Source organism: Rhodococcus sp. NPDC059968 (assembly GCF_042738615.1).
GTDB lineage: Bacteria > Actinomycetota > Actinomycetes > Mycobacteriales > Mycobacteriaceae > Rhodococcus_F.
In genome coordinates, this window is the sequence record NZ_JBHWUE010000027.1 from 57672 (window position 1) to 107984 (window position 50313).

Consider the following 50313-nt stretch of genomic DNA (forward strand, 5'->3'; position numbering starts at 1 on the left):
TGCCCTTACGCACGGTCGCCGAGAACATCACTGAGTCCGAGGTCCTGGTGCGGCGGCGGTTGAAGCGAATGACGGATGCAGGGCTACTGCGGATCACCGCTGTTACCAACCCCGCAACCAGTGGTCTCAACGCGGGCGCGTCGGTGGCGGTGCAGCTCGGACCGGGGGCATCGGCGCGGGTTGTCGCAGACAAGCTGTCAGCTGTGCCGGCGGTCAACTACATCGCACTGTGCGCAGGTGGCGCGGATATTTTCTTCGAGTTCCTTGCCCGCGACGAGGGCGAGCTGGGCGTCCTACTCGACGAGCAGATCCGCCCGATCGAGGGAATTCAGCGGCTCGAGACGTTCACCTACTTGAAGCTCCACTACAAGTCGTCACGACTACACGCCGCGTCCCAGATATCGTCCCTCGTGAACAACTAGAACGTCATCGGAATTCCGTTGTTGCCGAGACGGGAGCTCCGACGGTCCGAGATCTCCTGCGGGATAAGACAGCGGGGCATCACAAGCCGCACACCATAGTCCTGTGACAGGGGCCGGGACTGCCTGATCAGCAGCCCTGTCGACAACGCACGCACTATCGCCTGGATCCGACGGTCGGCCCGGTCCCACCCGTTCCGCGAGTTCTCCATAGGCGCGGCGAACGTACCGGGGGAGCAGGTCGGTGCGCGCCAAGGTTACTGCGCGCACCGTACCGGCGGCACCACGCCATCGCGATTTAGTCCAGCTTTCACTGGAGCAATCGGCATCGGCACGGGCGGGTGCTGGTTGGGTGCCAGGGGGAGCCGGCGCCGTCCCTCACCGCGCGACCCGGCCGGGACGAACCGTGAGCGCGGAGCTGATCACCCGCGCCGTCTCACACACCCAGCTGCCCCACTCCGGAACTCGGTCCGGAACGAACCGGATGTCGGGCATGGAAATCGCTACCGCTGCCACGGGTCGACCCGCGTTGTCGGTGACGGCGGCCGCGATCGCGCAAACATGCTCGCGGTTCTCCGAGATGTTGACCGCGTACCCGCGCTCGCGCACTTCGAGGATTTGATGTCGCAGATACCGCGGATCGACGCTCGTGTTTGCTGTGGGCTTGTCCAGCGGTCGGGAGAGGACCGCAGTCATCTCGTCGTCGGGCAGCATCGCCAGGACCGCCTTGCCGCTGGCACTGGCGTGAAATGGGGTGGAGGCGCCGATGGGATTGAACGTGCGCACCGCCTGCACCGAGTCGATCCGCTCGATGAGGATGAGTTGGACATCTCTGTCCGGAACCGAGAAATGGATGGTCTCGGCAGTCCTTTCGCCGAGCGCATTGAGGTGTGGCAGGGCGATATCCCGGATGCCGGAGAGTGGCTCATGGCGACGCGCAATCCCCCACATGTGCGGACTCAGCTGCCACCGCGTGACCGGATCCGCAGACGTCTCTGCCCAACCCTCCTGCTCGAGGGTGCGGAGAAGTCGGAACACCGTCGACTTCGGCAGTTCGAGCTGCCTCGACAATTCACCAACTCCGATGGGAGCAGACTGGTCGGCGATTGCGTCCAGGACCCGGAGTCCGCGGATGAGAGTTTGGGTCCCGGATTGGCCACTTGGGGGCCGAGGCACGGCAGAGTTCCCAGTCGAATCCGCAGGGTCCGTTGTCATAGTTCCCGTCCTTTCGGGCGCGGGCGCCCGACGATATGTCCGATTAGTCATCATCCTGCCGAGAATTGGACCACTCTGCGGCACGAGCTAGTTATTCGGCCGGTACAGGCGGTCTTTTGCCTGTTCCGACCCTTGTCGACGACCAATCGCTGTCCTACACTCACCGTACCAATCATAGAAACAACGTTTCAACCAATGAAACGCCCGCGATGGTGGGCATGGGCGGCGTCGACGGACACAAAGCCGGTACGGCGGTCCTGGAATTGAGTTGACGGCCCCACCGACAAAGAAGGATCGGAATGGCAATTACTGAGAACGCAAGCCTCCAAATCCGGGGTGAGATTGTCCGGGAGGGTGATCCCGCATTCGATCAGGCGTTCGCTATCTGGGATGGCGGCCATGGCCAACGGCCCGCCGTTGTAGCTCGATGTCTGGACGCTGATGATGTCAGCGCGGCCGTCCGGTATGCGCGCGACAACAACCTCGAAATCTCGGTTCGGTGCGGGGGCTACAACCCCAACAATTACGCCGTCAACGATCGCGGCCTGGTGATCGATTTGCGTCAGATGGACGGCGTGAAAATCGACCCCGACACGCGGCGCGCACGAGTGGGCGGCGGAGCAATCGCAGGTGACGTGCTCACGGCAGCAGGAAAATTCGGCCTGGCTCCGGTATCGGGAATGAGCTACCGGGTTGGCTTCGCCGGACTGGCGCTCAGCGGTGGGGAAGGGTTCTTCACCGGCAAGTACGGGATGGCCTGTGACAACATCGTCGGTGCCACCCTCGTCACCGCAGCGGGAGAGGTGATCCACTGCTCGGACGATGAGCGACCGGAACTGTTGTGGGGAATCCGTGGCGCCGGCCCGAACTTCGGGGTGGTCACCGAAATCGAGGTCGCCCTGCACGCACTCCCCGGCAGCGTCCTCTGTGGCGTCCTCACCTGGATGCCTGCTCCCGAGGAACTGTCGGGGTTCCTGGCATCACTCCTGACCGCATACCTGGCCACAACCGATGGTCTGTACCCCACCCTGTTGATCGGCCGGGACGACTCGGGCGCTGCACAGATTTCTCTGGCCATCTGCCACATCGGCCCTCCGGAGATCGCGGAGCAGGAGGTTGCACAGATCCGCGCGCTGGCCCCGGCCGTCTACGACGGAGTCGAGCGCACGTCATACCCCGAGGCGATGATTGCACTCGACGAACTCACCAAGGAACAGTTCTATCCCTCGCCGGACGTCGCGCACAGCCACTGCTGGGCCGACCATGAGTTGGTGAGCTCGCCGGAGCGTTTCGGTGAGGTCATTGCAAGCACTATCGACAGGCTTGTCACCGAACCGGACCCGGGGATGGCGATGATGATGTTCGAGGTTCTCGGCAAGAAGCTGGTGAATACTGTCGGCGCTCCGGCCAAACATCGCAGTGCTCCCGGCGTGATGGTCTCCGCCGAATGGGCGGACGCGGCGCAAACCGACCGATTCACCACTTTGGTCAAGGATCTGGAGGAAACGCTCGTGGCCAGAGGGGTGGTCTCCGCGTCCTCGGGCTTCCTCCACGGCTTCTCCGAGGTGACCCCCGAAATGGTCGAAGAAAACTATGGTCCCGCGGCTTATCACCGGCTTGCCAAATTGAAAGCGCAGTACGACCCGGAGAACATCTTCCATCTCAACTACAACATCACGCCTGCCGGCCAGTAGAGGCGAGCGCTGGCTGGTCCTCAGTCAGATGGGTGAAGTTGCCCCCATCAAGTCGGTTCCAGACAGATCCTGGCAATGGCCAATCGGACCCGAGGCACCGAGGGTGCGCTGTGCCTCGGGTCCCTCACCAAGTTGCCGTCCCCGCTATCTACCAGGCACGAAGCGAAGGCAAGACCACGCGATCTTGGTGGTCATTGCCGCCGGACGTAAGTGCAGCCAACTCCAGAATGGCGAGCGGATACGGATCAATTCGCAATTCGGTTGCGAGGGTCCGTGCCCACCCGGTCGGAGCCGTCGGAATCATCCACTTCCGAACTGCACCTTGCACTCCCGAATTGAAAGACAAGTGTCGCGAACAACGGCCGAATGGCGACGCTAAGAGACATCGCGTCCTTCCGACGATCCGGGGTGGCGAATTGGCTCGGTACGTGATAGCCCGGAGGCGATTTCGTGACGTCGCTTCCAAACTTTTGCATCGGCCGGCGCCGGTCGCGAGGAACTCCGATGAGATTGTTCAGTCAACAGTGGGAAGAGTGTGCGTGCACCCAATCGACTGCTGATCCCAGCTGCGGTCCGCTGCGACGGAACGGCTCCATCCTGTTGAACAGGAAGCGGCTCTATACCCCGATACCACACCCGTTGATTTGGCAACGGTTCCCCTGTCACTTCGTCTCCGGCACCAGGCGCGGTGTCGATCGCTGAAAACCATACCCCCACAGCATCATTAACCGGACGCAGGAATTCTCACCGAGCTGCGTCACATCTGACATCTCGACCGCGACGCGTAGTCGCCGCGGTGTACATGGCGCTCTATCCGCATCGGATGAACGGTATCGGCACGGCGCACCTTCCCCACGGGTCAACCGACAGAAGGGCCCGTCAACCCCCACAAGGAAAGAATAAGGAAAGAATACTGTGACCATTCAGCAACTCACCAAACGGTTCAGGTTCGCCCAGCAAGCACCGACCGGCGACCACCACCAAGAGCACCGACTTCGCGGCAACCTGGGGCCGCTGTACCTGCTCTTCACTGTCTTCAGCTACAACGCACCCCTGGCCGCCGTCGTGACCTTGTTACCGATCACCATCGGCTACGGCAACGGGATCGGTGCCCCCATGGCGTATATCGGTGCCGCGATTCTGGCCGCTCTCTTCGCGGTCGGCTTCCTCAAGATGGCACGGCATGTGAAGAATCCCGGCGGCTTCTACTCCTTCGTATCAGTCGGCCTCGGCCGCGAAGTGGGACTCGGCGCCTCATTCCTGGCCTTCATCTGCTACTACCTGTTAATGCTCGGCGCCTACACCTACATGGGCATCGCGGTGCGGGACTTGGTCACCGACATGTTTCACGGTCCCGCTATCTCGTGGTGGGTATGGACTCTCGTCCTGCTGCTCGTGGTGGCCGTACTCGGCTACATGAAGCTGGATGTGTCGGCCCGAGTGCTCACATGGCTGCTCGCCGCCGAAACGGTAGTTGTTATCGTGCACGACGTCCTCGTAGTGGCCCACGGAGGTGCTGAAGGCTTGACGAGTAATTCGCTGCTGCCATCGAACATCTTCTCCGGCTCGATCGGCCTGGCATTGCTGTTCGCCATGCTGTGCATGTCAGGCTTCGAGGCCACCGTCATCTTTCGAGACGAGACTCGCGACCCTGATCGCACAATTCCCCGCGCCGTGTACGGATTCATCGCGGTGGCCGGTGTGCTCTACTCCGTGACAGCCTGGGCCGTCATCGTGGGCCTGGGCGAAAGCACCGCGGTCGCAACGATCGCAGCCGACCCGACGCGCACCTTCATGCAAACCACTCAGATGTACATGGGTACCGTTGGCGTCCACGTCGTCATCGTCCTGCTGAACACCAGCCTCTTGGCTTCCATTCTGGCCACCCACAATGTGCTCAGCCGCTACGCGTTCAACCTGGGGGTCGACGGCATCCTGCCGCGCCGCCTCGGCAACGTGCACCGTGTCCAGGGCTCCCCCCATGTGGCCTCAATAGCAGTCAGTGTTGCCTCCCTGCTAGGAGTTCTCCCGGTCATCGTGTTCCACGCGGCACCCGAAATCGTCTACGCACAGTTCGCCGGCGCCTTCGGATATGCCCTTATCCTGCTACTGATGGTCACCAACATCGCGATCGCCGTGTACCTGATCCGGAAGCGACCGGAGGGCGCCGGGGTATGGCACCGGATGATTGCGCCTGGACTGACCTTCGTCGGTCTCGGTGTGACGCTCTACCTGGCGACTACCAATATCGACCTACTGATCACGGCAGGGGATGGGGTGGTCGCCTCGCTGCTCGGGACGCTTTACGGAGTAGTCGTTGCGGGCATTCTCCTGGCCATCGTCCTGAAGCGGCGGCGTCCGGACACGTACGCCAGGATTGGTCGGCAATAGCCCGACCGGCACCGGCACCCAGAGAACTTGTCTCTGCGTTGTCGTGGCCGTCGCGGTGATGACCTTCGGACTGGTAGGGCCGCAGAACGGAACCCTCCCCGCCCGCCCTGTACTGATCCGGTAAACCGGACCAACGTCCATGGCATCTGGAAACCCCCGCCACTCATGGAGCAGCATGAGTGGCGGGGGAGTATCGGCGGCACCGGGACACATCAAGTGCCGCCGAAGAATCAGACGCGGCATCACACTGTGCAGGTATCGCGAACGATCTCTTGCACCGTGAGAGCCACTGTCGGGGGACTGGCGGGGGTGGGACTGGTTGCTGGCCGCGTTCTGGGATTGCCCCCATCGGGGAAGCTTCTCCGCCTCGAAACCGATCAAACCGGAGATGACCGTATAACACTCCTCCGACGCGGTCAATAGGACGCAAATAGTCATTATCTGAGCGGGAATCGCCGCAAAAAGCTTGACCGGTGGGTGAACGGCAGGCATGCTGGAGTGAACAAGGTCGACGCCACGATGTACCGGTTTCTCTCGCGCTCTGTTGAGGGCACGCACCGCGAAACGGGCGGCGCCGGCCCCGACGGCAGTAGGGATGACTTCAATGAACGGTCTCGTGTTCTGGTTCCGGTTGGTGATGCAAGCACGCGCGCTGGTGCGTGAATACAGCCTCTACGCAACGGAGTTCGTCACCGACGAACCCACAATAAATGGCAGGCGCCCGGACGGGCCGCCGCGGCGCGACCCCGCTTCGTCGAGAAAGTGTTGAACCACGATGCAGACAATCGGAACACTCCTCCTCGACCAGGAGGAACTGCGCAGAGTATTTGGGTGTTATCCGAGCGGCGTCGCTGCACTGAGCGCTCTGGTAGGCGATCAACCGGTCGGCATGGCCGTCAGCTCCTTCACCTCGGTGTCAATAGATCCGCCGCTCGTGTCAGCCTGCATGCAGGCCAACTCGGCGACGTGGCCGCGCCTACGGGATTCCGGGCGGCTCGGTGTCAGTGTGCTCGCACAAGGACAAGACGGAATTTGCCGGTCGCTGTCGAGCAAGCATGGTGACCGATTCGCCGGAGTCGACTGGGAATCCAGTTGCAACGGTGCGGTATTCGTCCACGGGGCGACGCTCTGGCTGGACTGCTCGATCTATGATGAGCTCCCGGCGGGAGACCATACAATTGCGTTGCTCGAGATTCATGGAGCCCATGCCAGCCACGACCATGAACCGCTCGTATTTCACGCGAGCCGCTTCCGCGAGCTGGCCGCTGTAGACGCCTCACGGCCCTCGAAGGAAACCTGACATGGCGCCCAAGGCCGGCCGGGCCCTGCGAAACGCGGAATTCAACGACGGGCTGATCACACGCGCGCTCACAGCACTCAAAGCTGGTGATCCCATCGTCGTTGTCGACGCCGAGGACCGCGAGAACGAGGGCGACCTGATCGTCGCCGCAGAACGCATCACCACCGGCACCATGGCGTTCCTAGTTCGCCACACATCGGGGTTCGTATGCGTTGCGCTGCCCGGCGAAGAATGTGATCGTCTCGATCTGCCACCGATGTGTTCGCGCACCCAGGACCACTTCGGCACCGCGTACACCGTGACAGTGGACGCGGCCAACGGTGTCACCACGGGTATCTCGGCGGCGGACCGTGCGCACACCGCACGCGTGCTCGCTGATCCCCAGACGAAGCCCTCCGACCTGACCAGACCGGGACATGTGGTGCCGCTGCGCGCCCGCTCAGGCGGTGTGCTCACGCGGCCCGGCCACACCGAAGCGGCTGTCGATCTGGCGCGGCTTGCGGGACTGCGCCCGGCCGGTGTCCTGGCCGAAATCGTCAGCACACGCAATCCTCATCAAATGGCACGCCGTCCCGAGCTCGAGGATTTTGCCGCAAAGCACGGATTGGCGATGGTCTCCATTGCAGACCTCGCGACGTACCGAAGGCGAACCGAGGCCCGAGTTGTCCGCCTCGCGGCCGCCAACCTTCCGACCGAACACGGCGGTTTCCGAATTCACGGATACCGCAGTCTGCCTGACGGTGCAGAGCACATCGTCCTGCAGTGCGGCGACCTCGATGACGCCGCCGAGCCGGTGCCCGTCCACATCGAAACCGAATGCATGTTGGGTCACATCTTCGGCTCCCAAGTCTGTCACTGTGGGAGGCAGCTCGCGAAAGTCATGGATGAGATCGCGGCATTGGGCCGCGGCCTCGTTGTCTACCTCAGGCCTCCAAATCCCACCCAGGACGGACGTACACCCCTCATCGGGCAATTGACGCGCAATGGACGTTGCGCGATCAGCGACGACACCGACGCCTCTGCGCTGCTCACCGACGTCACAGCCCGCATCCTCGACGACCTCGGTATCGAGAACGCTGCCTTGATCCCAAGCGAGGCAGACACGGATGCGGTCCACCTCGGAGGGCGAGGATGCACTCTCCAAGATGAAGGGAAAACACCATGACGAACGTAGCCGACACGCGAACAGTCACTGGCCCAGTGATCCACGGAGACCAACGTGGCCGCGAATTAGGTTTTCCCACCGCCAATGTCGAGCTAAACGATGCAACTGCGGTGGACCTTCGCGACGGTGTGTGGGCCGGCAGCTGTGACGTCGCCGACGGCCGCGTCATACCGGCGGCAATTTCCATCGGCAGGAGGCCCACCTTCTATGGACGGGTCGGGCCACGCCTGCTCGAAGCCCACCTTCTCGACTTCCAAGGCGACCTCTACGGCAAGATTGTGACGGTTCGCCTAGAACACTGGATCCGGGCACAGGCCGAGTTCTCGTCCAAGGACGAGCTGATCGATGCTCTCACCGCAGATGTCGAGCGTGTCCGTGACCTCGCCGCCAGTGAAACACCCAGGTAGCCCCCCGGCGCAAGTGCTTCGTGCCAGGTAGTGGTGTCGCAGCGGGCATCGGACGCGCTGCCCACCGTTCGGTTTCTCAATATTTCGATGAGCGGTGTCTCGTCCCGAGGTTCAGCCGACACACGCACACGCAAATTTCGACTTTGGACAATGAAAGAAGGGTTCACGATGCACACTGCAGACCAACTCCACGCGTCCATGTTCTCGGTTGATCTCGACGGCAGGCCGGCGACGATCAACGATCTATTCCCCAACTGGGGACCGGCCGATCGATTCGGGATCGTCGTAGACGAGCCGTTCGGCGGCGTCGGAGCCAGCATCTTGATCCAAGCTGCGATCACCGCCTTCTTCGACTGCGTGCCCGTGCGGCGCACAGAATTCGCCCAGTACCCCGAGATATACCTCTTCTCGGTCGGCGGGTCGCAGGGTGACCACAGCATGTTCGATTTCTGGCCACCACGGAAGGACGTCAGGGTTGCCCGCGATCCTGTCGCGCTGCTCGAGGCGATCAACGACAGGGCAATCACGCGGCTGGCCGTCCCCGAAGGAATGCCCCTTCATGTGGAGTATGCAGAACGCATGGCAGCTGGCTGGAGTGAGACCAACAGCGCAATAGAGCGAGTCCAGAGTGTATTCGTCTATGCACCAAGCGGCGCGGTGGCGCAGCCAGATGTGGTCCTGAGGGCAACGAGCCCTGAGTTGGAATCCAACGGTGCACGGACGCTTGATCCGCAAACCACGTTGAGCCTTGCAAATTCGATGTCCGACGAGGATTTCGAAAAGTTGGGACCTCACGCAAAGTCAGACGCAGTGCGGTTTGTCGAGTCCGTCAACGGGCGATCCAACGACTTCTCCGCGGAAGTTCGCGCCAGCGTAGCCGCCCGTCGTAGAGAGATCGTCCAGGACGGGATTGCCACGGAGACTTACCGCCGGATCAGTGTAGAGCAAGCGCTCGCGTTGCTCGTCCCAACTTCCTGATCGGCTGTGCTGTCCCGCTGATCACGACATGCACCAAGTCCCGCAAACCATGTCCACGCGCTGTTGAGTTGATTGTGGGTTCATGGTGCCAACTTCCTCGGCGAGAACCTGCGCTGGTATCCGCCAGTCGATGTTCTTCGCGATCGAGTGTTCAAGACGTTCTTCTACTTCGCGCATCACATCGGTGCCGTTGCGGACAGCTCGGTGCCCTTCGCGGACTACTGCCGAAGCAAACGAGCAGCTGCCCGCATTCAGTACTTGGGAATTGCATTCGTGCCACGCCGCCCAGGTAAGACGTGATGAGCGAAGTAGATTCCTTCGGTGAACAGACGACCAAACAGATCATGGCGCGACAACCCCGACCTTGATCCCGGTGCCCGTCCAACGGGCATGATGATTTGTGCGGTTCGAACAGCGCGCTCGAGGCCGTGGCGAAGGGTTCGACGGGTTCGGCGATGCCGGGCGGATACAGGAACCGCACGTAGCGGCTGCGCCGCTCGACGAGCGTGCCGCCCGAGGACCTGCTCGGCGAGGTTCAGACCTTCGTCCCGGAGCTTCAGTCCTGCTGCCGTTTTCGACGACATCGGGGCGTGCATCGATCGGCAGGGACGGAGTGGACAAACGAATCCGGTGCTCGTCGGCTCGGCGCCGTCGTCGTCGGACGCCTGGTCCGAGACTTGCGGGTCTGCGTGCACAAAGAACCCGGGTCGCGCGCTGTTGTAGGGGGACAGGCAGACGCGCGACCTGGGGAGACTTGGCCACTGCGGCACGCAGCGACACTATTCGTCGGTTCCACTCGTGCTTGAGAATTCCTGCACCTTCACGCCAAGGTTCAGGTCGGACCAATTTCCTGGTCCCCCGAATCGAGTGCCATGAGTGGCGATTCGTTGCCGTTCGATCTGTCTCAGGCTCATGCTCCAGCCACGTGCCTCACGACCTCCGCCCTACGATCCCATGCCCTCGGCGTATTGATAGCTCGCCTGCCCTCCCTGCGCTGTTCAGCGCAGCGGTTGGCGCAGGGGCGGTCGATGCGATCAGTGCTGCGCCGCGCGAACTAGTGAGTTTGACGGTCAAGTTGGCGCGCGACACTAGAAGATCCGGTTACGCCCAATGACGTGCGGCCGTCGGCTCGGCGGGGTTGCGGATATACGCTCGCTAAAAAGCATATCTCGTCTTGGGCACAGGTCGATTCGGGGATGACCTGCCACAATCGCTCGATGAACCGGAGCATTGTCATTCCGAAGTGCACCAGGATTTCCACCTCGGTGGCGCCCCCGAATGGTGCCCACTTGCTGGCGAACTCAATGAGGAGCTCCGCCTCGGTGTCAGGATGGTTGCGTTTGCGGTTGGCTTCGATCCAAGCGGCGCGACGCTTGGATCGCAACTGGCGATACTCACGAGAGTTCATGGGAATTCACACATCCACATAGTCGGGACAGCCGAAGCCTTGGAAGTCTTGGGACCCTCGCCGCACGAGGGATATACGGAGAGTGCCAGTCGCCCTTGACTGTCAAATTACCTATGCCACGCCGCACGACAGGGTGACCACGCCATAGGGGCATGGTCACCCTTCACCAGCTTGGTCCAAGTTCTGCTCATACCTTGGCTGGCCGGGGGAGAAATCGATCGGAGACGATTCGTAGTTGGATCTCCGAAGTGCCCTCGAAGATCTTGGTGAGTCGGGCGTCTCGCCAGTAGCGTTCGACGGGGAACTCTGTCGTGTATCCGGCACCCCCATGGATCTGCAGCGCCTCGCTGGTAACCCGTTCGGACATCTCACTGGCCAGATACTTGATCATCGAGGCTTGGTGGTCGACCGGCCTTCCTGCATCAATATCGGAAGCGACCTGATACATCATGGCCCGGCAGGTATCTACTTGCGAGACCATGTCCGCGATCTTGAATCGGATGGCTTGGAAATCGCTGATCGGCTGATCGAATTGGCGGCGCTGCTGCGCGTAGCGGATCGCGTCTTCGACGGCGCCACGGGCCAGACCTATACTCCGGGCGGCAGTCTGGACCCTCGCCGTGGACAGCACTTGAGAGATCGCCTTGAAGCCCTGATCATCTGCACCGTCCTCGACGAGCATGCTGCTTCCGGGCAGCCGGAGACCGTCGATCGCAAGCTCCCACGTCTTCCATCCGTGGTATCCGATCTTTCGCATCGGAGTGCCGACAATGCCGTCCGGAAACTGGCCACGCACTTTGGGGACGTAGAAGCTCCGGATCCCTGCATTCCGCCGGGCAGGATCGAAGGGTGTTGTGCGTGCAACAATCACGAGGAAATCGGCACGATCGGCGAAGGTGCACCACATCTTCTGGCCGGTCAGTACCCACTCGTCGCCGTCCCGTTGCGCGCGGGTCCGTATCGAGGCCACGTCCGAGCCGGCCTCGGGTTCGGAGAGGGCAAAGGCCCCCAGCCATTTGCCCGCAGCGATCTTCGGTAGGAGTTCGCGCTGCTGGGCCGCGGGGAAGGTTTTTGTGACCCCGTTGCCTCGCGCGATGAGACTTCCTACGCTGAGCCATCCGCGGGCAAGCTCCTCGGTGACCATGCAGTACTCGAAGACCCCGAGGCCGAGCCCGCCTGCCTCCTGATCCACGAGAATTCCGAAGAGTCCCATGTCCGCCATGGTTTCGATCAAATCGTCAGGGATCTGACCCTGGACGGGGTCAAGCTTGTTGGCTAGCGGCAGGACCTGGTTCATTGCCAGATCGCGGACGACTTCGAGCATCGCCTGGCGTTCTTCCGAGTGGTAGACCGAGGGCAGAATGGTTGGTACTGGGGACAGCTGACGCATTGTGTTCACTTCCTCATCGAGACCACAGGTGCAGGTATGCGGGCTACTTCGCACGAATCGGTGAAGCCGGCAGTTTCCACCGGTCGGGGATCGGCGCCCGCATCGCCACACCCGGGTGTGGGTAGGCCCTGTCCATCCAGGAGGCCTGGACCAAGTATATTCCATTTACTGGCACGTGCAATCATCGACTGGCACGAAGATGATGGCGCCCTAAGTTCTAGGGATAGCACTGCACTACACGCGCCGGACTTCTGGGAAGAATCTCAGAATAGTTGTGACAAGAGAATTTCGGGGCAATCCTGTGTTCAATTCGCGGGGTGCTGTCTTGACTTTTCGGACAGATGAAGGTGTGATCCAGGCGACGTCGATGGAATGCATGCCGCACAGTGGAACGATGGAATGCCTCGTGCCCATCGCGTGTGCCGTTCCTCGGAGTTTCCGACCTTTCCCATCACTCCAGGAGCTAAAGCATGTCTGCTACCTCGCCGCCCCCCAGAGAGCCCACCACCAGCGCACGTTTGCGACGTGTTCCTGTCGTCACGCGAATCCAGCGCGGCTGGCTGGCAGTTCTGGCGGCGATGCTGCTATTCGATATGGCCGACTCGAGCAGTTTCGCCTACGTGGCCCCGGCTATTCGCACTCAGTGGGGACTGTCGATCGGTGACATCGGAACGATCACTGCTGCTGCGTTCCTCGGCATGTTCGTCGGCTCTGTCATCGGTGGTCGGCTCGCCGACCGGTTCGGACGGAAGCGGACCATGGTCGTGGCGACCATCTTCTATTCCGTGTGCTCGCTACTGTCTGCGGCGTCGACGGGTATTTACGATCTGGCTCTGTACCGGGTGCTGACAGGTTGTGGCCTGATGGCAACGACAGTCGTGCTCTTGACGTACGTGTCCGAGATGTTCCCGAGCGCCAAGCGAGGACGCGTGCAGGCGACCGTGTCAGCGGTGAGCCTCCTCGGCGTCCCTGCGATGGCATGGCTGTCCAGGTGGATCGTTCCGATGGGCCCATCGGCATGGCGGGCGATCTTCATTCTCGGGGGAATGGGTCTGCTGGCCGCCCTCGTCTCGGTCAAAGTCTTACCGGAATCGGTCCGATGGCTCGAATCGCAGGGACGGACCGCCGAGGCGGAACTCGTCGTGGCCAAGATCGAGAACGAAGCGATGAACGCACTCGGCGAACGACTTCCGGCCGCGCAAGCCGAGGCGCTGCCTCCCGAACTCAGTCCCCGCGACTTGATCAGCGCCGGCTACCTCCGTCGAACAATTGTCCTCTGCATCACCCTCAGCTTCGCGATCTCCGCGTTCTACGGTTTCAATGCCTGGATGCCGACCCTGCTGGTCGAGCATGGGCTCGAACCATCGCAAAGTCTCGAGTACACCTCGATTCTGTCGCTAGCCGCGGTCCCGGGAGCGATTTTGGCGATGCTATTCGTCGATCGCGTGGACCGTCGAACCGCGGTATTGGTCATCTACGTGGTGATCGCGGCGTTGATGCTGGTCTTCGGGCTCGCGGACGACACCACGGTGCTCCTCGGCACCGGGTTGCTGATCACCGTCCTGCTACAAGCATCGACGGTCTGCGTGTACGCCTACATGCCGGAAATCTTCCCCACCCAACTCCGTGCGCTGGGCGCAGGGCTTGGAAATGGTGCCGGTCGACTGGCAACGTTCGTCGCGACCTTCGTGATCGCCGCGATCCTCACGCGCCTGGGATACACGGCAGTGTTCGTGAGTCTCGCGGCCGCACTCCTTTTGGCGGGACTGACGATCGGCGTCCTGGGTGAGCGGACTCGAGGGCGAAGCCTCGAAGAGATCTCAGCAGTCGCTGAAGCGGGGAAGTCAGGTGCCGGCCGGCCGGCCGAGGAAGACGTAACCAATGTGACCTGACCGGTACCCCGCCCCAACCACGTGGCCGCTCGACATGGAACCCCAGTCGGGCGGCCCACAGGGTTGAGACGCGCGGTCGCCGAAAGTCGCGACGTTCCGTGAAGTACCTACATCTCCAACGCCAGCCTCTCCAACGCCAGCCTCGTCAGTGGTAGGCAGTATGAGATCTATGTAGACGCTGGTCTGAGACTGCCCTGGGGTGGTAACTCGCCAGGTCCACGCAAGGAGTCCATGCCGGGGGTCCGACAATCTGGTCAGCTATGACGCAGGTGTTGATGCCGCACCCTCGGCGATCGCCACGCGGATGCAGGCTGCCTGGCCCTCTGCGGCCAGTCGAATGCTAGCGGCCTCGTTTTGCTCGTGCACTGCACGTTTGGTGTGCGCGACCGTGGCCCGGGGTAGGCCAGCAAGGTGGTCGGCGTATTTCTCGGCAGCCCCGATCAGATCGGCCTCGGGAAGGCTCTGCAGTGCGAGTCCCCACTCGACGGCTCGCCGGCCCGATAATTCCTGGGCGGTCAGGATCAGGTGCAGGGCCCGTTCACGTCCGACGATGTCGCGAAGCCATGCTGTACCTCCGGCATCGGGTATGAGGCCGTAGTCGATCTCACGCAGTGCCATCCGTGCTGTATCGGCGACCAGTCGGATGTCGCACGCCAGGGCGAGCTCGAATCCGATCCCTATCGCGTGGCCGTGTACCGCGGCGATGACAATGAACGGTGCTGTGCGGATCCAGGCAAATGCCCGCTGTACCTCGACGATGTGGGCGGTGATCGGATCAGGATCGCCCTCCGGTAGCGTCGCCATCCGCCGGATGAAGCCGTCGGCGGTGGTGACCTCCTCGAGATCGATTCCGGAGGAGAACGATCTGCCGCTGCCGTAAACGATGACAGCCCGCACGGTGTCGTCATCGCAGAGCACGCGGCCAACGTCCGTCAACTCGCGCCACATCTGAGTGGTCTGCGCATTGTGTCGATGGGGCCGATTGAGGCGAAGGTGGCGAACGGGACCCTCACCGGAGATTTCGATGGTGCCGTAGTCGCAGGCGCCGGTATCTGCAGACTGACCGGCCGAAGACCGTGTTGTGAACACATTCATGACTTTTCGCGCTCGCTTACTTGTGGAGGGCGGCGGGCCCTCGTGGGTCCCGGAGCCGGACAGCAGCGTCCGCGCCGCGCTCGTTCGGTGTGGACGTGACTCCGCCGTCGGAAGAAGCGCGGGGAGCGGACGCTGCTGTCGCGTGAAGGTGCAGGAGGGTGTCAGTCACACCTGACTGCGGGTGCGGTCCGCGATGTCGCGGCCGATGATCTCCTTCATGATCTCGTTCGTCCCGCCGTAGATCGGTTGTATCCGGGCGTCGAGAAAGGCACGTGCGATCGGGTATTCGAGCATGTAGCCATACCCTCCGTGCAACTGAACACACTGGTCTACGACCCGTTGGTGCAAGGCGGTCATCCACCATTTCGCCTTCGCGGCGTCCACCGCCGAGAGCTCCTCCGCGTTGAGGAGATGAACGGCGCGGTCGAGGAAAGCCCACCCGAAGTCGAGTTCGGTTGCGATCTCGGCCAGAGTGAACCTCGTGTTCTGAAAGTCACCGACCGGACGCCCGAATGCCTTGCGTTCGAAGCAATACGACTTCGTCCATTCGAAGGCGGCCGAAGACGCCGCCAACGACGTGGCGGCAATCGCCAATCGCTCCCGGGGTAGACGATCCATGAGATGGCTGAAACCCGCACCTTCGACGCCGAGAAGCGCCTCGCGGGGGAGGTGGATCTGATCGAAGTACAGTTCGGCGGTGTCGTTGCCGCGCAATCCGACTTTCTCGAGCTTGCGTCCTCTTCGGAAGCCCTCGCTGAGCGTGTCCACCAGGAACAGACTGAACGCCGCGTTGCTGGAATCGGGGTTGGTCCGGGCGAAGACGATGACCACATCCGCATGCATGCCGTTGGTGATGAAGGTCTTCTGTCCGTCGAGGATCCAGCCGTCGGCGGAGGACACCGCGGTGGTGCGGATCGACCGCAGGTCACTGCCGGTGCCGGGTTCGGTCATCGCGAGTGATCCGATGAGGGTTCCGGCGCACAGTCCGGGAAGCCACCGTGCCTTCTGCTCCTGTGATCCCAGATCCACAAGGTAGGGGATGACGAGATCATCCTGGACGCTCAGGCCGGCGTTGAAGGAGTTCGCTGCTGCTGCGGCCAGTTCCTCCATGATGATCAGGCGGTATCGGAAGTCGGGGGTGCCGCCGCCCCCGAACTCCTCCGGGACCGCGATGCCGATCAAGCCTTGCTGGCCTGCCGCCTCCCATGCGGTCCGTTCGATCAGGCCCTCGTTTTCCCACCGTCCGTGATGTGGTTGCACATCGCGGGCAATGAACGCCCGCACGGCCTGCCTGAAATCCTCGTGGTCCGAGTCGTAAGTGTCCCGTTGCATCGTGGCGCCTAGGCGGAGGAGGGCTCGAACCGCGTGGTTCGGCTCATGTTCAGCCGGCGTCCACGTTCGGCGTTGGTAAGCGCGAGTTTCCGGCTGGCCTCGTCGATCATCTCGTCGCCCATCATGACCGCGCCGAGCCCGCCGCCTGCGTCCGAGGTTGCGTACGCGTATGCGTCGAGAATGAGTTCGGCCTTGTCGTAGTCGTCCTGGGTGGGGGCGAAGACCTCGTTCGCGGTGGTCAGCTGGCCGGGATGTAGCACCCATTTGCCGTCGAATCCATACGCTGCTGCCCGGGTACTGGCGGCCCGGTAGCCGTCGAGGTCGTGGATCAGCGCGTACGGTCCGTCGATGGCTTGGAGTCCGTACTTGCGTGCGGTGACTGCAATGCTCATCAGGACGCTGTCAAAGGGGTCGTGCCCGCTCGATCCAGGAGCACCGATGGTCAGGGCGGGCATGTGCATGGCGGCCATGAAGTCTCCCGGACCGAAGATCAAGGTCTCGGTGCGAGGGCTGGCGGCGGCGATCTCGTCGATGACGCTCAATCCGCTGGGGCCCTCGATCTGAGCCTCGATCCCGATGCCGCCGGCGGGTAGTCCCAAGGACGTCTCCAGCTGGTTGAGAAGCACATCGAGCCATTGGATGTGCGCGAGCTTCTCGACCTTGGGCAGCATGATGCAGTCCAGGCAGTCGCCGGCGTACTTGACGACATCGATGACGTCGGCATACGCCCATTCGGTGTCTGCATCGTTGACTCGGACGACGCGGGTCTTACCTGTCCAGTCTCCTTCCCGCAGGGCGGCGACCACGTTGACGCGGGCGCCGGGCTTGGCGGAGGGAGCGACGGAGTCCTCGAGGTCGAGGAAGATCTGATCGGCGGGAAGGCCTTGCGCCTTCTTGATCATCTTTTCGCTGCTGCCGGGCACTGCGAGGCAGGAACGGCGGGGGCGGTACTGACGGGACATGGGTTACACCTCAATTTTGTCGGAACGTGAACATTGCGGGACGGTCAGTGGTGGGATCGGGAGCGCACCAGGACGTGTCGATCGACCTCACAGACCCTCGCCCCGTCTTGGTTGACGCCGATGTGGTGGAAGGTGACGAGTGCCTTGCCGGTCTCGGCGGGCACGATCTGCTTGATCTCCGTGGCCGCGCCGATCGTGTCCCCGGCGCGCACGGGTACGGCGAATCTGACGTTGTCCAGTCCGATTTCGCCGATGGCCTGGCCGATCGTGTCCTGGGTGGCGAGTCCGACGACCAGGGAGAGGGTAAGTCCGCCGAAGTTGATGCGGGTGCCGAACTCGTGGTCCGCCATGAACTGTTCACTGAAATGGCCCTGTGCAGTGTTCATGACCGACAACGTGAATCCGGCGAGGTCGAGGTCGGTGATCGTTTTGGTGCGGGCATGCCGGAACTGTTGCCCCACGGTGAAGTCTTCCGCGTATCCGGACGGTGCCGGGATGACATTCGGCGTCGATGTGCGTTTGACGACGAGGTTGGTGCGTTCGAACTCGATTACCTTGGCGCCCGCTTGGTTGGTGCCGGTGGTGCGCCAGGTGACGATTCCGGTGTCCGGCCGCGATGCCGATTCCCGCGCGTCCAGGACGACGCTGGAAGCGTAGAGGGTATCTCCCGGGTGGACGTCTGCGAGGAACCGCAGCCCGTTCGCGCCGAGGAACGGCCCGCCGGCTTCGCTGAGGTCTTCGACGCTGAGGCCGAAGACGACGCCGAACACGAGCATCGGGTTGATGACCTCGTCGCGGTAGCCCTCGGACTGGGCGTATTCACGATTGAAGTAGAGCGGGTTGAAGGCGAGCATCGACGTCGAGAATGCGGCGTTCTCGCTGGCATAGATGGTGCGACCCCAGTGGTGTGTGAAGGTGCGCCCGATCTGGTGGTCTTCGAAACTGGTCCCTCTGGGCACGAGAGGCCAATACGAACAATCTGGGCTGCGGGTCGGGGATGCTGTCGCTGACATGAGGCCTCCTTGCGGCTGCTATGCAATGGCCACTTCGTGCCATATAGTGATTCAAAGAATCTGCATGTGGCACACAGCCTGCAATACCCATCCCGGCGCTGTCAACTGCCGATTTGACGAGATTTCACGAGAAAGTCTTGGCAGGAAGCATTGTTGGCAGAAAATGCCGGGGTGCGATCTGGGTCACTAGTGGTATGTTATGCCACTAATCGGCACATTATGCCGCTTGGTTGAGAAGGGAGGGCGGGAGTGAAGACCGGCCCACTGCACGGAATACGCGTCATCGACTTCACACACGCTCTGGCGGGTCCGTATTGCACGATGCTGCTCGCGGACCTCGGTGCGGACGTCATCAAGGTTGAACCCCCCGGAGGCGAGGTGACTCGAAGCGTGGGCCCTTACCCGGAAGATCGCTCGGAGCAAACCCTCGGCGGCTACTTCCAGAGCGTCAATCGAGGCAAGCGCAGCATCGTCGTCGACCTCAAGTCCTCTGACGGCTTGAACACCATTCGGCAACTGATCGCCGAATCCGACATCGTCGTCGAGAACTTCAGTGTCGGGGTCGCCGACAAACTGGGGTTGTCCTACGAATCTCTGCACGAGGCCCACCCGCAGTTGATCTACGGAACCCTGCGCGGCTTCGGCGACCCGCGATCCGGTGTCAGTCCCTACGCGGACTGGCCGGCAATGGATGTCACGATGCAAGCCATGGCCGGTGCACTGAGCATTACCGGCACCGAAGACGGCACACCGGTGAAGATCGGCCCGGGAGTCGCGGACATCTTCCCGGGAACGCTCCTGGCCTTGGGTTTGGTGGCTGCCGTGATGCACGCCCGTACGACCGGCGAGGGCCAGCACGTCGACATAGCGATGTACGACGCCGTGCTGTCGCTGTGTGAACGGATCGTGTACCAGTATTCCTACACCGGAGAGGTTCCCAAACCCGAGGGCAACACCCATCCCATCCTGAGCCCGTTCGATGTCCTCGAAGCAGCCGACGGCTGGGTGAGCATCGCGGCGCCGACCGATCCGCGCTGGGTCCGGCTCTGTGAGGCGATCGGTCGCCCCGAACTCTCCACGGATCCGAGGTTCAAGTCCAACGTGGACCGCAGAGCTCATCGCGCCGACGTCCGTGAGCTCCTGCAGGAGTGGACGAAGACGCGTACGCGCGCCGACATCGCCGATGTGCTCGGGGGAAAGGTGCCGTTCGGACCTGTCAATACGGTTGCGGACATCTTCGCCGACCCGCATGCCCGGAGTCGGGAGATGCTGGTGCCGGTGGACAACCCGGGTTCTGCCACCCAGGCCGTCATCGCCGGGCAACCTATCAAGTTCAGCGCCACGCCGGCTCGGGTGCAGGGCCGAGCGCCCCTGTTGGACGAGCACGGCGACGAGCTTCGTCGCGAGTTCGGTGGCCGCGCCCGGAGCGCGGCAGTTCCCCCTCTCCCGCAATCGCCGGCTCGCAGCGAGTAGCCCGACCCACCGCAACCCCCACCAGGAGTTTCACATCATGGTTCTGCATTTCGACCATTGGATCGACGGACGGACAACGCCGGGCAGCTCCGGTGAACGCATCACGTCCACAAGCCCCAGGGACGGTGCTGTCGTGGCGTCGATCCCGCGAGGAACGGCGCAAGACGTCGACGCGGCCGTTCAGGCGGCGGCGGGCGCCTCGGCGGAGTGGCGCCGCCGTAAACCCGTCGAACGTGGACGATTGCTTCTCGAACTGGCCGCAGCAATCACCGCCAACGCCGACGCTCTCGGCAGCCTCGAAGCTGGCGAGGCGGGTAAGCCGAGCTGGCAGGTTCCGCTCGAAATCAACGGCTCGGCGGCATATTTCGAGTTCTATGGTGGGCTCGTGCACGCCCTCCACGGGGATACCATCGACATGGGCCCGGACATTCATTGCTTCACCCGGCGTGAGCCGTTCGGGGTGGTGGGCATCATCACGCCGTGGAATGTCCCGTTGAATCAAACAGCCCGCGCCGCGGCCCCCGCGTTGGCGGCCGGGAACACGGTTGTCATCAAACCCTCCGAGTTCACATCGGCGACGTCTCTCGAACTGGCTCGCCTCGCGAGTGAAGTCGGCTTCCCCGACGGTGTCATCAACGTCGTCACCGGCACCGGACCGGAGGTCGGCGCGGAAATCGTTCGCCATCGCGACGTCCGGAAGGTCGCGTTTACCGGATCGGTGCGTGCCGGCCAGGCCGTTGCACATCTGGCCGCTGACCGCATCATCCCGTTGACGCTCGAACTGGGTGGAAAGTCTGCGAACATCGTGTTCGCGGACGCAGACCTCGACAAGGCGGTGCCGGGTTCGCTGACGGCGTTCCTGCTGAACAACGGTCAGGTCTGCAGCGCGGGGACACGCCTGCTGGTGCAGCGGGAAGTGCACGACGAGGTCGTCGACCGGCTCGTTGCCGGGGTCGCGGACTATCGCGTCGGCGACAAACTCGGGCCGGCGACCACCGAAGCGCAGTTCGAGAAGGTGCTGGAGTACTTCAAGATCGCCGAGACGGAGGGCGCAGTCGCGGCGGTCGGAGGCGCGCCGCTCGACGATGCGTCACGGGGCGGCGGCTACTACCTACCACCCACCATCTACACCGGCGTGAACAACACCATGAGGATCGCGAGGGAGGAGATCTTCGGCCCGGTCCTGGTCGTCATTCCGTTCGATGACGACGAGCACGCCCTGCAGATCGCGAACGACAGCCCCTTCGGCCTGGCGTCCGGGGTGTGGACCACCAATGTCTCGCGGGCATTGCGAATGGCGGACGGGCTCGAAGCAGGCCAGGTGTACGTCAACACCTGGGTGGCGGGCGCCATCGAAACACCGTTCGGCGGGTACAAGGACAGCGGATACGGCCGGGAGAAGGGAATCGAAGCGCTGCACCACAACACTCAAGTCAAGTGTGTGACCATCGCACTCTGAGCGGATACTGATTTTGCCGTGCTCATGCTGGCCTGTAAAGCTCCACTATGTGGCATGACGTGCCGCCATGTGATACATTTTGCGGTGTGACTGAGGAGAGTTCAGCAGCCGGCACGCAGCAGAGCCTTACGCGGGGTCTCAAGGTGCTCGAGGTCGTCGCCGAACACCAACCGATCGGCGTTGCCGATCTCGCACGCCTGCTGGCGCTGCCGAAGTCCACTGTGCAGCGCACCCTGCGCGCACTGGCGCAGGCCGGGTGGCTCGAAGTCAGTGATACCGGTCGAGCCAGGTGGATGCTCACCCACCACGTCTGGGCGATCGGCCAGCGGGCGGGCAAGGAAACCAATCTGCGGGAAGCGGCGCTTCCGCACATGAGGGAGCTCGGCGACGCCACCCAGGAAACGGTCTACCTGAGCGTTCCGGACGGCCTGACGTGCATGGTCGTGCTCGAGAGGATTGACTCCACCCAGCCGGTGCGGGCCTATAACCGGCTGGGTGCGACGATGCCCTTCCACTCGTGCTCCTCCGGCAAGGCGGTGCTGGCGTTCTGGCCGGACGACCGAGTCGCGGAAGTCCTCAGTCGTCCGCTTCTCGCTCAGACGGAACGCACCACCACCGACCGCGACGCCGTACTGGCCGAGCTCGGAGAAGTCCGCGCGCGCGGCTACGCGCTGAATACTGCCGAGAATCGACCAGGTGTGTGCGCGCTCGCCGCGCCGATACTCGGTCGAGACGGTCACGCCGTCGGTGCGGTCTGTATTTCGATGCCGCAGGATCGCTTCGACTGGCGCGCGGTGCCGCGCTGGGGCGAGATGGTGGTGGACACGGTCCGGGCAGTCGAAAAGGCATGGGAGTCAGCCGCACCGGCGTAAAGCCGTACGCCGCGGAGCTTCCTTTGCAGGATGAACGCACGGGTCTGCGGACTGCGGGGACAGGTTTACCTGCGGATGTGACGCGGGCACCACTCCGTCACCGGTTGTGTTCGAGCACCCACGCTACGACCTGCACGCGCGAGGTGAATCCAAGCTTGGCGAGGATGTGCTCCACATGTCCCTGGGCGGTTCGTTGCGAGATCACCAGGCGAGCTGCGATGGCCTTATTCGTGAGTCCGTCGGCGATCAGTTCGGCAACCTGACGTTCACGCTTGGTCAATATCGACGATGGGTTTGCAGGCGATGGGGCGCGGGCACCTTGGTCGCCCAGTGCATACCCGATTGCGGCGTCGAGATCGAGTGCACGGCCCTCGCGCATACCTGATTCGAATACTCGATCGCCGAGGGCGTGACGTGAAGCCCGAACGCACTCCTCATGGTAGATAGCGAGATTCGGGACGTATGCCGACGAGGTCCCCACACCCCGAACGACGTTCTCCGCGGCTCCCATCAATACAACCGCTCGCCTCGCATTACCCTCGGTGCCGGCGAGCCACGCAAGGGCCTCCAAACATATCGACGAGATGATCGGATCATCGACACGCTTGGCCAGTCGTAGCCCCTGCGTCAAGAACCCGGTGGCAGCATCACGATTGTCCTGCCGCCACTTCGCAACGCCCAAGGCCCAGAATGTGTACGACCGGTAGACGACTTCCTCGCGGCGTTCTGTGATCTCCAGAGCCGTCTCGTAGTACGTGATTGCGTGCGCGGTCTCGCCCAGCAGATCACGCACCAAACCCACCATGAGCAAACCCTCGAGCAGCAATGTGAGTTCGTCGCGGGCGCGGAATACTGCCAGGGCACTGTCGATCTCTGAGAAGGCCTGCTCGAGTTTCCCGCTGAACATGGCAAGGAGCCCGGTGGCGTGGGCGATGATTGCGGTAGCGAGCGGATCATTGAGCTGCTCGCCCAGTGTTCGAGCCTCCTCCACCAGTGACGCTCCGATCTCGATGTCACCTTGCTGTTCGGCCAACACACTCGCGACGTACAGGGCTTTGACCCGCTCGATGGTGAATCTGTCGGTTTGCCGGGCCAGAAGCTGGTCCAGCCAACGCCGACCCTCCGTGAGTAGACCTTGCGTGCCCCAAAGCATGTACATGCCCGTAGCGATCTGCAGCCCGGCCCCGATCCCGCGGCTGTCCGGTTCGGACAAGCTAAAGCCCATGGCGTCGCGCAGATTGGATTGTTCCCGCTTGAAGCGGGATATCCACGCGAGTTGCTGTGGGCTGATCCATCCAGCCTCGGCGTCGAGCACCAGCTGCTGGTACCAGTCTCGGTGCCGCCGGCGCAGTTCGGGATACTCATCGTTGCGCTGCAGCTGCACCCGGCCATAGTCACGAAGTGTTTCAAGGAGGCGGAACAGCACAATACCGTTGGCTTCTTCTCGGACCAGGATCGACTTGTCGACCAATGAGGTCACCAGTTCGAGCGGGTCGCTCGCCGCAAGATCGTGAGCGCACACCGCGTCGACCGCGTCGATCTCGAAGGTGCCGACGAACACGGATAAACGGCACCATGCCTTCTGCTCGGGTGGCGTGCACAAGTGGTAGCTCCAGTCGACGCACAACTGCAAAGTCTGCTGCCGGGACGGCAAATCTCGAGCGCCTCGGACCAGCACGGCGAACCGGTCGGTCAGGCGCTGCAAGATCTGCTCGGGCGACATCACCCGCAGTCGGGCGGCCGCCAGCTCGATCGCCAAAGGCAAACCGTCCAACCTCTGGCAGATGTGTGCGACCGCGCCACTGTTCTCTTCCGCCAGCGCGAAGGTAGGGACTGCGGCGACCGCACGGTCGGTGAACAATTTCACTGCGTCATAGCTCGGTAGACCCTGCAGTCCGGGAGGCCGCGCGGAATCCGGCACTACGAGCGGTGGCACCCGAAGAGTCGTCTCCCCACCGATACCAAGGCCTTCCCGGCTGGTGGCAAGGATTCGTAGTCGTGGGCAGGACCGCAGCAACGTGGCCCCCAGCGCTGCCACCGCGTCGATAATCTGCTCACAATTGTCCAGGATCAGCAGCACCTCGCGCGGAGCAAGGAACTCCCGCACCGTGTCCTGGAGCGGGCGCGACGATCGGTCGTGCAACCTCAGAGAACCGGCCACGACGTCGAGGAGAAGTGACTCGTCGCTCACGTCGCCCAATTCGATCAACCACGCACCATCAGCGAAATCGCGTTGCACCCTCGCGGCGACCCGCAGCGCGAGTCGGGTCTTTCCAACTCCCCCAGCTCCGGTGAGGGTAACCAGCCGCGAACCGGAAAGCAGCTTCCTCGCCTCGTCGAGCTCACGGCGACGACCGACGAAGGTGGTGAGCTCGAGGGGGAGGTTCCCTGTCCGGCGTCGGCCCGCGGCGGGGTCGGACGACGATTGCCTCATCCTCGCCCGTGACTCGGGAGCATCCGGTTTCGTCCGAGGTGGCGTGTGAAGAGCCATGTCGTCGAGTGGAAGACCGATGCGCATTTCGACGGAGCGCAGCTCGTCGCCAAGGGCCGCCGCGGTCGGCTGTCGCTCGGCCGCGGTGCGGGACATCGCGCGTCCGACTACCGCGGCCACATCCTCGGTGAAGCCGTGCTCTCGAAGGTCTGGGACTGCGTCCGTTGTTATCCGCACGAACTGGGCCACCAACTGCTCGCCGCTCCGGCGTTCGAACGCCGCATGCCCGGTGATAGCGCAGAAGAGTGTGGCGCCGAGACCGTAGACGTCAGCGGCCGCGCTCGGGGATTCGCCCGCGAGGACCTCGGGGGCGGTGAACGCCGGAGAACCTGTTACCACGCCGGTGCCGGTCTCGAAACCGCCGATGATGCGGGCGATGCCGAAGTCGGTGAGTGCCGGCTCGCCGTACTCCGTGAGCAAGATGTTTGCGGGCTTGACGTCGCGGTGGAGAACCCCGAGCTGGTGCGCGGTTTCCAGCGCCCCGGACAGTTTCACTCCGAGCCGTATCGCCTCGTCCAGCGGCAGTGGGCCGTGACGGCGGATCCAGGCGTCGAGGGACCCCTGGGGGAGGTATTGCATGACGATGAACGGTCGGCCGCTCTCGGTGGTGCCGACCTGGAGGGCCCCGACGATGTTCGGGTGCCCTGTAAGCCGACCCATGGCGTGTTGTTCGCGCACGAAGCGCTCCCGATTCTCATCGTCGAGGTCCGCGGTGAGTACCTTGACGGCGACCGTGCGATCGAGTGCTGCCTGGTTACAGCGGTATACGACACCGAATCCACCGCGGCCGATTTCCTCGGCGTCGTCGAATCCGGCAGCTGCCAGCTCTGCGGCGACCGTGCGAACGACGTCGCGCTGAGTTCCAAACGGATCGACGTCCGACATTGTCTAAATCGATTCACCCGCTCGTGGCATTGATGCTGCATTCATTCCCTGGTCTTCCAGAGTATCGCCAGCCGACTGCGCAGCGCTGTCATCGTGTACGGCCGAACATCGGCCCGGAGAGGCGACCGGATTCGATGCCAGGCCGGCAACGGCTACAAACTTCGGCGTTCGTAAAGAAGACGGGTATTCTCGAGTTCAGTTGTTCGTCGTCAACAGCCTCAACGGTGACCGGGTGAGCGAAGGTTTCGGCGGCATCGACGCAGTGATCCCACCCCTCGTTAGGCGAAGGCTTGGCCGCCCTACCTGATCTTTCCCGCTTCCCACTGGGCACGCCGTCGTCCTCGTGCCCAGTGGTTCGCGTAGTCCCGAGCCACCAGTTCGGGAGCTGGCAGCGGGTCAAGCGGCATGACGATCGCGTGGCCCCCGCTCCGGCCGGCGCGTATGCGTTTCCTGCAGGTCGCCGTCGCCGTCGCCGTCGCCGTCGCCGTCGGCGGCGAGGAGGTGTGGGACGGCGTCGGGATCGAAGGAGGGGGCTGCCGTTCTCGACATCGTCCCGTCTCCAGGGGATGGCGAATCGGTTGTTAGCCGGCGACGATGTCGAAGAGGTTGCCTTCCGGATCGCTGAGCGTGGCCCACTTGGCGCCGTACTCATCGAAGTCGTTCACATGCTCGGCGCCCAGGTCGACAGCCCGCGCGATTTGCGCGGTCAGGTCTTCTGCCACGAGATCGATGTGCATGGTGTTCTTGCCGGTCCCCTTGTCGGGGACCTTCAGGAAGGTAAGTGACGGGCTCGCATCGGCCGGTCCGATCGAAGCGATGTTCTCGTCCGCGCCGGGTGCCACTGGCCGCCCGAGCAGGGCGGACCAGAAGGCAGCGAGCTTGGCCGCGTCGATGCTGTCGATGGTGATGTTGCCGAACGAGAGTGTCATGGGATTCCTAGGGAGTCAGTTGGTACCGGCGGTCGTTCTTCGGACCGCGCGGCGGAACTGATGGAATCATCGCCTGACCCGCATCGGTGGTCAAGAATTTTGCGCCCATTCGGCTATTCGATTCGACTATATGCGCCCCTTGACCGCTCTCCAGTGCTGATATACGGTCATTCGACCAGCTGGGGGAGTGGTTCGGTCGGGTGTACGCCGGTCGGGCCACTGTCGAACCCGGCCGGAACAAGTTCCCTCAGCCGGCATATCGCGGCCACTGCCAGTCCCACTGACTACAGCCGCCCGGCATCGATTATGGATCGGACGGTGCTCACATGAAGTTCAGCCTTCTCATCGACGGTGACTGTAGTAACTCTGCAAATCCGGCTACGCGCTACGAGGAAATCATTCGCGAGGCGCAGTTGGCTGACGAGCTCGGGTTCTACGCCTGGGGTTGTCCGGAACAGCATTTCGCCTTCCCGCACATGACCACATCGTCGCCCGACGGGCTGTTGGCGACCGTGGCGGCGCGAACCGAGCGCATCAAGGTGCGATTCTCGGCGATCACCCTGCACAAGTGGAACCACCCGCTGGCGGTCGTGGAACGGTTGTCGATGCTGGACAACTTGTCGCGCGGTCGTGCCGAATTGTCCACTGCACGAGGCAATGACGTTCCGACGATGAATGCCTTCACGATCGATCCGGAGAAGACTCGCGCCATTTGGGACGACTCGATCCGCGCCATCGGCCACATTCTGCGCAGCCAGGATGACTTTTCCTACGAGGGTGCGTTCTGGAACATCCCGAACATCAACAAGAGCCTGGCCCCGAAGACCTTTCAAGCGCACCCACCGGTATCGGTGGTCGGCGCGAGCGCGACCTCGTGCGCCGCCGCAGCTCAGTTCGGCCTCGGTATCCACTTCCTCGACAACTACTACGGCTACGACTACATCCAGGGCTGTGTCGACGCGTATCGGTCCACGGAAAAGAACACCGAAGGCATCTTCGAGTCGGTCACCGACCACATGGGCTTCTACGTCCCGTCACCCTTGTGCGCGTCGACCCGTGAAGACGCGTTGCGCGATGGCGCCGTGCAGGCCATCCCGTGGTTCCAGTCGATCCTCGAACAGTCCAAGCCGCTGCTCAAGCAGCCCGGCTACGAGTACACCGACGCTCTCGGCAAGCTCGAGGAGCACCACACCGACATCGACTGGATGCGCAAGCACACCCCCAGCGTGCTGGTCGGTACCCCCGACGAGATCATCGAGACCGCTACCCGCATGTCCGAGATCGGCGTCGACGAGCTGCTGCTTCGCGTGGACGGCTTCGGCCACGACCTGCACATGCGGACCATCGAGTTGATCGGTAAGCACGTCATTCCCGCAATGGAGCCGGTTTCGTCCTCCGCGGCGGCGACCTAAGCAAGCGGGAATTTCGACGACGCCGAGGTTCTCAGTCAGCAATGACAGGAAAGGCAGTCAGTTTCGGCACAGCACAGCGAGACCGCGCTGCTTGGCCGCTCGGTCCAAGGAGCTCGCGGCGCGCAGAAAGGTCGTTCGCTGATCGACCTGAATTTGGGTTTCGCAGTCACCGACCTGCTGGATGAGGACATCACTCTCCTAGAGGGCGCTCTTCATTGCCGAAGTGGTCGGTCGTTCCGTCATCGAGGCGCTGCCGGCGTCACGACGAGCCATTGTGTGGCGAGGCAAGCAGACACCGTCGAGTAGCGGAGCAATGTTCCCGTTGCACAAATCGGGCTACCGGTGGAGTACTTGTGTAGGTGGCCGACGCTAGCCACTGCGGCCGCCTCGCGTGCGTCACAATTTCAGTCGGGCGACGCCCAGATGCGAGCGCATCGAGTCCTGCACCGCTATACGCCACAGGTCTGGTACGCGACTCGCCGGTACCGGAAGCGCTCGTCGCGGGGATGGCGAATGAATCGCGGAGTCATTCTGGATGTGGTCGGGCCGTACGGCGGTGAGAAGGGTACCGGGACTGGGCCGCAGGACCGTGTCGAAGACATCGACGAGTTCCTTGGTCAGTGTAAATCTGCCTTAACGGGTTTGAGAGCAGCGTCAGCAACAGTAGGGCGGCGTCCGAACGGTCGTAGCCAACAAATGAGGATTACAAGAGGAGCCCCACCACCCATGACTGAGACCTATGACGTAGTCGTCGTCGGTGCCGGCAGCGCCGGCGTATCGGCGGCGTATCAGCTGCGTGATCGGAATGTGCTGTTGCTGGAAGCCGGCGAGCACCTTGGTGCGCGTTCGCACCACGAGGAGTTCGAGGGCTACCGCATCACGGTCGGTGCCGAGGACTGGGCCGACGCCGACCCCAACTCGTTCGAGCGCGGCCTCATCGAGGAACTGGGCGTCCCGATGACGAACGTGCACGGCACGGGCGGTGTGATCTGGAAGTCCTTGATCCGTGCGGAGTCTTGCGACGAACTGGCTGCGAAGCTGCCGATCTCCGATGAGGCCAAGAAGAATTTCACCGAGGTCTACGCCAAGATCAACGAGGCCATCACCAAGGTGTGGTCCGAGGGTGGCGCCGATTACGCTCGCGAGTTGGTGAAGGTCCGCGCGTCGGACTGGCTGGGCGACGTCCACCCAGAGGTGCTGCAGTACTACCGGCGGATCTACGACTCGGAATTCAGCCTGCTGCCCGAGCACGTGTCGGCGTTCTATTTCTTGAACTTCATGCTGCCCTATGGTGGCGCAGGCTTCGATTCGTGGGACGAATATCATTCGCCCACTGCCGGTATGCCCGAGGTGCTCGAGGCGATGGCGGCTAAACTGCCCAATCCGCCGGTGCTGGGCGCTCACGTGATCGACGTGACCCAGGACGCCGACGGGGCGGTGGTGACCGCCCTCTCGACCGAGGGCGAGCTGATCGTGCGGGCGACGAAGGTCGTGGTGGCCACTCCTCCTGCGGTTGCTGCGCGGATCGTTTCCGACCTGCCGACGTGGAAGCTGGAGGTGTTGCGGGACCTCCGCAGCGAGCCGGTGATCGAGATGCACGTGCTGGTCGAGGACAGCGGCCCTATGCAGTGGGATGACCTGGTCAGTGCTTGGTCGGTGGACACTGCGTTCGGTCTGGTCGTGCCGTCGCAGACCGATCGTGCCCAGCGGATAGACCCGGCCGCGGGACTCAAGACTTCGATCATCAAGCTGCTGTCGTTCGGCGCACCGGCCGAGCCGATGATCGACCGCACCGATGAGCAGATCGCGACCGCATACCTGCGCGACTTCTACCGGGTCTTCCCGGAGGCTCGCGGCAAGGTTCGCGCGCATCGGGTGGATCGTTGGGTCTCGGGCGCGACATATCCCCGGTTCGGCTACGAGTCCACGGTTCCGGCGCTGATCCATCCGGTCGGCAACGTCCACTTCGCGGGCGACTGGGCGGGATTCGGCGTGGACGACACCACCGGTGGATTCGGTACGGCCGACTTCTCGGCGATGATCGGCGTGCACACGGCGATGCGCTCAGGCACGCGCGTGGCACGGGAGATCAACGCCGCACTGCAATAGGCAAGCATATCGAGGGGTGCGCATGAAGGCCTCCGGCTCGGGCTCATCGGTCTCCGATGCACCCTGCGCCGGGGGCCTTCATGCTTATCGCCCGTCGAGACCATCCGTTGAGTTTCGCGTCGAGACCAAGCTGCTCGTCTCGGATGATGAACTTCGACACCGATTTTCGAACCTGCTGGAGAAACCGAGGGCTTGCTGGAGTGCCGCCGCTGTACGTGGCCCCTCGCTCGTAGCGTCCGGTTGCTCAGGGCGCACGTCGCATATGAGCGGCCGATCGAAGTCGGCGAGCGACCGAAAGCTGGAGCTTCCCGTATCGACCGCCTCGTCGGGCCGTTGCATCCTGCGGAATCGACCGAGTGGATCGACTTGCCGGAGCACGTCGAGGTGCATTGGAACGCAGCACGTTTCGAAGCTACTGAGACTCGAGCTCGGATCCTGACAGTTCTCTCGTCCGTCATGCTTCGGGGCCCTGTACATCCTGTGGCACGGGGTGGTGGGGCGCGCGGATGAACAACTTGACATTTCGGGTATGTGACCACTTGCCACAGTGTGTGGTCTCCAATACACTCGCCGTACCGATCACAGAAATGGCGTTTCAATGGGTGAAACGATTTCCAGAGGTGGTCGGGTTCGAGATCTAAGAGGCGCGATGGCTGCGACAGAAAACCGGCGACTGCAAACTCGTGGCGTCATCCCTTTCGACGGCAATCCCCGCGCGGTCTGAGACCCACCTCGATCGGCAGAGCTGCAGTATCGGTGACAACTCGTCCACGGCGGGCACGCCCAGTCACATATCTGACGATCGGCACCACTGCTCGCAAACAACAACAATTACGGCAAGACATACTGAAAGGCCAATGATGTCTGAATACGATATTTTGGTGATCGGCGCGGGACTCGCTGGCGTCACCGCGGCGCGTGAATGTTCCGCGCGCGGACTGCGAGTGGTGATCCTCGAGGGTCGCGACCGCATCGGCGGCCGTGCCTGGACCATCGAGATGGACAACGGAGAGAAGGCCGACATCGGCGGCACCTTCTTCAGCTGGAACCAGCCGCACTACTGGGCGGAGATCACTCGATACGGTCTCGCAGACGAGGTTGTCGACGCGGTCCACGACCCGTTCGAGTGGGCATGCACCCCCAAGGGGGGCGAGCTCGTATGGTCCACCGTCGATGAGCACATCGAGCGCGAAATGCCGCTGCTCGAGAGCTTCTTCGAACCGTCATACGAGGCACTTCCGCGGCCGTACAACCCGCTCTACAACGAGGAAGCCATCGCCAAGATCGACCACATGACGGTCCAGGACCGGATCGACGAGCTGGGCCTGTCCAAGGACGATTCGGACCTGCTGGCCACCCTGATGACCACATTCGCCGGAGCCGGCCCGGACGAGGTCAGCTACGTCGCGATGCTGCGCTGGTGGGCAACGGCTGGCCACAACTACATCGAGTACTACTCGGACCTGCAGAACTCGAAGCTCAAGCGCGGCCAGGAGAGCCTCGTGCAGGCGATCCTCGACGACAGTGGCGCGGAGCTTCGCCTGTCCACTCCGGTCACGGCTGTGAAGTCCGACGAGAACGGTGCCTCGGTCACGTTGGCCAACGGTGAGGTCCTTACCGGCAAGGCGGTCGTCGTGGCGACGCCGTCGGGAGTGTGGCCCTACCTCGACTTCGACCCGCCGCTCGCGGCCGACAAGAGCGAAGCCACCAAGGAGAGCCTGCAGATTCCCCGTGGCGGCAAGACAGTCGGTGTGATCCGCGGCGAGTCGCGTGTATTCGCCATCACGCCGTTGCCCGGTCACCCGATCACGGCGATCTTCACCACGTACAAGCGTTCCGAGGACGAGCAGCTCGTCACGGTGTTCAGCGGTCCTGCGATGAAGGACCCGGAAGACCAGGCCGAGGTTGCCGCCGCGATCCGCGATCTGCTGCCCAACGCCGAATTGATCGAAATGCATTCGAGCCTGTACGACACGGACGACGAATTCACTCGGGGTGCCTGGTCGGTGCACAAAGCCGGCCAGCTCACAAAGTTTCAGCCGCACACCAAGTTGGCGGAGTCCGAAGGCAGGGTGGTGTTCGCGACCGCCGATATCGCTTCGCTGTGGCCATCGTTCCTCGACGGCGCGATCGAGACCGGCCTACGCGCCGGCCGTGAGGTCAAGCGGATTCTCGGGTGATCTGAGGCTGCCCTGCTCATCCGGATGAAGGCAAAGTCCTGACCATGGACGTATCGGAAGCGTCCCGCCGATCGTGTGACGGCATCACAGGATAGACCGCACATCTGCTGCACGTGATGTCTGGCGTTCGGACGAAATTCCTTCGCCGGGTTGCACGATCGGTGGCCTAAGCGCAACTCCCTCACTCATCGACGTGAAAGACCGCCACGAAAGGATCGATGTTGAGTACCGATTTTGACGCGATCGTCATTGGCGCTGGCTTTGCTGGTGCGACCGCGGCGCGCGATTTGGCGCAAGGCGGGTATAGCGTGCTGTTGCTCGAAGCACGTGATCGGCTCGGCGGCCGCGTCTATTATGGAACGTTCGCTGAGACGGGACTGCCGGTGGACTTCGGGGGTACGTGGGTTTCATCAACACTGAATCACTTCGTCGGTCGTGAGATCGAGCGCTACGGCGTGGGATATGACGAATCACCTCCCATTCAGACGTACGGCTCCCTGTTCGGTGGCCATCGCTTTGAAAGCAGTGTCCCGATCCATCCGGAGGAGCTGCAGAGCTTTGAACGCACGGCGCTCCATGTGTTGACGGCGGCCTCCCGCTTTGATCCGACACTTCCGATCGAAACTCAGAACTACCGAGACCTGGACATCCCGTGGAGCGAGTTCCTTGCGCAGGCTGACCCAGAGCCGGCGACGCGGGATCTCTTCGATTCCTGGGTGCTCCTCGAGGGCGGGTGCCCAACCTCCGAAATTAGTGCCCTTGCCGGGATCTGGACGATCGTCCAGCACGGCAACAGTCTGATCAATTTTGTGTTGGCCGCCGACAAGAAGATCGGTGGTGGACCGCTCGCGCTGCTCGACCCGATGGTTGGTCATCCGGGCATCGACGTTCGATTGGAGACACCCGTCGTCCGGGTGCACCAGGAGGCAGATGCGGTAACAGTGACGACCGCCGAGAATCAGTTGATTACGGCTCGGGGGGTCGTGGTTGCCGTGCCGGTCAACTGCTGGGACGACATCGAGTTCGCGCCGGCACTAAATGAGGACAAGCGACGCGGATGCGCGTTGCGTCCCGGTACGACAGGGGTGAAGGCCTTCGCCTTGGTCGAGAACGCCCCCCCATACTTCGCCGGTATGTCGGCTGGACCCATCCATCGGGTATCAACCGAGGCAGAGTATGAAGGGGCGAGTCTGGTCGCCTTTTTCACCAGAACGGACCTGCTGGATGTCAACGACCGCGACGCCATTCAGCGAGCACTCGAAGTGATGATGCCGGGATGCACGGTCATCAAGTGTGAAGGGCATGACTGGACGGCCGACCCGTACTCCGACGGGTCGTATGCCACGATTCCGGTCGGGATCGTCAAACACCTTGCCGGGATGCGGGCCCCCGAGCAGCGCCTCGCCTTCGCGACCGCAGATATCGCACGGGGCAAGACCTTTTGGATCGACGGAGCAATTGAGAGCGGAAGTGCCGCAGCCGCGATCCTGCAACGCGTCCTCGAGCGTTCGGCCCTGATTTCGCAGTGAAGGTTCGTTCAGTCATGCACGGCAACAGGTCGACAAAGTTCGGTATCCGCATTGGCGGATACCGTTCATTGTCGGACTTTGGACGGAACTTGGACCGGAGGCCTGATCGCGATTGAGCAGATCGTGACGGTACCTCAAGGGTGCGACGCTATCCCGGATCCGGTATCTCCACAGCTGCCGCACGATGTCCGCGCACGGTCGGCGCCAAAGCTCTGACCGATTCGTCCCGGTAGCTCACGAGGGCCGCCCATGACTCGCAAAGCGCGCGCTGCAGACTCGGCAGTCTGTGCGCCATCTTCTGTGATGCCGAGGTCTACCTGAAATCCGTCGAACGGGACTCGGCGTGGTGGTTCCCGCGCTGGTCGATGCGGCCATCGCGGCTTCGTCGTCCACATTCGGGGAGAGTCCGTGTGGTGTTGTCTGCGCGCTTCAGGCGATGGCGGGGCGCACAAGCCCTGTAAAGGATCGCCGCCCACGGAACGACTATCGATTTGAAGCATGGTGATCACGTCACTGCCCTGTGCTGACCGATGTGGGGTGGCGTACCGGTCGGGTTCAGCTGATGCGTTGGTTGGCGGGAAGCGCCGCCATCTATCCCACTGTATGCGGCTTCATTGACCTAATCATTGACGGTTTGCGGCTATTGACCGAAAATTCTGGTTCATATAGGGTCATCGGCAAGGTTTAGGGCTGATGCAAGGCTCAAGTCCGGTAGCGGTCGCCGATTACCGATTCGGTCGAGGTGCTGGTCCCGCCGCAGCGAAGAAACAGCTTCGGGGACGGCCAGGCGGGCGCGCCCCAGTCAAGGTTTCGGATGGAGTGTTATGGAAGTCAACCTTCCGTCGACGGCGCCTGCGCCGCCGCGACTGATCCCCGCCGGCGGTTCCGTGAGAGCCCGGAAGTCCCGATGACGAACGAGCAAGTTCCCTGACTGCAGGCGTTGAGAATTCGACAAGCCCCGCGGCGCGTCGACGAACAGCCGCCTGACTGGTCCGTGCCAACCATCGAACTCATCTGACGGCACATCCCTCTGATCCGCTCACGATCAACTTCACGACGTCAACTCTCAAGATTCGAGAACCCCATGACATCTCTCCTGGACAACCCGACGATCTCCGTGCTCCCGGCGGCACGGGAGTTCATCCAGAGCAAGCATCAGCTCTTCATCGGCAACGAGTTCGTCGATGCGGCAGACGGTGCGACGTTCGAGACCTTCGACCCCGCCACCGGCAGTGTGCTCACCACAGTCGCCAGCGGTGGAGCCGTCGACGTGGATCGCGCGGTGGCGTCAGCGTCCGCGGCCTTACCGGATTGGGCGCGTACCAACAACCGGGTCAAGGCCGCGCTGATGCTGCGCCTGGCTGACCTGATCGACGAGAACCTCGAGCTGATTGCCCAGATTGACAGCGTGGACGTCGGCAAGCCAATCGCCACCGCGCGCTTCGGTGACGTTCCGATGGCCTCGGACACCCTGCGCTACTACGCCGGATGGGCCAACAAGATTGAGGGCTCCACGATCACTCCGGGCTTCCCGGGCGCCTACGTCTACACCCGCCGTGAGCCGGTCGGTGTGGTCGGTGCCATCGTGCCGTGGAACTTCCCGATCACCGGCGCCATCTGGAAGATCGCGCCCGCCCTGGCGACCGGTTGTACCGTCGTGCTCAAGCCCGCCGAGCAGTCGTCACTGTCGGCGGCACTGCTGGCCAGACTGATCGCCGAAGCGGGCTTCCCGCCGGGTGTGGTCAACGTGGTGTCGGGTCTGGGCACCGTCGCAGGCGTGGCGCTGGTGGAACACAAGAACGTCGCCAAGATTTCGTTCACCGGCTCGACCGCGGTGGGCATCGACATCTCCCGGCGCGCTGCGGAGACCCTCAAGTCGGTCTCGCTGGAGCTCGGCGGGAAATGCCCCAACATCATCTTCGCCGACGCCGACATCCCGGCCGCCGCAGCTGTGGCCGCCTCGGCCATCTTCTTCAACGCCGGCCAGGCATGTTCTGCCGGTTCGCGTCTGATGGTTGAGAGTTCGGTCTACGACGAGGTTCTTGACGCGGTGTCGGCCGAGGCGGACAAGTTGGTGCTCGGCCCCGGTCTGGACGAGGGCACGACACTGGGCCCGCTGGTTTCGGCTTCGCAGCAGGCGCGCGTGAACGGCTACGTCGAGCGAGCCCTGGCCCAGGGCGTCGAGGCGGTCCGTGGTGGCAAGGCGCTCGGCCAGGATGGCTACTTCGTTTCGCCGACGATCCTGGCCGGTGCCGCCGACGACATGCCCGTGGTGCAGGAGGAGGTCTTCGGTCCGGTGCTGACAGTGCAGCCGTTCGACACCGCGGAGGAGGCCGCCGCCCGAGCCAACGACGTGGCCTACGGCCTGGCAGCGGGCGTGTGGACGAACAACCTGCGCACCGCACAGCGGATGGCGGAATCGCTGCAGGTGGGCACCGTATGGACCAACCTCTACAACTACATCGACGCCTCGGTTCCGTGGGGCGGCACGAAGGCATCCGGGCACGGCCGCGACATGGGCCGTGAGGGCCTCGACAAGTTCCTCCAGACCAAGGCGGTATGGAATGCCGTCGACTGATCACGAAACGTCGTCCGACAGGTCTGGTCGGTACGACATCTGTCGATGGCATCATTCCGCCACCCGACAGTCCAATGTTCGACATCAATTAGAGGGGCAATCATGGCAAGCCAGGTAGTACCCACGTCGCCCTTCTCGTTGTTGGGCAACGTGCGCACGATGAACACCGCCGCGCCGACCGCGAGCATGGTCAGGATCGACGGAGCACACATCACCGGCACCGGGTCGGATCGACCGATCGGGGCGGTGCTGGACGCAGGTAGCCGCACCGTGCTGCCCGGTTTCGTTGACGTTCACGCCCACGTGGAGGTGGCCTCGGTCCTGGCCGCCACCACGGTAGACATTCGGGTGCCGTTGTGTCGCACAGTTTCTGACGTGCTCGAGCGCCTGCACGCGGCGTTGGCCGACGTCGAAGACGGAGACTGGCTGATCGGGCGGGCCAACCTCTTTTACGACTACAAGCTCGACGACCGTCGGTACCCGACGTTGGCCGAGCTCGACGCCGTGAGCCGGACAGTCCCGATCGCGCTCCGCGCGGGCGGGCACGTGTCGGTGCTCAACTCCAAGGCAATGGAACTGGCCGACCTCGACCGGCTCGCCTCGCTCGATCAGGGGCTGATGGGCAAGGCGAGGGTCTTCGTCGACGAGTCCGGTGCCCGCACTGGTGTGGTTGCCGAGGTCGACGGGCTACTGCCGATCCCGCCACTACCCGAGGACCGGTTCCCGGGTCTGATCGAGTCCGGTGTGCTGTCACAGTTCTCCGCCCACGGTGTGACCACCATCGGCGAGATCACCGAGACCGTTCCCGGCACTCGTGCGATGAGCCAGGTAGCCGCAGCTGGTCGACTCTCCGCACGGGTGGAGGCCTACCTGTGGGTTCCGGGAACCTTCAACGAGGACAACGTCATGAGCTGGCGTGAGACGGGAATCGTCGAAACCCCCCAGCACTATCGGGTCCGCGGCGTGAAGCTCTTCGTCGACGGCGGATACACCGCCAAGAACGCGGCTGTGAAGAAGCCGTACCCCGACGGTTCCTACGGCGAGCTGAACCTCACCAAGGAACAGATCATCAAGATGCGCGGACTGTGCGACGAGGCCGGTCTGCAGGTGGCAATCCACAGCAACGGCGACCGTGCCCAGGAATGGGTCTGCGAGGCACTGATCGAGGGCGGATTCGCCGGCAACGGCGTCCCGACACGACTCGAGCACGCGGGGAACATCGTGCTCGACTGGGAGACCCCGGATCATTGGCGTGAGGCGGGCATCCTCCCGTCGCCGCAGCCGCCGTTCGTCAACACCAGCGACTTCGCTGCATCGTTCCTCGGCGACGCCGCCAAAGGCGGGCTGTTCCCGTTCCGGCGGCTGCTCGACGAAGGTTGGGCGATCCCCGGCAGCTCCGACGTCCACCTCGGCTCAGAGCCGATGCACACCAACCCGATGTTCGGTGTTGCGTGCGCGGTGACGCGCATCGGCTTCGTCGGTGAGCCGGTGGAACTCGACCAAGCCGTCACGGTGGACGAGGCGCTGCAGATGTACACCATCAACGGTGCCCGCACGATGGGCATCGAGCACGAACGCGGCAGCCTCGAGGCAGGCAAGCTCGCCGACGTCATCGTGCTCGACCGCGACCTCAGCGGAGTTGCCGACCACGACCTGCGCGACGTGCAAGTGGACTACGTATTCCGTGGAGGCGAGCTGGTCCACCAGCGGGAAGGTGCCAAGCCGCTTCAGCACGCGCAACTGGAGACACTCTCGTAATCCGTCGCACGTGACCCATCCTATTCGAGCTCGGCGGGGTCACCGCCGTGTGTTGTCCGGATCGGGCGGTACGTATCGCGAACGGCGACTGCGGGCGTGCCATCACTGTCTCCCTATCAAACGGAATGAGCGGGCTGTAATCCACGCGGGCCGACCTGCTTGCAGGGTCGCCCGGAGGATCGCGTCTGGTGTAGTGGGTTCCGGAAAGGGACGGCTCCTTTCCTTCGAGGGTTCCACAGTCGAGAGAGTCCTGGCACGAGGCAGCCGAGGCCGGTGCAGACCTGCTCTGACGGGTGCACCAGCCCCTCGTCGTCGATCCGAATTATATTCTGGCAGAAGGGATTACCGTGCTAGATGAACAGGAAGTCCACGGGTGCTCCGGTTAAAGATGACGGATGAGACAGCCGGGTGAACCGTTGCGACACCCGCCGGCCTACCTGACTTCCCATGGAGGGGAGGGGCATGACCGCCGCCGGCCCCGTGAGTCTGGTGCCGTACCCCACCTGCACTTCGTGCCGCGCTGCACCAAGCGGCCCGGTACAGGGTTGCCCAACGCGTCGATGGTCCTGGGGGTGCTCTCCATCGCGTCATTCTGGGTGTTCGAACTGGGATTCGCCCTGGGGGTGGGCGCAGTTGCCTGCGGCGCACTCGCCACGTCACGGTCGCACGTCGCGGACGACGAGGCCGCATCGCTACGGGCCCTGCTGGGAGCCCTCGCGGGAGTTGCGGGTATCACCGCGTCCGCGATCGCCCTGACCCCCTTGTTGCCGCATCTATGAAACCCAATAAGGAATGCGACCTGCCAACGGACACGTCAGACTCCTTGTAGGCGGTCAGTTCGCTCCGGTTGGGCGGACACGGTTTCTCCGGATCAGTGGACACGAGAATTCCGGGTCGGCGGCCAACGAAACAGCCGATTGACACGCTGAAGTAAATACCGGGCGGGGTTCCTTCGCTCGAGTTGGCTTGGTTTGCGGCGCAAACCAACCGACCGAAGGAACCCCATGACCAAGTGTGCCAGGGAAGTGATGGAGATCTTGGAGGCCTACGACCCGACCCAGTGTGCGATTCGGCGGCGCAGCTGGTCGGGTGTGACGAGAAGACGGTCAAAACTCCGGCAGGTAGCGGGGAAGGCGTGTAAAGAGGCGTGGAAAGCGACGGCTGTTCAGAATGATGCCGGTATGAACGTGTCCTCGAGCGTCATCGACCTCTCTTCACTCAAGCCCTTCGAAACGGCGTATGTCGACGCAGTTCGGAAACCGCGCCACGACGGAGATGACTCAGGGTGGACGGGTGATGTGACCCCGCCGGGTGTGGGAACAGCCCGCGATCGTCCCGAACCTTAGCCGTCATTCCCCATCCGCGGGGGTGTCCACCCGCGTGAGGCGGGTGGGTAGCGAGCTGGCGGAGTGTGCACGGTTGGGGTGAGAAGTACTGGGCGTACCGCCTGGGAGAAGTCAGCTTGTAGCCTCGGGAATGAGTCCATAGGGGGCGGCATTTGCCTTGCGGGTGTAGCGCACAACGACGTCCCCATCCAAACTTGGCGGTGGTGAATTGTCGATCACAATGAGCTGGGCTCCCGCACCATCAGTTGCCAACCAGTTCTTCGCGTGGGTGTAGAAGTTCTCGACTAGTCGTGCGTCGGCGAAGTCGTCGTCGCCGGGTTTCGAGTTGTGGCCAAGATTCTTCTGTGGGCTATCGATGACGAGGAGACCGGGTGCGTCAGCGTTACGTTCATGTGCAACCTCCCACAGAGCCAGGTTCCAGGCGAGCGCAATTACAACCATTCCACCACTGCTTGCGTTGGTGTAGGGAAGGCCTCGTACATACGGCACAAGATCGTCGCCGATGTATGGATTGCTTAGTTTGGGATAGCCGATACTTTCCAAAATTTCGCCGAATCGGGTCGAGAGGGCTCTTATGACTTCAGTCCGGGCAGGACGCTGACGCTGCGTCTGGCGCGCGGCATTTATTTCTTGGGCGTGTTCGGCGAGCCGTTCGTGGTTGGCTTCAGCCTGTGCGACGCGGCGCCAGATGTTGACGCCGGCCTGTGCAGACTGAACGGTCAGACGGGCTTCAGTGATACCTCGACTTAGGTTGTCGCGAAGCGCAAGCCAGGGTGCGGGGCTAGTAACGATGGCGTCGACGGCTTGAGCAGCGGCGTCCCCAGCACTGTCTGCGGCAATGCTCTCATCCTCCAGAACTCTCTGGTGGGCGGTCAGCCGGGCGACGTATTCGTTTAGGCTCTTGAGGCGCTTACTGACTGCACGCAACTCGGCTTCCATTATGGCTGAGCGTTCATCTTTAAATGCCAGGGCGGTAGTCGAGGTTTTATCCTGACCGTTGGTTGCTGGCGGTTCTGTGCGGTTTGTCGGCACAGGCACATTCTCGTTCGCCGAAGCTATTTGTTGGTCGCACAGCGTGCATTGGCCTTGTTGGACGGTGGGGGTCTCGGCGAGGGTGCCTAAGCAGGCTGGGCATGTCACGACTTGGAGAGGATCGAACAGCCGCTCTGCGTCAAGGAGAAAGTTCAGCTTGCGCTGGTCGTCGGCATATTGACCGCGCAGGGCGTCAAGGCGAGCGACGAGGCTGCGTCGGTCGCGTACTCGTACTCGCATCTCCTTGGCTCTACTCTGCGCGAGATTGAGTTCTCTCCGAAGTCTTGCCGAGGCGCGTTCGGAGCTTCGCTGCTGTTCGTCGAGGGATGCGAGCTCATCAGTCAGCTGGGCGAGTGCCTCTACGGCTCCATCGAGGTCGTTCTGCAGCTGGATAGGGCCACGGGGATGCTCGGTCTCCGCGAGTTGGTGGAGTGTGGATGCGAGTACCTGGGCGGACCTAGCCAGTTCACGAGCAGTTCGGTACCGATTTGCTAGGACTGCATCCTCGTTGTCATGAATACCGAATATCGCGTCGACAGTTTGACGGAACTTCTGCCGAACCATGTGATGGCTTTGTTCGAACACCAAGCTCTTATTGTCTAGCCGGTGGTTTGGCACGAACATCACGTTGAAGACGTCTCGGATGCTCAACAGCTGCGTCGCGGTCTCCTCCTTGACGCTGGAGTTTGCCAGGAGGACCCCGTCGAGGTTGCATGACGCCAAAACCAGTTGTGACAGTCCGTCAGGATCACTCGGGGGGGCTGTGCTGACGCGCAATTCTGTCTCAGAGCTCATGTCCTCGAGCCTTGAACGCCACACCGAAGCCACTTTCGAGGGGCTACCGGTCGCGGTCCGTTCAATCACGGTCGGCTGGCCATCGAGTTCGGTTTCAACTAGGGCCGTCCGTACAGCCTGAAGGACTTCCTGATGCTGAGGGTGCTCATTGTCGCCCAGGCAATACTTGATGTAGTCGATGATGCTCGTCTTACCGGTGAGGCTTGGGCCAGTAATAATTGAGAGTGGACGGAACCCGGTTGCTTCACGGAACGATGCACCGTAGGTCTTGCCGGAACCAACTGTCCCCACCAGTCGCAACTCGTGGATGCGAATGCCCGTCACGAAAGTTCTCCCTCATTAGGGTCCGAAATCTTCTCAATTGCACGGGTTTGCGGCACCACGGCGTCGGTCACGTCGTCGAGAAGATCGAGCAGGAGCCACGGGTGCCCGAACCAGCTCTCGACGGCAATCTCTAAGCCCTTGTTTGACATTCCAGCGAGTCGACGGAGTATGATCTCCGACGACTTTTTATACGCATCTGCATATACCGATTGGAACTCAGCGGCCATCTCGGTGCCCGAATCGGTAATGACGTATCCGTTGTTCGTCAACGTTGCAAGTCCGTATGCGACGAGCAGAGCGAGGTCGTGCTGGAGACGGCGTCTCCGCGACACGAATCGATGCCCTGCACTCGCGTAGGCGAGTTGTACCTGGCTAAAGCCCACAAGTTTGAGCGTTGTTCGATCGGCCTCGTCGCGCTGGCTGCTCCCCTCGACGACGATGAATGGGTTGTCGGCGAAGAACTCGTAGTAACCCAGACGATCCAGTGATTGAATCCTTCGGCTAGCTTTCTTGGCGACATCGAGGAGGAGCAACATCCGTGCGAGTCTGAATGTGGTGCTTTCCTCCGGTAGGAAGGTGTTGGACTCCCCAGGAGGCGCGGTGTGGCCACCCACGTCGGCGGGAATCATGGAACCTCCACACTGTTTGCGGTGGTATCCGTGTCGATAACGTCGGCGGCGTTCTCGCGCGCTGCGCCGGACATCTCGGCATTCACGCGAGCTGCAGGTGAGTCGGATGCCTCCGTCGGAGGAATGGGTGCTGTATTTCTTGGAGTGGCGGTGGCTGTGAGGTGCTCGGCCACTACACCTCGCCAGTGAGTCACCCAGCCGGCCTTTTGCTGCTCGACTAGACGATGGGTCGTTCCCTTTTTGTGCGCACGGGCTAGGTACAGCCCTGGCGGATTGTCGCACTTCGCCACATCATCGAGTACCAGGTGCAGCAAGTTCGGGATAAGTCCATCAGCCGAAGTACTCGCCCGTTCCTGGTTGAAGTGGCGTTCCCAGACATCGTGAACTTCAAGCTGCAGTTCAGACATCGACGCGACGGCGTCGTCCTGCCCCTTCGCCTCATAGTCCCGTATCAATGCATCCGTGGCGAAATAGTGCGCACACGCCGAGTCGGTCTCCACATGCCCAGCCTCACGTAGCTGACGAACGAACAAGGCCGTCTCGAACTGTGACATGTCCTCCGTCATGGCCACTCGCTCTGACCGCGGCGCCGGATGTGGGCTCGGGGCCCCATCAGGCGCAACCGTATGCGGAAAGTACTCACGTCGAACGTGGATGGCGTCACGATTCAACAGCTGATGCCGAAGCTCGGTGCCGTCCCACATGTCGATTGCCACCCCCGAACCGGATTGTTTCTTGACCCATCCCTTGAACCACTTCATCTGGTCGGGTGCGAGCACGCACGGCACTACCAAGGTCCATGCGGAGATCGTGTGTTTGTGTTCGGCTGCTTGCTTGAGTGCGCTTTGCAACGACGAACGCACCTGAGATTGTGGGGTCTTGTCCTGCCATTCGAGAACGAACTTTGACTGCCAGATCCGGATGTCGCCACCAGCCAACTGACCTATGAATGTGTCGATTCCCCAATCGCGGTTCCCTGGCCCCTCAACTGTCGCTGCGTCGGGGTGCTTGACCTTCACCAAGTCGGTGACCAGCATTTGAAACCGGTCGCGTGCAGCACCGTCGGTCCCGGCATCGTCGGCGAATCGGCTAAACAGCTTTGAAGGCTCAGCAAGCGGGTTCATAACCACTCTGCCCGTTCCGCCGCAGCTCCCACCGTCGACCTGGTCGGTCGCGACACCGGCTGACAGTCTGTCGGCACGGCAATGGGAAGTGTGGGCATGCGGATAAACTACATTGCGTTCGGGCGCCTCCCGCGCGATCGGCCCGACGGGGAATCCGCGTCGAGTGTCATGCTGAGATCGTCGGCCTGCCTGTGTCATTCACGTGAATGACATTGTGGCCTCGGGCGAGTGGCCGTGGGTGTCATCGGTTCCATGTGTTCGTGTTCGTGGACCGCTCTCGTGTCCGGTCAGCGGGAAGGTGATCGCAGGGAGGATGAGTGCCCGCGGCGTCATGTTGGGGCGGAGCGATACGCGCGGGTAACCGGTGGTGCGGGGAAGTAGGGTAACGTCGGATCTCAGTGAAACCGCAGCTCAGACACCCAAAAACGTATAGTTACAAGACTGTGATTATTGCTCGCGTTGGTTCTCGGTTAAGCTCGTGACATCAACACCGGCCCCTCTGTTAGCCACCGACTGCGTGTCACCGGCTTCAAGGGTCGGTTTTCTTTTGTCTAGGGGCCAATCGATGGAGTACCTCAAGCCGCACCTCACCTTCAACGAACAGCTTGAGAAGCTGGAGGGGCGCGGCCTAGTTGTCAATGACCGGCGAGAGGCGATCCACGCTCTCAAACGGATCGGCTACTACCGCTTGTCCGCGTACTGGTATCCATTGAGGCTCATTGACGTCACTGGCACTGAAGCGCGCCGGCGCCTTGATGAGTTCCACCCCGACGCAACGTTCGACAACGTGATTCGCCTCTACGAGTTCGACGCCAAGCTCCGATCGGTGCTGATGCAGGGCCTCGCAGATCTTGAGATTGCGCTACGCGTGCGGCTTGCCTACAACCTAGGCAAGATTGACCCATTCGGGCACCTGAAGCCGGATTTGCTCGATCGCGGAACGACGGACGAACCATCGCAAACGTACGACGGCACCAACTACGAAGCGTGGCGTGCGAGATACGACAAATTGTGTCAAGAATCTTCGAATGAGGACTACGTAAAACACTTCCGCGAAAAGTACGACGGTCGCCTCCCGATCTGGACCGCCACAGAGTTGATGGACTTCGGGGCGATCGTCCGACTCATCGGGTTCCTTCCCGCGCGTGACCAACAGAAGATCGCCGGCGCGTTCGGACTGAAAAGAGCGACTGACCTCATCTCGTGGAGCCGATCGCTGAACGTAGTACGCAATCACTGCGCACATCATGCTCGAATGTGGAACCGGAGCATCCCCTACCCTCCGGCAAAGGTCCGAGCGAATGTGGTACCTGACAGAATGGCGCACCTGGCAGAAACGAAGAAGGAAAACATAGCCCGGGTCTATTACCTGGCAGCGCTCCTCGCGGGGCTTCTTGTCCAGATCGTACCTGCGACCAACTGGCCGCGTACCTTCAAAACGCAAGCGCGAAAGCTTCCCGAGATTCAGCAGGTCGCGTCACTGAATGTTATGGGTTTCCCCGAAGCCTGGGAATCGCTGGACCTTTGGAATTATAGCCCCCCGGCAAGTCGCGCTTGATTGCTGACAGTCTCTGTTCTCTGAAACAGATTGGCGCGGCGCGATGTCTTCGGTGCCGCCGTGAGATTGCAGAATTGAAGGGCCCGACTAGGCTCTATGGCACTCGACAGCTGAGGTGCAGGCGAGGAGAACGCCGAAGCCCTGCTCGGCCCGATCGCCGAGTACAGCGGCGCGGCCGCGCGCTCGGAACTCGGCCACGCCGAGGTCGTGTTCACCATCCCCGCCGAATCGGTGCGCCAGGCCACCTCGACGGCCCTGGCGGTCCTGGAGACCTACCCCTGGCCGTTGCGGTCGCTGCGAGTGCTGTCCACCGCCGATTTCGACCGCCTCACCGACGCGATGGACCTGCCGCCGCTGGTGTCGGTGCAGGAGGCCGCCGACGGGCTCGGGATGACCCGCCAGGGCGTGCTGAAGGCCATCAAGGGCAAGGTGTTGCCGGCCACCCGTGTCGGCGGTACCTGGGTGCTCCAGCGGTCCGTGGTCGAGGGCGCCCGCGCCCGCCGTGGCGCATAGCCACCGACAGCTGCGTCTCAGGTAGCGAGTTCGGCTCGTGAAGCAGTGAGGGTTGCTGCGCATTTTGCGTCGCGAGGATCGAACAGCAGATCCCAGCGCGTGAGCTCGCCGTTTTGATTCGTGGTTTCCGGGATCGTGTACTCGTGACGTTCGGCGGGGGTGGGTTTCCGCCACCCGTCCCTGTTGTACGTGGTGGCGATGCGTTCATCTGTCGTGAACGTAATGACGACTTGGTCGGCCTCGGCGGCAATGGTCAGTAGTTCGAGCCGTAGCTGGCGCGCGGCCGGCGGCTGCTGGGGTGTGATTGCGGGCCATCGGAAGTGGTTGTGGAAGGTCACCGCCCCGCCCCGGCGGACGTAGACGGTGAGCGCCGCCCCGACTGTGCTGGCGGGGTTCGTCAGCCACATCACCCGAAACCAGTGCCGCCACCGGGTGACGGGGTAGGCGCGGGATCGAGTCGCCAGTGCCAGACCGTAGACGACGTACACGAATATCCCGACCAGCATGAGTGCGATCGCGATGAGCAGGACCATTAGGACGTCATCGAACGCGACGGTGGCCAGTGCCGCCGCGATTACGGCGAGGAGCATCGTCAGTGCCAGGGCAGCCCACCAGCGAGCCTGGTGCGGGCGCCTGAAGTTGCCAAGCTGCAGACGCGCCGCGGCACGAACTCGGGGGCCGGGCGGCGGGTTCGCAGTCCTCCAGCGGTCCATGCCGTCGAAGAAGACAGTGGTGGTGCACTCGCCTTCCGGCCATCCTTTGCGCGCATCGATCACCGCGCATTCCTATCACTGAACTGGGCGGATGACACGGCCCTGTGACGGCCGAAGGGCCACGCCCACAACGCGATACTGTCCACACAACGTCCAGTCAGCTCAGACAAATGGGGAGACGCCATGACCGATGCAGCAACCACGCCGCCGCTCGGGAAGATCCTGACCGCCGACGAGATCGCCCGGTTCGTGGCCCGCGTCGCGTACCCCACCAGCCCGGTGGTGCTGGTAGACGAGGAACTGGCTCTGGCCGCCCCGGCGCGGGCCTACGGTGACTGGCTCGACGCGCTCGGCCTGCCAGACCTGGCGGAGAAGGCCCGCACGCTCCTGCCCGAGACCGCCGACGCCCCGCGCCGCGACCGGCACCGCCCCTGATCCGGGGCGCGGCGTGTAGCGACCACCTCGGCTCGGTTCCCGGCCGCCGGCTCCTGAGGGTGAGAGGGGCGGGGTATGACATTCCGGCTGCCGACCACCCTCGCGACGGACTCGTAAACTGCGGCGATGGCGGCGTTGACGAAGTATTAATTTAGCTGCCGACGACGCCTAGCTCGGAGCGCGCTTCGACTCGTGGTCAAGCACCGGGGAATATGTGCGAACCGAAGGAGCTGACCCCATGAATCACGAGCCGATAATGCAGGAGCGCAGGGAGGCGTTCTGGCGGAAGTACCGGTGGACGCCCGATCTGCCGGCGGAGCAGCGCAAGGCGATCGAACAGGTCTGGACGGACGAGAAGATCAAGGAAGCCGAAGCCCTCGGCTTCTGATTGGTGCCGTCGCGTCGACCCGCTCGCCGCAGGTCGCCGGCCTGACACCGAGCGAGCCGACTTCGCTGCGCGTGGGCTATCGAGCCCGACCCTGTATGAGCTGCCGTCGTCGGATGCGGATCTGTACCGATTGGGGATGATCGCGGTAGCGCGGATGGTCCTGTGAGCCCTTGGTCGTATCGGCGGATGGAGGTCGGGTCGTCGCTGCGCGAGCGTGGGGTGACCTGCGTAAACGGTGGCCGGACCCGTACACTGTGGGCACCGACCGCAGCGGTAGTTGGCCTGAGTGAGGAGGGAGCGAGAGATGACCGTCGTCAACATGAAGGTCACCCGACAGAAGCTCATGCAGACCGCCATCCTGAACAAGATCGAGCGCGAGCATCTGCCCCTCGACACCGTCCGCGTACGCCGCAGTCTCCAGAGTGTCCGCGAGCATGTGAGTCGCAGCCCGTACTTCACCGACTTCCTGGATCGGTGGGAACGAATCGTCGAGGACAACGACGTCGAGACCCTTCGCCGGATCGTCGAGTCGGACGACGAGACTGGGAACGAGATGCGCAACCTTTCCCCGCTGCACGTGCTGCTGACCGAGGATGAACGCATGAAGGTCCTCGATGATCTGCGTGAGCTCGTCCTGAAGTGAACCGCGAGGAACTCGAGCAGGTCATCAAGGCAGCCTGCGCGAACCTCGACGAGGGTCAGGTGATTGTCTTCGGCTCCCAGTCGATCCTCGGGACCTACGACGAGACGGAGTTGCCGGAGTACGCGACTTTGTCGCGTGAGGTCGATGTGTTTCCGCGGAGCGGCATCGACGCTCCGGCGTCGCCGGCAGTGGTGGAAAAGATCCTCATCCTCAACGGACGCCTCGGTGAAGGCTCACCGTTTCATGAGTCTTTCGGCGTGTACGTCGAGGGGATCCACAAGGACGTAGTGGTACTGCCGAAGCAATGGGACAACCGGCTGGTCGCAGTGAAGGTCGAGGACGGGTCGGAATACGGGCGGACGGGCAGACGAGGCGACGAAGCTGATCGCCCGTAAACGCCCACCGGCGGTACCCGATCTTCGGATTCGGTGGTCAGTCAGGTCCTGGGCACCGAGCGAGCACATCTGAACCCGGTCCGGGAGGCCCTCCGGGCCGACGACGCAGCGCTGCACCGCCGGTTGCTGTCGATCCGTAAGGAGGCCGGCCTCCCCGAGGAGATCTCCGCGCTCCGCGTCTTCGACGTGATCGCGTGGATGGACGGCACAAATCGCGGCCTTGGCGAAGACTCTGACCTGGGAAAGATGACACGTCCCGGGGTGACCGGAGGCCCACTCCCTGACAATTCACCATGAGGAGGGTGGGGCTTCGGGCAGCTGCCGCATTTCCAGGACGTGGAGGCCCAGGGACTGGAAGCGGTTAAGCAGCCCGTAGAGGTGGGCTTCGTCGATCACGGTGCTCTGGTCGGACAGTGCGGCACGGTCTAGTTCGGGGAACGCTTCGGCCAGTGCGTCCGACACGAGGTCGGCGACCCGGAATTCGTAGCGCATGTGCACTCATTTCTCGACGGCCGCGTTCGTGGGGTCGACCATGCTGATTTGTGACTCCACAAACCTTTCGCCTCTTCCGGGGAGTGTGCATCCCCCGCAACGGGTGAGTGCACGAGCACGTCTCCGTGCGGGACTTCGATCCGATGGCATGAGTGGGCGGGGAGAGCCGCGGCCTCGGAGAATCCTCTGACCTGTGGAGATGGCACGTCCCAGGGCGCGGTTCGGACGGTGCCGCCGAAAAGGGTTGTTCGGCCGCCGGTGGGTGTGTGGTCGGCTTACCGTGAATTCCGTGGGGTTCGCGATCGTCGTGGACACCGTGTGGAGGAGGGGTGATGACTGCGAAGTTCGAGCTTTTCAAGGACGCGGCCGGCAAGTTCCGGTTCCATCTGAAGGCGGCTAACGGGGAGATCATCGCGGCGAGCCAGGGCTACACCTCGAAGGCAGCGGCTCAGACCGGGATTGCGTCGATCAAGGACAATGCCGCATCCGCCCCGATCGAGGATCTGACCTGATCTCTGATGATTCCCGTCGTGCCGAGGAGCTGAGACCGCCGCCCGCGGGATCGGGAAAAGGGCTGCGGATTTCGCTGGGCGTCATCGCGGGTCTGCTGCTGGGGTTCTTCTGCTATCTGCCGGCGGTTCTGCTGTGGCAGCACTACGGCAATGTGCCGCAGCCCCGGGTGTATCCGCACGGCTCGTTCACCTCGTTCGGGCCTGATCCGCCGCCGGCCTCGTATTGGGTGCGTTGGGCGGGCCCGGCGGTTGCGGTGGTGGCGTGCGGTGTGATGACGGTTCCCTGGCGGCCCGCCCGGCAGTTCGCTCTGCCGTTGGTGTGCGCGTTCGTGCCGATGGCGGCGATGGTGGCGTGGTTCGTGATCGGGATGGAACTGTTCTTCACCCCCGACTGAACCACCGGCGAAGCGCTGAATCTGCTTGGTTTGACGGCGGCCCGCACCCGACTTCCGGGGTGCGGGCCGTGTGCTGTGTGGGGCCGTAATGGTGCTGTGACCTGGTGTGATGACATGTCCCCGGTTTGTGATGTGGGGGTGCCGGCGATGTGCCGGGGGAGTGTCGGCGCGGGGTGTCGGCGGGCGCGTGGGTGTCTGGTTCGTCCGGGTTTGAGCAGTTTTGAAAGATGTTGATTTACAACAGGTTTCAGTAATTGGTTGGTGAATAAGGATTTACGTGTTTTGTGCGCAAATGTCAGGTTGTTAAGGTTCGTAATATGTTATAAAGCAACAGATTTGGGTGTTTTGAGTTTTTCGACTGTTTTGGTTGCGTGGGGGGTGGGTGGTATGCTTGTGGGTATGACATGGAGCGGCGTGGGGAGGCGAGTGGGCGGCGGGTCGGGCGCACCCTCCCGCCTCCGCAGCCTCGTTGGGGTGTGGGGGACCGGATCGAACGGAACGATGAAAAGCGCAGGTGAGAACCTAATCTCGGAAACTCAGAGGAGCGAAGCGACTCGATCGACGGCAACGGGAATGGACCCACTGCGAGCCGCGCAGCGGCTCCCTGGCGGGGAGCGAAGCGACTCGCCCCGTCTCCCGGCGCGGAGCGCCGGGAGCCGGTAACATATACACAACAACCAGCC

The 50313-nt window shown here is 62.7% G+C and carries 42 protein-coding genes (1 of these 42 cut by a window edge); 27 read left to right on the plus strand and 15 right to left on the minus strand.

Annotated elements, in window-relative coordinates; all coding sequences use genetic code 11:
- Positions 1-422, plus strand: partial view of an Lrp/AsnC family transcriptional regulator gene (locus tag ACFWAY_RS22115; RefSeq protein WP_378512134.1) — the 3' end only. Its footprint begins 565 nt before the window's first position; only the last 422 of its 987 coding nucleotides appear in the window; its start codon lies beyond the left edge, outside the window; its stop codon occupies positions 420-422.
- Positions 423-797: 375 nt separating this feature from the next.
- Here the strand turns inward: ACFWAY_RS22115 and ACFWAY_RS22120 are convergent, their stop codons facing one another.
- Positions 798-1688, minus strand: a complete 891-nt coding sequence (locus ACFWAY_RS22120) for an IclR family transcriptional regulator (RefSeq protein WP_378512135.1) — start codon at positions 1686-1688, stop codon at positions 798-800.
- Positions 1689-1933: 245 nt separating this feature from the next.
- Here ACFWAY_RS22120 and ACFWAY_RS22125 point away from each other — a divergent pair, with 245 nt between their 5' ends.
- The 6 genes from ACFWAY_RS22125 to ACFWAY_RS22150 all read left to right on the plus strand — a co-directional run bounded on the left by ACFWAY_RS22125 (position 1934) and on the right by ACFWAY_RS22150 (position 9569).
- Positions 1934-3328, plus strand: a complete 1395-nt coding sequence (locus ACFWAY_RS22125; protein ID WP_378512136.1) for an FAD-binding oxidoreductase — start codon at positions 1934-1936, stop codon at positions 3326-3328.
- A 915-nt stretch (positions 3329-4243) separates the two neighbouring features.
- Positions 4244-5719 (plus strand): APC family permease, encoded by a 1476-nt coding sequence (locus ACFWAY_RS22130; RefSeq protein ID WP_378512137.1) that lies wholly within the window; start codon positions 4244-4246, stop codon positions 5717-5719.
- Between the two features lie 775 nt (positions 5720-6494).
- On the plus strand, positions 6495-7019 hold the full coding sequence (locus ACFWAY_RS22135; protein ID WP_378512138.1) for a flavin reductase family protein: 525 nt from the start codon (positions 6495-6497) through the stop codon (positions 7017-7019).
- Position 7020: 1 nt separating this feature from the next.
- Positions 7021-8184 (plus strand): 3,4-dihydroxy-2-butanone-4-phosphate synthase, encoded by a 1164-nt coding sequence (gene ribB, locus ACFWAY_RS22140; RefSeq protein ID WP_378512139.1) that lies wholly within the window; start codon positions 7021-7023, stop codon positions 8182-8184.
- The gene (locus ACFWAY_RS22145) at positions 8181-8591 is read left to right on the plus strand and encodes a riboflavin kinase (protein ID WP_378512140.1); all 411 of its coding nucleotides are present in this window, start codon (positions 8181-8183) and stop codon (positions 8589-8591) included. Before ribB ends, ACFWAY_RS22145 begins: the two co-directional genes overlap by 4 nt.
- A 150-nt stretch (positions 8592-8741) precedes the next feature.
- Complete coding sequence (locus ACFWAY_RS22150; protein WP_378512141.1) at positions 8742-9569, plus strand: hypothetical protein; 828 nt, start codon at positions 8742-8744, stop codon at positions 9567-9569.
- A gap of 1054 nt (positions 9570-10623) precedes the next feature.
- On the opposite strand, the gene ACFWAY_RS22155 is transcribed toward ACFWAY_RS22150, so the two are convergent.
- Together ACFWAY_RS22155 and ACFWAY_RS22160 are read right to left on the minus strand one after the other, a co-directional pair.
- A complete protein-coding gene (locus ACFWAY_RS22155; RefSeq protein WP_378512142.1) occupies positions 10624-10977 on the minus strand; it encodes a hypothetical protein in 354 nt (117 codons plus the stop codon).
- A gap of 187 nt (positions 10978-11164) precedes the next feature.
- On the minus strand, positions 11165-12367 hold the full coding sequence (locus ACFWAY_RS22160) for an acyl-CoA dehydrogenase family protein (protein ID WP_378512143.1): 1203 nt from the start codon (positions 12365-12367) through the stop codon (positions 11165-11167).
- Positions 12368-12837: 470 nt separating this feature from the next.
- Between ACFWAY_RS22160 and ACFWAY_RS22165 the strand changes: the two genes are divergently transcribed.
- Entirely contained in the window at positions 12838-14259 is a 1422-nt protein-coding gene (locus tag ACFWAY_RS22165) for an MFS transporter (RefSeq protein ID WP_378512144.1), read from the plus strand.
- A gap of 258 nt (positions 14260-14517) precedes the next feature.
- On the opposite strand, the gene ACFWAY_RS22170 is transcribed toward ACFWAY_RS22165, so the two are convergent.
- From ACFWAY_RS22170 to ACFWAY_RS22185, 4 genes are all read right to left on the minus strand, one after another.
- A complete protein-coding gene (locus tag ACFWAY_RS22170) occupies positions 14518-15354 on the minus strand; it encodes an enoyl-CoA hydratase/isomerase family protein (protein ID WP_378512145.1) in 837 nt (278 codons plus the stop codon).
- A gap of 165 nt (positions 15355-15519) precedes the next feature.
- Positions 15520-16686 carry an acyl-CoA dehydrogenase family protein gene (locus tag ACFWAY_RS22175; protein WP_378512146.1) on the minus strand — a complete coding sequence of 389 codons (1167 nt, stop codon included), beginning with the start codon at positions 16684-16686 and terminating at the stop codon, positions 15520-15522.
- Between the two features lie 8 nt (positions 16687-16694).
- Positions 16695-17648 (minus strand): HpcH/HpaI aldolase/citrate lyase family protein, encoded by a 954-nt coding sequence (locus ACFWAY_RS22180; protein ID WP_378512147.1) that lies wholly within the window; start codon positions 17646-17648, stop codon positions 16695-16697.
- Positions 17649-17692: 44 nt separating this feature from the next.
- The gene (locus ACFWAY_RS22185; RefSeq protein WP_378512148.1) at positions 17693-18607 is read right to left on the minus strand and encodes a MaoC family dehydratase; all 915 of its coding nucleotides are present in this window, start codon (positions 18605-18607) and stop codon (positions 17693-17695) included.
- Between the two features lie 303 nt (positions 18608-18910).
- Here ACFWAY_RS22185 and ACFWAY_RS22190 point away from each other — a divergent pair, with 303 nt between their 5' ends.
- The 3 genes from ACFWAY_RS22190 to ACFWAY_RS22200 all read left to right on the plus strand — a co-directional run bounded on the left by ACFWAY_RS22190 (position 18911) and on the right by ACFWAY_RS22200 (position 22465).
- Positions 18911-20134, plus strand: coding sequence for a CaiB/BaiF CoA transferase family protein (locus ACFWAY_RS22190; RefSeq protein WP_378512149.1), 1224 nt, complete (start codon positions 18911-18913; stop codon positions 20132-20134).
- A gap of 37 nt (positions 20135-20171) precedes the next feature.
- Entirely contained in the window at positions 20172-21593 is a 1422-nt protein-coding gene (locus ACFWAY_RS22195) for an aldehyde dehydrogenase family protein (RefSeq protein WP_378512150.1), read from the plus strand.
- Positions 21594-21679: 86 nt separating this feature from the next.
- The gene (locus ACFWAY_RS22200) at positions 21680-22465 is read left to right on the plus strand and encodes an IclR family transcriptional regulator (RefSeq protein WP_378512151.1); all 786 of its coding nucleotides are present in this window, start codon (positions 21680-21682) and stop codon (positions 22463-22465) included.
- A gap of 97 nt (positions 22466-22562) precedes the next feature.
- On the opposite strand, the gene ACFWAY_RS22205 is transcribed toward ACFWAY_RS22200, so the two are convergent.
- The 3 genes from ACFWAY_RS22205 to ACFWAY_RS22215 form a co-directional block, all read right to left on the minus strand.
- The gene (locus tag ACFWAY_RS22205; RefSeq protein WP_378512152.1) at positions 22563-25841 is read right to left on the minus strand and encodes a protein kinase; all 3279 of its coding nucleotides are present in this window, start codon (positions 25839-25841) and stop codon (positions 22563-22565) included.
- Positions 25842-26237: 396 nt separating this feature from the next.
- On the minus strand, positions 26238-26390 hold the full coding sequence (locus ACFWAY_RS22210; protein ID WP_378512153.1) for a hypothetical protein: 153 nt from the start codon (positions 26388-26390) through the stop codon (positions 26238-26240).
- A 32-nt stretch (positions 26391-26422) separates the two neighbouring features.
- Positions 26423-26770 (minus strand): VOC family protein, encoded by a 348-nt coding sequence (locus ACFWAY_RS22215; RefSeq protein ID WP_378512154.1) that lies wholly within the window; start codon positions 26768-26770, stop codon positions 26423-26425.
- Between the two features lie 326 nt (positions 26771-27096).
- Here ACFWAY_RS22215 and ACFWAY_RS22220 point away from each other — a divergent pair, with 326 nt between their 5' ends.
- From ACFWAY_RS22220 to ACFWAY_RS22250, 7 genes are all read left to right on the plus strand, one after another.
- Entirely contained in the window at positions 27097-28182 is a 1086-nt protein-coding gene (locus ACFWAY_RS22220) for an LLM class flavin-dependent oxidoreductase (protein ID WP_378512155.1), read from the plus strand.
- 537 nt (positions 28183-28719) lie between these two features.
- On the plus strand, positions 28720-30291 hold the full coding sequence (locus tag ACFWAY_RS22225; RefSeq protein ID WP_378512156.1) for a flavin monoamine oxidase family protein: 1572 nt from the start codon (positions 28720-28722) through the stop codon (positions 30289-30291).
- An 857-nt stretch (positions 30292-31148) separates the two neighbouring features.
- Positions 31149-32471 (plus strand): flavin monoamine oxidase family protein, encoded by a 1323-nt coding sequence (locus tag ACFWAY_RS22230; RefSeq protein WP_378512157.1) that lies wholly within the window; start codon positions 31149-31151, stop codon positions 32469-32471.
- Positions 32472-32689: 218 nt separating this feature from the next.
- Entirely contained in the window at positions 32690-34000 is a 1311-nt protein-coding gene (locus tag ACFWAY_RS22235; RefSeq protein WP_378512158.1) for a flavin monoamine oxidase family protein, read from the plus strand.
- Between the two features lie 1084 nt (positions 34001-35084).
- Positions 35085-36578, plus strand: a complete 1494-nt coding sequence (locus ACFWAY_RS22240) for an aldehyde dehydrogenase family protein (protein WP_378512159.1) — start codon at positions 35085-35087, stop codon at positions 36576-36578.
- 102 nt (positions 36579-36680) lie between these two features.
- The gene (locus ACFWAY_RS22245) at positions 36681-38336 is read left to right on the plus strand and encodes an amidohydrolase (RefSeq protein WP_378512160.1); all 1656 of its coding nucleotides are present in this window, start codon (positions 36681-36683) and stop codon (positions 38334-38336) included.
- Between the two features lie 545 nt (positions 38337-38881).
- Positions 38882-39115, plus strand: a complete 234-nt coding sequence (locus tag ACFWAY_RS22250; protein ID WP_378512161.1) for a hypothetical protein — start codon at positions 38882-38884, stop codon at positions 39113-39115.
- Positions 39116-39793: 678 nt separating this feature from the next.
- Here the strand turns inward: ACFWAY_RS22250 and ACFWAY_RS22255 are convergent.
- The 3 genes from ACFWAY_RS22255 to ACFWAY_RS22265 are packed head-to-tail and all read right to left on the minus strand — an operon-like array spanning position 39794 to position 43586.
- On the minus strand, positions 39794-41833 hold the full coding sequence (locus ACFWAY_RS22255; RefSeq protein ID WP_378512162.1) for a hypothetical protein: 2040 nt from the start codon (positions 41831-41833) through the stop codon (positions 39794-39796).
- The gene (locus ACFWAY_RS22260) at positions 41830-42462 is read right to left on the minus strand and encodes a hypothetical protein (protein ID WP_378512163.1); all 633 of its coding nucleotides are present in this window, start codon (positions 42460-42462) and stop codon (positions 41830-41832) included. The genes ACFWAY_RS22255 and ACFWAY_RS22260 overlap by 4 nt, the downstream gene beginning before the upstream one ends.
- Positions 42459-43586 (minus strand): hypothetical protein, encoded by a 1128-nt coding sequence (locus ACFWAY_RS22265; protein ID WP_378512164.1) that lies wholly within the window; start codon positions 43584-43586, stop codon positions 42459-42461. Before ACFWAY_RS22265 ends, ACFWAY_RS22260 begins: the two co-directional genes overlap by 4 nt.
- Positions 43587-44151: 565 nt before the next feature.
- On the opposite strand from ACFWAY_RS22265, the gene ACFWAY_RS22270 reads away from it, so the two are divergent.
- Together ACFWAY_RS22270 and ACFWAY_RS22275 are read left to right on the plus strand one after the other, a co-directional pair.
- Positions 44152-45144, plus strand: coding sequence for an Abi family protein (locus tag ACFWAY_RS22270; RefSeq protein WP_378512165.1), 993 nt, complete (start codon positions 44152-44154; stop codon positions 45142-45144).
- A 207-nt stretch (positions 45145-45351) separates the two neighbouring features.
- Positions 45352-45657, plus strand: coding sequence for a helix-turn-helix domain-containing protein (locus ACFWAY_RS22275; RefSeq protein ID WP_378512166.1), 306 nt, complete (start codon positions 45352-45354; stop codon positions 45655-45657).
- A 17-nt stretch (positions 45658-45674) separates the two neighbouring features.
- On the opposite strand, the gene ACFWAY_RS22280 is transcribed toward ACFWAY_RS22275, so the two are convergent.
- Positions 45675-46433, minus strand: a complete 759-nt coding sequence (locus tag ACFWAY_RS22280; RefSeq protein ID WP_378512167.1) for a hypothetical protein — start codon at positions 46431-46433, stop codon at positions 45675-45677.
- A 120-nt stretch (positions 46434-46553) separates the two neighbouring features.
- Between ACFWAY_RS22280 and ACFWAY_RS22285 the strand changes: the two genes are divergently transcribed.
- The 5 genes from ACFWAY_RS22285 to ACFWAY_RS22305 all read left to right on the plus strand — a co-directional run bounded on the left by ACFWAY_RS22285 (position 46554) and on the right by ACFWAY_RS22305 (position 48528).
- Entirely contained in the window at positions 46554-46805 is a 252-nt protein-coding gene (locus tag ACFWAY_RS22285) for a hypothetical protein (protein ID WP_378512168.1), read from the plus strand.
- A 238-nt stretch (positions 46806-47043) separates the two neighbouring features.
- The gene (locus ACFWAY_RS22290; RefSeq protein WP_378512169.1) at positions 47044-47193 is read left to right on the plus strand and encodes a hypothetical protein; all 150 of its coding nucleotides are present in this window, start codon (positions 47044-47046) and stop codon (positions 47191-47193) included.
- Positions 47194-47497: 304 nt separating this feature from the next.
- Positions 47498-47836 (plus strand): hypothetical protein, encoded by a 339-nt coding sequence (locus ACFWAY_RS22295; RefSeq protein WP_378512170.1) that lies wholly within the window; start codon positions 47498-47500, stop codon positions 47834-47836.
- The gene (locus ACFWAY_RS22300; protein WP_378512171.1) at positions 47833-48231 is read left to right on the plus strand and encodes a hypothetical protein; all 399 of its coding nucleotides are present in this window, start codon (positions 47833-47835) and stop codon (positions 48229-48231) included. The genes ACFWAY_RS22295 and ACFWAY_RS22300 overlap by 4 nt, the downstream gene beginning before the upstream one ends.
- A gap of 33 nt (positions 48232-48264) precedes the next feature.
- The gene (locus ACFWAY_RS22305) at positions 48265-48528 is read left to right on the plus strand and encodes a DUF6308 family protein (protein ID WP_378512172.1); all 264 of its coding nucleotides are present in this window, start codon (positions 48265-48267) and stop codon (positions 48526-48528) included.
- Here the strand turns inward: ACFWAY_RS22305 and ACFWAY_RS22310 are convergent.
- Positions 48520-48723, minus strand: a complete 204-nt coding sequence (locus ACFWAY_RS22310) for a hypothetical protein (RefSeq protein ID WP_378512173.1) — start codon at positions 48721-48723, stop codon at positions 48520-48522. The two genes, ACFWAY_RS22305 and ACFWAY_RS22310, sit on opposite strands and share 9 nt — an antisense overlap.
- Positions 48724-49055: 332 nt before the next feature.
- On the opposite strand from ACFWAY_RS22310, the gene ACFWAY_RS22315 reads away from it, so the two are divergent.
- Complete coding sequence (locus tag ACFWAY_RS22315) at positions 49056-49235, plus strand: YegP family protein (protein ID WP_378512174.1); 180 nt, start codon at positions 49056-49058, stop codon at positions 49233-49235.
- 152 nt (positions 49236-49387) lie between these two features.
- A complete protein-coding gene (locus ACFWAY_RS22320) occupies positions 49388-49630 on the plus strand; it encodes a hypothetical protein (RefSeq protein WP_378512175.1) in 243 nt (80 codons plus the stop codon).
- Positions 49631-50313: the final 683 nt, after the last annotated feature.

What these genes read in the sequence shown, in the direction of transcription:
- ACFWAY_RS22120 (WP_378512135.1), bottom strand. Translation starts at nt 1,688, where the DNA reads ATGATGACTAATCGGACATATCGTCGGGCGCCCGCGCCCGAAAGGACG.
- ACFWAY_RS22125 (WP_378512136.1), top strand. Translation starts at nt 1,934, where the DNA reads ATGGCAATTACTGAGAACGCAAGCCTCCAAATCCGGGGTGAGATTGTC.
- ACFWAY_RS22135 (WP_378512138.1), top strand. Translation starts at nt 6,495, where the DNA reads ATGCAGACAATCGGAACACTCCTCCTCGACCAGGAGGAACTGCGCAGA.
- ribB (WP_378512139.1), top strand. Translation starts at nt 7,021, where the DNA reads ATGGCGCCCAAGGCCGGCCGGGCCCTGCGAAACGCGGAATTCAACGAC.
- ACFWAY_RS22145 (WP_378512140.1), top strand. Translation starts at nt 8,181, where the DNA reads ATGACGAACGTAGCCGACACGCGAACAGTCACTGGCCCAGTGATCCAC.
- ACFWAY_RS22150 (WP_378512141.1), top strand. Translation starts at nt 8,742, where the DNA reads ATGAAAGAAGGGTTCACGATGCACACTGCAGACCAACTCCACGCGTCC.
- ACFWAY_RS22155 (WP_378512142.1), bottom strand. Translation starts at nt 10,977, where the DNA reads ATGAACTCTCGTGAGTATCGCCAGTTGCGATCCAAGCGTCGCGCCGCT.
- ACFWAY_RS22160 (WP_378512143.1), bottom strand. Translation starts at nt 12,367, where the DNA reads ATGCGTCAGCTGTCCCCAGTACCAACCATTCTGCCCTCGGTCTACCAC.
- ACFWAY_RS22165 (WP_378512144.1), top strand. Translation starts at nt 12,838, where the DNA reads ATGTCTGCTACCTCGCCGCCCCCCAGAGAGCCCACCACCAGCGCACGT.
- ACFWAY_RS22170 (WP_378512145.1), bottom strand. Translation starts at nt 15,354, where the DNA reads ATGAATGTGTTCACAACACGGTCTTCGGCCGGTCAGTCTGCAGATACC.
- ACFWAY_RS22175 (WP_378512146.1), bottom strand. Translation starts at nt 16,686, where the DNA reads ATGCAACGGGACACTTACGACTCGGACCACGAGGATTTCAGGCAGGCC.
- ACFWAY_RS22180 (WP_378512147.1), bottom strand. Translation starts at nt 17,648, where the DNA reads ATGTCCCGTCAGTACCGCCCCCGCCGTTCCTGCCTCGCAGTGCCCGGC.
- ACFWAY_RS22195 (WP_378512150.1), top strand. Translation starts at nt 20,172, where the DNA reads ATGGTTCTGCATTTCGACCATTGGATCGACGGACGGACAACGCCGGGC.
- ACFWAY_RS22205 (WP_378512152.1), bottom strand. Translation starts at nt 25,841, where the DNA reads ATGTCGGACGTCGATCCGTTTGGAACTCAGCGCGACGTCGTTCGCACG.
- ACFWAY_RS22210 (WP_378512153.1), bottom strand. Translation starts at nt 26,390, where the DNA reads ATGTCGAGAACGGCAGCCCCCTCCTTCGATCCCGACGCCGTCCCACAC.
- ACFWAY_RS22215 (WP_378512154.1), bottom strand. Translation starts at nt 26,770, where the DNA reads ATGACACTCTCGTTCGGCAACATCACCATCGACAGCATCGACGCGGCC.
- ACFWAY_RS22220 (WP_378512155.1), top strand. Translation starts at nt 27,097, where the DNA reads ATGAAGTTCAGCCTTCTCATCGACGGTGACTGTAGTAACTCTGCAAAT.
- ACFWAY_RS22230 (WP_378512157.1), top strand. Translation starts at nt 31,149, where the DNA reads ATGATGTCTGAATACGATATTTTGGTGATCGGCGCGGGACTCGCTGGC.
- ACFWAY_RS22235 (WP_378512158.1), top strand. Translation starts at nt 32,690, where the DNA reads ATGTTGAGTACCGATTTTGACGCGATCGTCATTGGCGCTGGCTTTGCT.
- ACFWAY_RS22240 (WP_378512159.1), top strand. Translation starts at nt 35,085, where the DNA reads ATGACATCTCTCCTGGACAACCCGACGATCTCCGTGCTCCCGGCGGCA.
- ACFWAY_RS22245 (WP_378512160.1), top strand. Translation starts at nt 36,681, where the DNA reads ATGGCAAGCCAGGTAGTACCCACGTCGCCCTTCTCGTTGTTGGGCAAC.
- ACFWAY_RS22260 (WP_378512163.1), bottom strand. Translation starts at nt 42,462, where the DNA reads ATGATTCCCGCCGACGTGGGTGGCCACACCGCGCCTCCTGGGGAGTCC.
- ACFWAY_RS22265 (WP_378512164.1), bottom strand. Translation starts at nt 43,586, where the DNA reads ATGAACCCGCTTGCTGAGCCTTCAAAGCTGTTTAGCCGATTCGCCGAC.
- ACFWAY_RS22270 (WP_378512165.1), top strand. Translation starts at nt 44,152, where the DNA reads ATGGAGTACCTCAAGCCGCACCTCACCTTCAACGAACAGCTTGAGAAG.
- ACFWAY_RS22285 (WP_378512168.1), top strand. Translation starts at nt 46,554, where the DNA reads ATGACCGATGCAGCAACCACGCCGCCGCTCGGGAAGATCCTGACCGCC.
- ACFWAY_RS22290 (WP_378512169.1), top strand. Translation starts at nt 47,044, where the DNA reads ATGAATCACGAGCCGATAATGCAGGAGCGCAGGGAGGCGTTCTGGCGG.
- ACFWAY_RS22295 (WP_378512170.1), top strand. Translation starts at nt 47,498, where the DNA reads ATGACCGTCGTCAACATGAAGGTCACCCGACAGAAGCTCATGCAGACC.
- ACFWAY_RS22310 (WP_378512173.1), bottom strand. Translation starts at nt 48,723, where the DNA reads ATGCGCTACGAATTCCGGGTCGCCGACCTCGTGTCGGACGCACTGGCC.
- ACFWAY_RS22315 (WP_378512174.1), top strand. Translation starts at nt 49,056, where the DNA reads ATGACTGCGAAGTTCGAGCTTTTCAAGGACGCGGCCGGCAAGTTCCGG.